This is a genomic window from Flavobacterium sp. ARAG 55.4, from assembly GCF_051846875.1.
GTDB classification, from domain to species: Bacteria; Bacteroidota; Bacteroidia; order Flavobacteriales; family Flavobacteriaceae; genus Flavobacterium; species Flavobacterium plantiphilum.
The window spans coordinates 1-57,671 of record NZ_JBPYCT010000005.1; the positions used below are offsets into that span (position 1 = coordinate 1).

Genomic DNA, 57,671 nt, shown 5'->3' on the forward strand with positions numbered 1-57,671 from the left:
AGTTGGAGCCGTAGCTGTAGCGGTACATTCACCCGTTACATCTGCTAAAATTGGTTTAACAGGTTTAGTAACATCTTCGACATTAACTGTTGATGGCGCAGAAGTAGTTTCGCAAGAAGTTAAACCATTAGTTATTTTTACTTTATAATCTCCATTAGTATTAACCACTAAAGTAGATGATGTTTCATTAGGTATAACAACATTGTTTTTGTACCAAACATAAGTTGGAGAAGTAGCATTCGTATTAGCAGTTAAAGTTGTAGTCAAACAAGCTGATAAGTCACCAGTGATGGTTGCTGTTGGTGGATCATTTACAGTAATTGTAGCAGAACCTGTTTGTGCTTGAGAACAAGTTGTTGAGCTTGCATCTTTAACACTTACTAGTGAGTAAACAAATGAGCCTGCAGTACTAGTTGGTACTGCCACTGTAGCAGAATTACCACTTGTAGTTGTGATTGTTAAATCACTTCCTCCATTAATTTTATAAGTAAAAGTGTATGGAGCTGTTCCGGATGCACCTGTGAAAGTTATATTTGGAGCGATGGCATCTTTACATACTGCATTTGTACCGCTGACAGTTGCCGTTGGTTTTGGATTTACAGTTACAGTTACAGTAAACGGAGTACCAGTACAGGTGCCAGATTTTGGAGTTACCGTATATACTACATTTACAGGAGCGTTGGTTGAATTAGTAAGTGTGCCGCTAATGTTTGTAGCATTTGTTCCAGCCATTGTTCCTGTAATTCCTGTTACACTTGGTGTGGTCCAGCTATAAGTAGTACCCGATGGAACGACTTCTGAACCACCATTGACAGGAGTAACAGTAAATGTACTTCCACAACAAATTGAAGCAGTCTTATTTGCTATGACAGGTGTAGTACAACAAGATTCGACTGTTATTGTTTCAATATTAGTTATAAGTTCTTTGTTGCATATTGAGCTTTGAATTACGGCTCTGTAATTAGTTGTAATATTTACATTATTTAGAGTTAAAGTCGTTAAAGAAGTACTATTTGGAACAGTTGTCCAACCAGATCCATTATTACTTTCCCATCTTACTACACTTCCAAAAATTCCTGTAAGTATTAAGTTAGTCTGATTAGGAGTGTTAGCACAATAGTTTGTACCTCCAGAAATAGAACCGTTTAATTCAATATTTAAGTCAAGTTGTTTGCTTTGGCAAACACCAGAATTTAAACTTTTGCCTTTGAAAGAAATGTATTGTCCAAAATTTATAGTACCTCCTTCAGATAAATCACATATATTAACTACAGAATTTGTTCCAGATAAAGGAATTTTAAATTCTATAAATTTACCATCATTCGGTAAAAAATCACCAATCGCTGCTGTTACTCCAGAGTTAGTGTTTTCAATCAAGGCAGAACCATTCCATTTGTAAACAACTACCGAATTTGCTGAGTTAGCTTCTATTTGTATGACAATATCAGCTCCAGCAACGTTTACACCATAATCACTTGTCATACCTTGATTGGGAATAGAATTGATATAATATCTAAAAGCAGACTGTCCACCATTACCATTATTAAGACCCAATAATAAGTAAGACCCATTGATATCTTGTTTTACTAAAGTATAAACTTGTTTTACTTCACATGTTGAATTAGTAGTTAAATCAATATTAAATATTTGAGAACCAGAATATTCAGTAGCATTGTAATTTCCATCTGGGACAAAAACTTGACTATACCCAATTGTTGAAGAAAACAACAATATTAGAAAAGCTAAAAATCGGATGGGAATAATTTTTTTCTTGTTAGGTAAAGAGTTGTTTACTGTCGTGAATAGCAGAGCCAAAATAGTCAGTAAAAAAAGTAATTTTGTTTTCATAATAATCAATTTTAGATATTATTGGAGCTAAGTACTAAGTCTCGTATTGAAAATAGGTCAAGCTAGAATTTAAGCTAATCTAAATACATTAAAATTCAAGAATAAATTTTCTCTTCAAACAACCTAAAAACTCGTTAAAAAGCGTTTTTAATTATAGAATAAAACTTATAACTTGGTTAAAATTTTCTTATAGGTTTAGTTTTGTTCTTAAAAACGTGTTAAAAAGTAATTTTCCTTTTTTATTTTATTAGACGATAAATTGTTAATAAAATATATAGTTCTTGTTTTTTTAGCAAAATATTTTTTATAATCTCAAATTGGAATAAAACGCAAAATTTAAGAAATTAAAAAACCGATAAAATGTAAAAAAAACGGGTAAAATACGTTAAACGTTAATAAAAGTAAGTTAATTATTATAAAATAAATGTTTTGAAAAAATACTCAGGTGTGGTTTAATGGTAAAACTAAGAGATGTTTATTTTGTTTTGATTTATAATTTATTCCCAGATTAATTGTATCTTTCTAATAAAGAAATTGTAAAACAGACAGTCATAAAAATAATGATATGAAAAATTTAATATTAGTAAGGCATGCCAAATCCAATTGGGATATGCCTTTGAAAGATATAGACAGACCTTTGGATCAACGGGGCTTAAATGATGCTCATCTGGTTTCCTCGAATATTCAAAAGCATATTCCTGGAAAATATATCATCTGGAGCAGTATTGCTAAAAGAGCTTCGGACACAGCGGTAATTTTTGCGCAGAATATTTTATACCCTATCGAAAATATTTTGTACAAAGAAGATTTATATACTTTTGATGAAAAACAATTAGAACAAGTTATCAAATCATGTAATAATAGTTTTGATAGTGTAATTCTTTTTGGTCATAATGCTGCCATTACAAATTTTGTTAATAAATTTGGAGATGAATTTATAGAAAATGTGCCCACCAGCGGCTTTGTTTCACTTCAGTTTGAAAGCAATTGCTGGGAAGAAATAAGTAAGGGAAAAACTAAAAAAATAATAATTCCAAAAGATTTTAAATAAAAAATGTTTGATCAAAAATATATTGACAGAGAAAAAAGTTGGTTAGCATTTAACGCCAGAGTACTTCAGGAAGCCGCAGACGATTCGGTTCCATTATTAGACAGATTACGTTTTTTAGGAATTTTTTCCAATAATTTAGATGAGTTTTTCCGAGTCAGATTTGCAGCCATTCGGCGATTAAGTTTGTCGGGTAAATCCGGTGAGAAAATATTAGGAGGCATATCAGCGCAGCAATTGGTGAAAGACATTACTGAAATTGTAATTGAACATCAGACTGAAAGTCTGGCAATCCTCAGAGAAATAGAATTAAGATTAGAAACGGAAAACATCTTCATTATTGATGAAAGTGAAATTTCAACAGAACAGGAAGTTTTTTTAAAGGATTATTTTATTCAGACTCTGAGTCCTGAATTAGTGACGATTATCTTAAATGATCTGGCTGAATTTCCATTGTTAAAAGATAATATTGGTTATTTAGCCGTGAAATTAGTAATGAAAGAGGATGAAGCCGTTCATTATGCCATAATTGAAATTCCAAAAACAATAAATCGTTTTGTTGTTCTGCCTTCAAATGATAATAAAAAATACGTCATTCTTATTGATGACGTGATTCGACACAATCTAAAAAGTATTTTTAATATTTTTGATTGCGAAAGTATTTCTGCACATATGATTAAAATAAGCAGAGATGCCCAGCTCGATATTGATAGTGATTTGAGCAAAAGTATGCTGGAAAAAATTTCTACCAGTGTAAAAGAAAGAAGGATAGGGGAGCCGGTACGTTTTATCTACGATCAGATGATTGAAGAGGATACATTGCAGTTTTTTCTGGATAAAATGAAAATTGTTTCTACTGACAGCATTATTCCCGGGGGAAGATATCATAACAGAAGAGATTATATGGAGTTTCCTAATCTGGGAAGATTTGATTTATTGTATAAAAAGAATATTCCGTTACCTATTCCGGGATTAAATTTGGAAGGCAGTATTTTAGAAAAAATCAGCAAGAAAGATTATCTTTTACATGCTCCTTATCAGTCATTTTCTTATTTGACAAAATTTTTAAGAGAAGCCGCCCTGGATCCGAAAGTGACTTCCATAAAAATTACTTTATACCGACTGGCTAAAAATTCCCAAATCATCAGTTCCTTAATTAATGCTGCTAAAAACGGGAAAAAAGTGACTGTTCAGATTGAATTGCAGGCACGTTTTGATGAAGCATCGAATATTTCCTATTCCGAACAAATGCAACAGGAAGGAATTGATCTTATTTTTGGTATCAAAGGCCTGAAAGTACACAGTAAAATTTGTGTTATCGAAAGAATTGAAAACGAAAAAACAAAACGCTATGGCTTTATTTCGACAGGAAATTTCAATGAAGCCACTGCAAAAATTTATACTGATGTAACCCTTTTTACCAGTCATCAGCAAATATTGAAAGATATTTCTAAAATATTCGATTTTTTTAATATCAACTACAGGGTTCATCGTTACAAGCATCTAATTGTTTCACCGCATTATACCAGAAGTAAATTTTATAAATTTATCGAAAGAGAAATTTCTCATGCACGTGCCGGCAGAATCGCTTATATGAAATTAAAAATGAACAGTCTGTCTGATTTTGCTATGATTGATAAGCTGTATGAAGCAAGTAATGCAGGCGTGAAAATCCAGTTGGAGGTAAGAGGAATTTGCTCTTTAATTCCGGGTATAAAAGGAATGAGTGAAAATATTGAGGCTATAAGTATCGTAGATAATTATCTGGAACATTCCCGTATTTACATTTTTGGTAACGGAGGACAAACAGAAGTTTACATTTCATCAGCGGATTTTATGACGAGGAATTTAGATGGCAGAGTTGAAGTCACCTGTCCTATATATGATGAAGATATAAAAAATGAATTAATTGAGAACTTTGATATCGCCTGGAAAGGAAATGTTAAAGCTCGTTTTCATTCGTATAAACTGGATAATAAATACCGTAGCAATGACGGAGAAAATATATTCAGGGCACAAATTGAAACTTATAAATATTACCAAAGAAAGGTAGGACTATCAGAGAAAATTATTCTTTAATAAGAAAATAACACAAGTGAGAATAAATGATTAAAATTAAAAAATATGCAGCCATCGATATTGGATCTAATGCCATGCGCTTGTTAGTAGTCAATATTGTGGAACAGGAAGGAAAAGAAACTCAGTTTAACAAAAGTGCTTTGGTGCGTGTTCCTATTCGTTTAGGTCAGGATGCTTTTACTGTGGGAGAAATATCACAAGAAAATTCAGATAGAATGGTAGATGCTATGAAAGCATTTAATCTTTTGATGAAAGTTCATAAAGTAGAAGCCTATAAGGCTTTTGCAACATCAGCAATGCGCGAAGCTTATAATGGTAAAGAAGTAGTAGCGCTGATTAAGAAAAAAGCCGATATAAAAATTGAAATTATTGATGGGAAAAAAGAAGCTGCAATTATTGCATCAACTGATTTACATCATTTGTTAAAAACAGATAAAACCTATTTGTTTGTTGATGTAGGTGGTGGTAGTACAGAATTTACGTTGTTCTCTGATGGAAAAATAGTGACCTCCAGATCATTCAAAGTGGGAACAGTACGTTTACTTAACGAAATGGTATGTGATGTGGTATGGCAGGAAATTGAAAAATGGATTAAAACCAATACTGCTGATTTTGATGAGATTTCTTTAATAGGTTCCGGTGGAAATATCAATAAGTTATTTAAAATGTCAGGGAAAATGCAGGATAAGCCGTTGTCTTATTTGTACATCAATTCCCAATATGCTTTTTTAAACTCACTTACTTATAATCAGCGAATTTCAGAACTTGGATTAAATCCCGATCGAGCCGACGTAATTATTCCTGCTGTTCGTATTTATCTGAATGCCATGAAATGGAGCGGATCGAGAAATATTTATGTGCCTAAAATTGGTCTTTCTGACGGTATTGTGAAAGCAATGTACTTTGGTAAAATATAAAAAAATGAATAAAAACAGATTAGAAGCTTTTAGTGATGGCGTTTTGGCGATTGTAATTACCATTATGGTCTTGGAATTAAAAATGCCCGAAGAGGAACATTTTAGTGATTTGCTTCCTCTTTTTCCTGTATTTATGAGTTATATTTTAAGCTTTATTTATGTTGGAATTTATTGGAACAACCACCATCATTTGTTACATAGTGCAACAAAAGTAAATGGTAAAATTTTGTGGGCAAATCTTCATTTGCTTTTTTGGCTTTCCTTAATTCCGGCCTCTACAGCCTGGATGGGAGAACATAATTTTGCAAAAGCTACGGTTACCGTTTACGGAATTGTGCTTTTTATGTCGGCGGTGGCATTTGTTATTTTACAAACAACCATTATTAGTTTAGACGGTAAAAAATCGTTTCTGGCTCAAGCCATCGGAAAAGATATTAAAGGAAAATTGTCAGACGGATTGTATTTAGCAGCAATTATTATTTCTTTTTTCAATCAGTGGATTTCACTGGCCATTTATCTTATAGTTGCCTTAATGTGGTTGATTCCGGATACCAGAATTGAAAAGAAAATTTTAGAAAAGCAAAATTAAACTAAGCATTTATATCTAATCCAAATGTAGAACGTAACAAGTCTATGTTTGGATTTATTTCTTGTAAACGATTGTATTTATCCTGGTCGTTTAATGCTTTCTTGATTGATACATTTTCATTTACAATTACTTCTATCGTAACATTGTGATTGTGAAGATGTCCCCTAAGATGCCCTAAAAGGCCGTTCATTTCTTTTTCAAAATCCAGTTTCGAACCTTCATTGGGTAATTCAATACTTATTGTGGTTCCGTTTAAAACAGGGTCATTAATCAGTAATAAAGATTCCATGATTCTAAAACCTTTATCACCTAATCTTTTAGCATAATTAGTCCATTGCAATAGCATTTCGGTCTCTGTAAAAGCTTCAGTAGGTAAATCAACGGTTTCCCGTACAATTACTTTTTTAGTTTCTTCTAATGCTTTTTTGGCACGAATACTTGATAGTGATAGTGCTGAAAACTGAGGACCTGTTGGTTCTGCTTTTTTTACAGCTTCCGGAGAAGGTGGAGTTACAACAGCGGCTTCTTTTGGAGGAACTGCCGGTGATGAAACCGTATTTTCAATAGTTTTTTTAGGTTGTTCAGCTATTGAATAATCATTTTTTCTAAAATAAGTGGGCGGAATTATAAAGGACTCAGCTTTTTTTTTTCTCCATCAAAAGTGACAGAGGCTAATTGCATTAAGCAAAGTTCAACCAGTAATCGCTGGTTTTGACTTAATTTGTATTTTAAATCACATTCATTTGCAATAGCAATTCCTTGTAAAAGAAATTCCTGAGTACATTTTTGAGACTGAACTCCGTACATTTTTTGTGCTTGTTCACCGACTTCCAATAAACTTAAAGTGGCAGGTGTTTTACTGACTAATAAATCTCTGAAATGAGATGCTAAACCGGCTACAAAATGATGTGCATCAAATCCTTTTGCAAGAATATCATTGAAACTGATTAGCAAATCAGGAATTTTATTTTCTAAGATTAAATCGGTTACATTAATGTAGGTTTCATAATCCAGTACGTTCAGGTTTTCGGTAACTGCCTGACGTGTTAAATTGCTTCCGCAATACGAAACTACACGGTCAAAAATAGACAAAGCATCGCGCATAGCACCATCGGCTTTTTGAGCGATAATGTGCAAAGCATCATCTTCAAACTCAATCCCTTGGTTTTGTGCTACTTCAGCCAGATGTTCCTTAGCATCTTTTACGGTAATTCTTTTAAAATCAAATATCTGACAACGGGATAAAATCGTTGGAATAATTTTATGTTTTTCGGTCGTTGCCAAAATAAAAATGGCGTGTTTAGGTGGTTCCTCTAATGTTTTCAGGAAAGCATTAAAAGCTGCCGATGACAACATGTGCACCTCGTCAATGATGTAAACTTTGTATTTTCCGGTTTGTGGCGGGATTCGAACCTGATCAATCAAATTACGAATATCGTCTACCGAATTGTTTGAAGCAGCATCCAATTCGAAAACATTAAAAGCAAAGTCTTCGTTAGGATCGTCATATCCGGGCTGATTGATTTTTCGGGCCAGAATTCTGGCACAGGTAGTTTTTCCAACACCTCTGGGACCTGTAAATAAAAGGGCAGAAGCCAAATGGTTGTTTTCTATAGCGTTCAGTAAAGTATTGGTAATCGCTTTTTGTCCCACAACATCATTAAATGTTTGCGGGCGGTATTTGCGTGCTGATACTATAAATTGTTCCATAGAAATTTTATTCGAAAGCAAATATAGGGTTTAATTTAAAGATGGAAAAATTTAAATATTGAAAGATTTTAGAAAAAATTGACGGCTACTTTTTCCTCGCTTTAATACTAAGATTGATTAATAACTGAGCTGTTTCAGTAATAGAATTAGCAGCAAAACCGGTTACATAAACTCCTTTTTTTCCTGATTTAGACTGGATACCAAACACAATAGCTTCATCATCAGGATTGGATTCTCCTTCATAACGATAAATGTGTTTGATTTGGTAATTATCAGGATTTTTTAATATCACATCTTCATGTTGATTAAAATCATAATTAAAACCATTTTCGTTCAGTTCATCTAAAGCTTTTGAAACCGATTTGTAGTGATATACAGCATCCATAATGTTGGTTTTTTAGAAGTTAAAAAAGTTACTTAAATATAACTATTTTATTTTGAATGTGTTGTATGAAATATCAGTTAATGTACTTTTATCGGAGTTGTTAGCATGGTTTAATTATTGTACTTTTGCAGTACAGACCGCCTTATCGCTTTATTCTGAATCAAGTTCGGAATAAAGAGGAAAGTCCGGACACCACAGAGAAGCATAGCGGGTAACACCCGTCATTCGCCGCGGCGGATAGGACAAGTGCAACAGAAAGTATGTACAGGTAATGCTGTAGTGAAACCAGGTAAACTCTATGCGGTGAAATACCAAGTATATCAGCATTTAAGGATTTCTCGTCCGTTGCTGAAGGGTAGGTAGCTCGATCTTGTTGGTAACAACAAGGCTAGATAAATGATAAGGGTTCGCCTCGGCGAATACAGAATCCGGCTTACAGGTCTGTTTTTTATTTAAAAATAAAAAAGACCGATATTGATTTTCAATATCGGTCTTTTTTGTTTCAGAGATTTTTTATCACGGAATCTGAAAATTATTTTTTCGGTGTTTTTTTAACTTCTTCAGCGGGTTTTACTTTCTTTTTATAAAGAGGCACAAAATAAGTTACGGTGTAATTAAAACCAACTCCAAAATTACCATTATAGGTCCGGTTGAATCCCGGAATATACAGGTTTTCAAAATTATCCGGTTGTTTGTTAGTAATCAGTCTGTTGAACCGGAGACTGAATCCCATAAATACATTATTAAATACCTTAGCTTTCATTCCGGCTACTACTTCAATCCAGCTTGCTGTTAAACCATTGTATTTTTGTCCGGAATTGACTGGGGGAATTTCTCCAAAATATTGGTTGGTGTTGTAAATTTTATAATTATTTAATTGCTGATTAAAAGTACTGAAACCATAACGCAAACCTATAGAAATTATGTTTTCCATATCGAGCCAGTTTTCATAACCGTTATAATCAAAACCAGCTTTTATATAAGAACCCTTGGTTGTGAAATTAAGGCGTGCATCATCGGTAGTTTTGTTTTCATTTCCTACCTCGGCAGCGATGTAATATTTTTTATTTAACCGATAATCACCTACTAACTCTAATCCTGTATAATCTTTGTCATAAAAACTGCGACTCAGTTTAAACAAATCAATTCCCAGCCGTATACCATAACGATTTGTTTTAACAGGAACAACAACCGAATCTTTTTTTATAGTTACCGTATCTTTAGAAACAACGGTTTTAGAAGATACAGTAGCACTTGTAACGCTGTCTTTGAGTTTAAGCTGCGGAGCTTCTTTTCTTTGCGCATTCGCTAAGAACAATGACAACAGGAAAATAAGGTTAAAAATAGATTTCAAGATGTGTTTCATTTTCGTTAGCTATACTATAATTATTAACTGCGATAACCTGCATCCATAATAAATCCGGTGTTGCAGCATCTGTTTGTACAAATGGAGTTATCGGGTCTAAAGTAAAATTGGTCTTAAATCCGCAGGCACGTGATACATATACATTTTCGGTTTTGTAATTAAAGGTAATAATATCTTCGTTGGCCGGTGCTGCCGGATTGGTACTTCCAAAATTTCTTATGAAACGAAAAGTGGTTGTTTCGGCATTTGTTTGCAGCGGAACAGCAACTGTACTTCCGTTAATTAATGTGCTTCCGTTATAGCTAATACCTTCTTCCATACCCTCAGCAATTATGGTCAGATTGGTTACGCTTTTTTCTACTGAAGAATTGTTGAAATCATAAAAAGTAATGACTAATCGCGATGTTGTCACTGTATTAGCATCACAAATATCATCTTTCTCACAACCAGAGAAGGTGAAACAGAGTATTAATAAAAGTAATATCGTTTTTTTCATATTTTTTAGTCTTAGTCCTTAGTTATTAGTCCAGTCCTTAGTCTTTGGTTATTTTTTTAAAACTAAAGACTAGGTACTATGTACTAATTGCTATCTTCTTTCTAACAACACCACATTTTCTACGTGATGTGTTTGCGGAAACATATCTACAGGACGTACTTTAGTTACTTTATATTTCTCGTCCATTAAAGCCAAATCACGCGCTTGTGTAGCCGAATTACAACTTACATAAACCACTTTTTCAGGAGCAATCTTCATGATTTGTTCAATCACGTCTTTGTGCATTCCGTCACGTGGTGGATCCGTAATAATAACGTCAGGCTGACCGTGTTGTGCAATAAAAGCATCGTTAAAAACTACTTTCATGTCACCTACGTAAAACTCGCAATTGTCAATGTTATTGCGTTCGGCATTGGCTTTAGCATCTTTAATTGCATCCGGAACACTTTCTACACCAATTACTTTTTTTGCTTTTTTAGAAACAAACTGTGCAATAGTTCCTGTTCCGGTATATAAATCATAAACGGTTTCTTTTCCGGTCAATCCGGCAAAATCCCGCGTTATTTTGTATAATTCGTAAGCCTGATCCGAGTTGGTCTGGTAAAAGGATTTGGCATTAATGCTAAATTTTAAACCTTCCATTTCTTCCAGGATGTAATCACGTCCTTTGTACAGTTTAATATCCTGATCGTAAAGCGTATCATTTGCTTTATTGTTCACTACATATTGCAACGAAGTGATTTGAGGAAATTTGGCATACATGTGATCTAATAATAATTCCCTGTTGGCTTTATCATCTTCGAAAAACTGAATCAAAAGCATGATTTCGCCAGTCGAAGCGGTACGCAACATAACGGTTCTCAACAAACCCGAATGTTCTCTGGGATTAAAGAAAGTTAAATCATTTGCGTTAGCAAAATCACGAATTTCATTTCGAATTGCGTTAGAAGGATCTTCCTGCAAATGACATTTTTTGATGTCCAGAATTTTGTCCCACATTTTTGGGATATGAAAACCAAGGGCATTTCTGTTACCTAAATCTTCATCGCTTCCAATTTCAGCTTCCGTTAACCAACGGCTGTTAGAAAACGAAAACTCCATTTTATTTCTGTAGAAAAACTTTTTCTCCGAGCCTAAAATAGGTTCGAACTCAGGAAGTTCAATTTTTCCAATGCGTTGCAGGTGATTTTTAACCTCGTTGTGTTTGAAAAATAATTGTTGGTTGTAGTTCATATTTTGCCATTTGCAACCACCACAAACACCAAAATGCTCGCAGACAGGATCTACACGATGCTCTGAAAATTCATGGAATTTAACCGCTTTTCCTTCGTAATAGGCTTTTCGCTTTTTGAAAGTTTGGACATCAACCACGTCACCCGGAACCACATTTGGAATAAACACTACTTTTCCATCGGGAGCCTTTGCTACCGAAACGCCTTTTGCACCTGCATCAAGGACTTTTATCTGATGAAAGACAACTTTGTCTGTATTTTTTCTACCCATGGCGCAAAAATAAGTGTTTGTTCGCTTTTATAAATTCAAATTGGGAAATATTTTTGAAAAGTATCATTTTTTATGACAATTACAATTATGAAACCGTCAGTTCGAGTGTTTTTATGTAGTCCCGACACTTCGGGACGAAATAAAAATGTATCGAGAACTCGTCTGGTTTTTATAAAAGTTCTCGATACACTTTTATTCCCAAAAGCTATCGCATTTGGAATTAAAAGCACTCGAACTGACGTGTATTGAGAATTGTTTTATTTGTGCCTGTTTCCCGCTTTCCGCTACAAATCCTCGTCTTACCGGCAGTAACTCTAAGCCATTAAAGGAGCTTCTCCCGAGGTTTCGGGAGTCGCTCTTTACCGGCAAGAGTTACAATGCCAGCAACACTGCGGGTTTTTCGCTGTAATCGGGGGCAGGGGAGTTGTGGGAATTTGAAGTTTTTTGAGATAAAATGAAACCTCGTTTAGTGGAACGAGGTTTGGTTTATGTTTTTAAGTTTTGATAGCGCGGAATTGTATTCCGTGCACACTCAAACAGGATAAAATACTATTTAAAATTGAACTGTTTGGTTTTATAGTTGCTCAACTTTGCGGGCACGGATTGCAAATCCGCGCTTTCGTTGCGTTGATATATCCGGGCGGTCTGGGATTTTTCTGCTTCAAAATCAAGGCTTTTCTCTTCCCACAAAACTTCCTTTTCCTAATAAAAAGTCAATAGATTTAAGTACATTTTTATCGACACTTTCTTCTGTTTTTAAATGCGAGATGTATCGAATGATTTCATGCTGTAATGAAGGACGTAAATTTTGAAAAACAGTATTAGCTTCTTCGTTTTCGTTTAAAGCTTGTAACAGTTTGGGGTGAATGGGGATTTCTCTTTTTTCAGCATCATAACTTATGCTAATTTCTATTTGTTCTCCAATTCTTTTAGGTGAATTTTTAAGCATTTTAGTATTGATGTACAAACGCCATTCTCCTTTAAATTTCATTAAAGTTTGGATGTAAGGAATGGAGTTCACAGCGCCTTTGACAGGAATAGGAGCTTTGGATTTTCCGGCTTGTTCAAAAATAGCATTTAAAATTTCTTCGGGAACAAAAACAAACGGATTGATACCAATAATTTCAATGGTTGCCAAAAAAGTATAGCTTGTTTCTACTGCCATAAAGAAAGATTTTATCTGTTTGCTAAAATAGAAAAAATGTTCTGGAATTTAGTAAATACAAAAACCTCGTTTACCCAAAATTGGAAAACGAGGTTTTGTATTTTAAAGAAGGAATTTTTCAATCCTTCAATCTTTTAATTTTTCAATCTAATAAATTACAAATCCGATTTTAAAACAGCTCCGTTACTGGCATTGGTTACTAACGAACGGTATTGTCCTAACCATCTTGATGTTAATTCTTTTTTCAACGGAACAAATTCCGCTTTTCTTTTTGCAATTTCTTCATCAGATAAGTTAACCGATAAAATGTACTGATCTACATCGATATGGATTTCGTCACCATCTTTTAACAAACCAATCATTCCGCCTTCGGCAGCTTCCGGAGAAACGTGTCCAATAGAAGCTCCACGTGTTGCACCACTAAAACGACCATCGGTAATTAAAGCAACCGACTTTCCAAGTCCCATTCCCATAATTAAAGAGGTAGGAGCCAGCATTTCCTGCATTCCCGGACCACCTTTAGGACCTTCGTAACGAATAACAACAACATTTCCTGCTTTGACTTTTCCACCAAGAATTCCTTCAATAGCTTCAGCCTGTCCGTCAAAACAAACGGCTGTTCCTGTGAAAACACGGTCTCCGGTAATTCCGGCAGTTTTAATAACAGCACCTTGTTCCGCCAGATTTCCGTACAAAACCGCTAAACCACCCACTTCAGAATAAGGGTTGTCGATGGTGTGGATAATGTTTGTATCCTTGATATAAGCATCTTTGATTTTTTCTAAAATCGTTTCTCCTGTAATAGTAAGGTTGTCTAAAAGGATGTCATCACCACGTTTGGTCATTTCTTTCATTACGGCATTTACACCACCTGCAGTGTTAATGTCTTCCATGTGAACGGTTGATAAACTTGGAGAGATTTTAGCAATGTGAGAAACTCTTTTTGAAATTTTATTGATGTCTTCCAAATTAAAGTTAACATTCGCTTCTTTAGCAATAGCCAACATGTGTAGAACCGTATTCGAACTTCCGCCCATAGCCATATCTACAGCAAATGCATTTCTTACGGCTTTTTCATTAAGGATGTTTTTTAACTTGAATTTTTCGGTTTGTGCAGCGTCTTTGGCAATTTCGCAAATTCTTCTTGCCGCCTGACGGTATAATTCTTCACGTTCTTTGGTTAAAGCTAATATGGTTCCGTTTCCAGGAAGTGCAATTCCCATAGCTTCCATCAAAGTATTCATAGAATTAGCGGTGAACATTCCCGAGCAACTTCCTCCTGACGGACAGGCGTTGCACTCAATGTCTTTTAATTCTTCATCGGTAATTTCACCTAATTCGTGTTTTCCAACCGCCTCAAAAGCTGTAGCCAAATCGATAGGCACACCATCTTTAGTATGTCCTTTTTTCATTGGTCCACCACTCACAAAAATAGTAGGAACGTCCACACGTAAAGCCCCCATAATCATTCCCGGAACAATTTTATCACAGTTAGGAATCGCAATCATAGCATCCAGTTTGTGAGCGTTCATTACAGTTTCAATAGAATTAGCAATAAGTTCTCTTGATGGTAACGAGAAAAGCATTCCGTCATGTCCCATAGCAATCCCGTCATCCACTCCAATAGTGTTGAATTCAAAAGGAACGCACCCATTGGCTTTAATTTCTTCTTTAATTACTCTCGAAACTCTGTCCAGGAAAAAGTGTCCTGGGATAATTTCGATATAAGAATTGGCAACCCCAATAAATGGCTTGTCAAAATCTTCATCGACTAAGCCTGTTGCTCTGAATAATGATCTGTGCGGCGTTCTTTGATGTCCTTTTTTTACTTCATCACTTCTCATAATAAACTTAAGTTTTTATATACTTTTTGTAATTTGTATGATTATTTTTTTTTCGGCGGCAAAGATAAGTAATCTTAGAAATAAACTTTTAATGAATTCTGGTATTATTAATAAAAGAGCTATTTTATCTTTGTTTCTAAATTAGTTAAGAAAATGAATTTTATATCAAAAAGGAAAGTAGTATTTATTAGCTTTTGTACTATTGTTTGTGCTGTGTTTTATAGTTGTGCAGATGCTAATAAGGAAGGAGAATATTTTTATTATCGTGCCATAAATGACAGGGATACTGCTTTGCTTCGCTATACCAAGTTAGAAGACAATCGTATTTTTGGTCAGTATGAAGTGATTTATAGTCAATCCAGAAAAGATTCAGGCGAAATAAGAGGCATAATTTCCGGTGATACTCTTAAAGGCAGTTTTTATTACCACCCTTATGGTGGCGGAGTTTTAAAGAGATATCCTGTTGCCTTACTGAAACGAGAAAATAAATTATTGTTAGGTAAAGGAGTAATTTCAATTTATATGGGAATTCCTTTTTTTTTAAAAGGGGATACCATAGATTATAGTAATCCTGAGTTTATATTTGAAGAAATTAAAAAATAAAGTTGATAAAAATCCGTCCCCTTTTTTTAGAATGAAACGGATTTTCATTTTTAGTCCAAAACTACTAAACAATCAAAAAATGTTTCTTTTAAATGTTGGTTGTAAGTTTTCATGTCTTTTTCAATATTGGCATTTTTTTCCACATCATGAAAGTGATAACTTTTTAATGGAGTCATTCCTGTAAAAGCATTCATGCGGTGGAAACCAAAAAAAGGTCCTTCGTCAACGGATTTTTGATCGAAAAATTCGCCTGGAAGTGTAAAAGCGGTGGCAGGAGCATTCCAGGTGGTAGTAAGCATGTATTTTTTGCCATGCATCATTCCGCCTGTACCGTAATTAATGTCCGGATTGCTTGATTTTCTGCCGTCACTGCGATAAATTCCTTTGTTGTGTCCTGCAGTAAAAACTTCGTCTATGTATTTTTTAAAATTGTATGGCAATTGAAACCACCAAACGGGTGTGTGGTAAATGATAACATCTGCCCAAACAAATTTGTTGACTTCTTCGTCAGCTGTGTATCCGTTTTCGATTGTTGTGGTTTGAACGATTATATCTTCTGATTGTTCGAAAAATTGCTGAGTAGTTTCAGTAATGGTGTTGTTAAACAATCCGCCGGAATGACCAAAACTTTGTCCTGCATTTATGATAAATATCTTTTTCATGTATGTTTTATTTTTATGTTGGTACAAAGTTAGAGTAGATATTAGTATTATTAAAATAGTATAATTTATACATTTGTATTATAAATATAATAGTTATGGTCAATTTAGAATGGTATCGTACTTTTAAAGCGATTTATAAAACAGGAACTTTAACAAAAGCTGCCGATGCACTTTTTATTTCGCAGCCCGGCGTGAGTTTGCATCTGAGTTCCTTAGAAAGTTATGTAGGCTATAAACTTTTTGATAGGACAGGACGTAAAATGATTCCAACTGAAAGAGGCAAAATTTTATACAACGCCATTGCTGAAGGTTTGAAAATTCTGGAAGATGCCGAGAAAAATTTTCAACGCAGTACTGAAAAGCACACGCCAACAATTAGTATCGGAATGTGTTTTGAGACTTTCCAAATTACTTTAGAACAATACATTTCGACCTTACCCTTTAATGTGATTATTCGTTTTGGTGAATATCCTGAAATGCTCGAAAATTTAGATAAGGGAATTTTAGATTTGGTAATTTCTCCACAAAAAGTAGATTCAGTTAATATTTCCTATGAAGCATTTTCGTCAGAAACCATTGTTTTGGTTGGAGGAAGTGAAGTTGATGATTCGGAGTTACAGCAATTGGTCAAACAAAAAAAATATAAAGCAGCTGAGAATTACTTGAAAAGTCAAAAATGGTATGGAACAACGGGAGATATGGAACATCTTTTTCGTTTTTGGCAACTCAATTTTGATAATTTTCCGGATTTCAGACCTAATTATATTGTTCCCAATATCCATTCTATTGTGCGATGTTTAAATGGTGCCAACGGATTAGCTGTTATTCCTGATTTTTTATGTAAAAAAGAAGTAGAAAGTGGCACTATAAAATTGCTTTGGGAAGGACATAAAAAGTTGAAAAACACGCTTTATTTTGCGAATAGAAAGAATACTGCTTACGAGAAAGAGCTCGATTTAATAAAAGATTTGTTTAAAAAGGTGATGTTATAAAATCAACACAGCCAGTTACCGGACTATGTTGACTTTTATTTTTTACCATAAATGCTGTACTTCTTTTTTGATGTAGTGCTCGTAGATTTCGTTCATGGCAGCAATTTTTTCCGGATTTAATAGAGGCAAATCTAATGTTGAAAGATTGGACATTACATGACCTTCGGTAGAAGCCCCGGGTATAATACAGCTTACTTCTTTAAAATTTAAAATCCATTGTAAAGCTAGAGGAGCCAGATTTGTTACTTCAGGAAACAATTTTTTTAATTCGTTTACGGCTATTAAACCCAATTCATAGTTAATGCCTGAGAAGGTTTCTCCTTTATCAAACGATGCGCCCTCGCGATTGAAAAAGCGATGATCTTTGCTGTCAAAAATAGATTTTTCAGAGAATTTCCCGGTGAGAAGTCCGCTGGCTAAAGGGACACGGGCAATGATTCCCACATCTTTTTTCTGCGCTTCTTTAAAGAAAAGTTCTGACGGACGCTGTCTGAAAAGATTAAAAATAATCTGTACTGTAGTCACATTTGGAAACTCAATAGCTTTGAGACCTTCTTCTACTTTTTCAACACTCACCCCAAGATTCTGAATTTTACCTTCTTTTTTTAATTTGTCAAAAAGTTCAAAAATCTCAGGACGGTAATAAACTTCAGTAGGAGGACAGTGCAACTGAATTAAATCGATGGTATCTAATTGCAGTCTTTTCAGGCTGTCTTCTACATATTTTTGTAACACCTTTGGCTGATAGCCTTCATTAACATGCGGATTAATTTGACGACCGCACTTAGTAGCGACATAAATTCGTTCGGAACGCGACCGGACTACTCTTCCTACAGCAGTTTCACTTAATCCATTTTCATAGACATCAGCAGTGTCAATAAAGTTCACTCCTTTATCAATTGCGGCATTTAACAATTCATCAGCAGACTCATTATTAAATGAAGAACCCCATTTTCCGCCCACCTGCCAGGTTCCAAGGGCTATTTCTGAAACTTCAAAGTTTGTTTTTCCTAATTTACGATAGTTCATTTTTGTATATTTTTATAAATTATTTATTATTTCCTGAATCGCTTTTTCGATAAGCGGACTCATAATTTCATAACCGGCACTGTTAGGATGCACCCCATCTTCTGACAGTTGTTTCTTTAAACCTTTTTGCTCATCAGCCATTTCAGGATAATAATCTACAAAAGAGATTCTGTGAGACAGTGCATATTCCTTGAGTACGGCATTTAGTTCTGTAATTAAATCTGCTGGTTTTTCTTTTGGATTCCAATAGAAATAATTAGCCGGTAAGACAGAACAAAGGATTACTTTGATTTGGTGAACCTGAGCCAGTTCAACCATTGAATAAATATTATTGGTAATCATTTCAATTGTTGCCGGTCCTGTATTTCCGGCAATATCATTACCTCCTGCTAAAATTACAACAATTTTAGGATTTAATGCAATAACATCTGCTCTAAAACGCAGTAGCATTTGTGGTGTCGTCTGACCGCTGATGCCTCTGTTAATGTAAGATTTGTTTTGAGAAAAAAAAGGATGTTCCTTACTCCAGAACTCAGTAATTGAATCGCCTAAAAAAATTACCCTGTTTTCATCAGAAATGGGCAGAGGGAGTGAAGCGTTCTCTTGTTGGTATTTTGATAAATAAGGCCAATCCTGCATAGCATATTATTTTTTTAGCTTTCATAATAGCGTTATAAACAAAGCTAACAATTTTTTTGAAATTACTATTTAGTTTAAAAGATGGATTTTTAAGTATTAATATGATATTTTCGTACATTTGGATTGCACTGCAAAAACAAATGATTTTATGAGATTATATCAAAAATTAGGAACTATTGGTTTTCTTAAAAATAGTTACGTTTATAAATTTCTATTTGTAGCTTTTATTGGTATTCATATTCCGTTAATAGGAATTTTATTTTTCGTTATTTATGCAAAAGTAAATTTTTCAGCAGCTTCTTTATTGGTTTTTTCTTTAATAATTACCTTACTGGCTACCGGAATGACATTATTTGTTTTAAATAAATTAATGAAGCCTATAGAATTAGCTTCTAATGCACTCAATGCCTACAGAATGAATAAAAAGATTCCTGTTTTACCATTAAATCATAGTGATGAAGCGGGTTTACTATTATCCAATATTCATGATTCTATTGCAGAATCTGAGAAATTTATTAGAGAAAAACAAGACTTAATTTATTTGCTTTCACACGATTTGAAAACATTTGCCGGGCATCCGGGATCTTTAGCAGCATTAATTTTAGAATCGGATCCAACAGAAGAAATAAAGGAATTAGCACAGTTAATTTGTCAGTCTTCAAATGAGCAATTTCAATATATTGACAAGTTTATAAAAATGCTGAAAGAACAGGATGAGCTGTTGAAAGTAAACTCAGAACTTAGCACGATTAATCTGGATGAAATGATAATTTCGATTGAAAATCAGTTAAGCAGACTTTTGAGTACTAAGAAAATCAGCTTGGTCAAAAATCTTGATGTTATTGTGGTAAATCTGAAAATAGATCCGGAATTACTCACTCGGGTGATTTTTAATATTATGCATAATGCTATTAAATTCTCTTTTACAGCGTCAAAAATTGAATGTTCCAGTTATGCGGATAATAAAAAAGTATACCTGCAAATTACAGATCACGGAGTAGGTTTTGATACGGATAAAAACGATACAATATTTGCTAAGTTTACTACAATGGGACGTTTAGGTACCTCTGACGAAAAATCTACAGGTTTGGGGCTGTACCTATGCAAACAAATTATTGAAAGAAATGGCGGAACTTTAACAGCTAACAGTGAAGGCGAAAATAAGGGAGCCTGTTTTACAATTGCTTTTGATATCATAAACTAATTGGCTTTTCATTTTATAAAAAAAAGGCAGCTTTAAGAATAAAACTGCCTTTTTGGATGATTATAATAAAAAATTAGTCAAATAAATCAGAAGATAAGTAACGGTCACCACGGTCACAGATAATAGCTACTATTACACCTGATTCTAATTCTTCGGCCAGTTTTACAGCTACTGCCACAGCACCTCCGCTGCTCATTCCGGCAAAAACACCTTCTTCTAAGGCCAGTCTTTTGGTCATTTCACGGGCTTCTTTTTCACTCACGTCAATAGTACGGTCCACTTTTGAAGGATCAAAAATTTTAGGCAGATATTCTGCAGGCCATTTTCTTATTCCGGGAATCTGAGAACCTTCTGAAGGCTGCGCACCAATGATTTGAATTTCCGTATTTTGTTCTTTTAAATAAGTAGAAGTCCCGATAATAGTTCCTGTGGTTCCCATTGCCGATACAAAATGTGTAACCGAGCCGTGAGTATCATTCCATATTTCCGGACCTGTTGTTTTATAATGCGCTTTCCAGTTATCAGCATTAGCAAATTGATTCAGCATTAAATAACCACCATCGGCTACTTTTTTATCGGCATAATCTCTGGAACCAATAATTCCTTCTTTGGCAGAAGTAAGGATTACCGTTGCACCATAAGCACGCATAGTCTGAGTACGTTCTTTGGTGGAGTCTTCCGGAAGGATTAATTCGATTTCAATGCCTAATAACTGGGCAATCATGGCTAGAGCAATTCCTGTATTTCCGCTGGTAGCTTCAATTAATTTATCCCCTTTTTTGATTTCGCCACGATCCATGGCCCCCTTAATCATAAAGTAAGCTGCCCTGTCTTTGACACTGCCTCCTGGATTATTGCCTTCTAATTTTAATAATAATTTTACGTTTTTGTTTTTAACCAGATTGGTTGTTTCTACTAAAGGGGTATTACCAATCAGGTTTAATATTTTTTGCGGATCCATTTATTTTAATTCTTTTATTTTTACTTCGGTGGTAGTGGTATTGGTAACTATTGATCGTTCGGGAATGGATTTAGTTACCCAGGCGTTTCCTCCTACAATGCTGCCTTTTCCTATAACGGTTTCTCCGCCCAGAATAGTTGCATTTGCATAAATACAAACATTTTTTTCTACAGTAGGATGTCTTTTAGAATCTTTCATTTCTTTGCTTACGCTCAATGCTCCCAGTGTAACTCCCTGATAGATTTTAACATATTTCTCAATTACAGCTGTTTCTCCAATAACAATTCCCGTGGCGTGATCTATGAAAAAAGGCGAATCAATCTGGGCACCGGCATGAATGTCTGTTCCGGTAATCCGATGTGCATATTCACTCATTAAACGGGAAAAAAGCAGTAAGTCAAGTTTATATAATTCATGACTAATCCTGTAAATAGCAATAGCATAAAATCCGGGATATCCCAGATAAACTTCTTCAATACCATTTGATGCAGGATCGTTTTCTAAGATATATTGCGCATCCTGATTTAATTTTTCAAGCACAGCAGGCAATTTGTCAACAAAATCATCCCAGGTTTCATTGCACAAAGAGTTTGGTTTTTTACAGGCAATAGAAGCAATTTCTTTAAACTGTTTTTCTAATTCATCAATGCTTTCGCTCAACGGTGCATTTGCATCAAATAAAGTATAAAAAATTTTTTCTGTAAAGACTTCAACTTTTGTTTTAATACCGTAATTAATAGCGGTATGGCTTTTAAGCAAACCAATATTTTTTATAATCAGATCCTTTGTCATTGCTTTTGGATTGTATAGTTAGTAGAAGAGCGCTACTTGATTCTAATCGTGTTGATAATTTAAAACAAATATATTGAACTATTTTGAATAATAAGAACAACATTCAGGATGCTTTCATACCGGAGTTCTGTTTTTTTGTTAAAAAGTTTTTCAGGATTGCAAAAATCAATTTTACCCAATTGAAACTGACTTTCGTGAAACAACAATTTTAAATTTATTACTTTTGAAAACTGATACGATTAAAAATGAAAAAAATAGTTTTTCCAATTATGTTACTTGCTATAGCTGTGGCTTTTTATGAGCAGACTGCAAACGAAAAAAATGTATATGTTACGGTAGCTGCCATAGCGGTATTTATGTTTGGAATGATGCAGTTGAGTGCAAAAACACCAAGTAAAAATCAAGAAAAAGAAGAAGATGCTGAATAAAGGAGATAAAGTTGCCGTGCTTGATGAAGCTATTAATGGCGTAGTTCTGTCTGTAAATGGAGAAGAGGTTACTGTGGAAACCGAGGATGGTTTTGTAATGAATTTTACAGCCGGTGAACTCATAAAAACAAATGATACCAGTAATTTAATGGATTCTGTCAGAAGAATTAATGTGGAAGAAATTAAAAAAGAAAAAACAATTCCTAAGCCCCGAAGTTTTGTGAAGGAACGTAAAGAAAAGGAAACGGGAGTTCCGGAATTTGATTTACACATTGAGAAATTAGTTAAAAACAAAAACGGGATGTCCAATTATGATATTTTGACACTTCAGGCTGAAACGGCTCAGAGACACATAGAATTTGCCATTAAAAACCGCATTCCTAAAATTGTTTTTATTCATGGCGTGGGCGAAGGAATTCTAAAAGCTGAACTGGATTTTTTATTAGGCCGTTATGATAACATTGATTTTCAGGAAGCCAATTATCAAAAATACGGACAAGGCGCTACCGAAGTTTTTATCAGACAAAGTAAAAAATAAACTAATAATTCAGGTATAAAAAAAACGCTCATTTGACAAGAGACAAATGAGCGTTTTTTTATTTAAAACTGCAACTACTGTTAATCTGTAGTAAATAATTCTCCTAAAGGATAATTGTCTCCGAGGGTAAAACTAACTATTCCTCTTTGTAAGGTAACTTTCTTTAGAACAATAGTATGTTTGTAACTGTTGGCTCCATTAGTGGTAGTAGTTACTTCTATTATACCATTTGTTCCGCTTACACCGGCATCACCAATCCATTCCTGATTAAGAACAGGAGTAACAGGAGTAGTAGGCTGACAAAAATAATCTCCGGTTAATAATCCGCCATTAACAAATGAACGATAAGTAAATACATTGGTAGTAGTTCCTATCAATCCTGTTCTGGGAGCATTGAGAGGTGTAACTTCGTTTGCAATCAGGGCTGGGTCAATATTTAAAATCAAAGCTTCACTGGTGTTGTAGTTATAAACTTCATTAGTAGCCGTACATTTTTCTAAAGTCTGATCAAATTTAAAAGGTAACGTGGTAATAGAAATTTTATAATTGCCAAAAGGAAATGTTTCATACACCTGAGTACCGTTGGACTTTGCAAAAGTTACATTTTTTAGTACAATATTGTAGTTGTAACCGGTTATTTTAGTACTGTTATTTGTTTCATCAGTACTTTTGTCTGCTGTAGTTACAATGCGTATTTTTCCGGATGTAGCTGTCCATTGATCTGTAATAACAGGAGTTGCCGGAACTATGGTTTCACATATGTTAGCAGAAGATACAATACCATCATAAAAACGATAAACAACCCTGTTAGCCGTAGCATTTATATCCAGTTCGATGGTATCATTAGCAGCAGTCAGCTCAGTAGGGAAATTGGTTTTTGGGATTTCCAGTATTAAGGCTTCCTGATCTTTAAGCTTGTAAATAATATTATTATTAGTACAACTTTGGGTTGCGGTAATATCTTCAAAGCTAATATCTTCCTGGGTTAAATTTCCATCATCACAGGCAACGAACAATGCCGCAAGTATCAATAGGTTTAGGACTTTTTTCATTTTTTAAATTTTCACAAAAATAGGTAAAAAATGATAAATGCTATTCCACTTTTGATAATTGATATTTTATAACTTTGCAGCAATGAAAAAAATATACCTCGATAACGCCTCAACTACCGCTATAAGACCTGAAGTTGTTCAGGAAATGACTAAAATAATGTTGGAAGATTACGGAAATCCATCTTCTACACATAGTTTTGGCCGAAATGCTAAAAACATCCTCGAACTTTCCAGAAAAAGTATTGCCAGACAGCTGAATGTCAATGCACAGGAAATTATTTTTACTTCAGGAGGAACCGAAGCCAATAACTGGATTTTGCGTTCTGCCGTTCAGGATCTGGGGATAAAACGAATTATCAGCAGTAAAATAGAACATCACGCTGTATTATCAACCATAGAGGAATTACAAAAAGAATATTCCATTCAGGTAGATTATGTAAAGTTGTTAGCTAATGGGGAAGTCGATTTAACTGATTTATCGGTATTACTTTCAAAGGATGTGAAAACTTTAGTGAGTTTAATGCACGTGAACAACGAAATCGGGACTATTTTAGACCTGGAACGTACCGCAGTAATATGCAGGCAATATAATGCGTTGTTTCATTCGGATACGGTACAGTCTATGGGCAAAATGAAACTGGATTTGCAGACCGCGACTGTAGATTTCGTGGTTGCCAGTGCTCATAAATTTCACGGACCTAAAGGTGTTGGCTTTGCTTTTGTTCGAAAAAATGCCGGATTGCAACCCTTGTTTTATGGGGGAGAACAGGAAAAAGGCCTGCGTGCCGGAACCGAAGCGGTACACCAGATTGCAGGAATGGCAAAGGCACTGGATATTTCGTATGCCAATTTGGAGCAGGAAAAGCAACACATTACTGCTGTTAAACAGTATTTAATCGAACAATTAGAGCAACATTTTACGGGTTTTTCCATCAATGGAAACAGCGATGGTTTTTATAATATTATAAATGTTGTATTGCCTTTTTCAGAGGAGAAAACGGCGATGATTTTGTTTCATCTGGATATGCGGAGTATTGCGGTTTCCCGTGGAAGTGCCTGCCAGAGCGGCAGCATCAGACCCTCACATGTACTGGCTGAATTACTCCCGGACAACTTAATACGAAAACCGAGTTTACGCATTTCCTTAAGTCACTATAATACTACAGCAGATATTGACGGCTTAATCGAAGCCTTAAAAACAGTATAAACCATAAAATCCGTTTCTTTTTAAATGAGACGGATTTTATATAATTTTTGGATTTTACTTTTTAGTTCCAGATTTCATTTGCTGCGGTGAGAATTACGGGAGCATTGTCGGTTATCAAAATCGTGTGTTCGTGTTGTGTTACAAATCCGCCTTTGTTTCCTACCAGTGTCCAGCCGTCTTTTAATCCAACAGCAATAGTGGAATGGGTTGAAATAAAAGTTTCAATGGCAACAGTGGTATTTTTTTTAAACCGTTCCCGATTAGTTTTTACTCTGTAATTTAAAATATTTTCCGGCTTTTCGTGTAAACTTCTGCCCACACCATGACCTGCTAAATTTTTGATGACTTTATATCCGGATTTTTTAGCTTCGGTTTCTATTAGAAAACCAATTTCGGAAATCAGTACGCCACCTTTGATGTTTTGAATTGCTTTTTTCAAAATTTCTTTCGACGCGTCAACAAGTGGCTGATGGTTGTGAATGTCTTTTCCCAATACAAAAGAACCACCATTATCCGACCAGAAACCGTTGAGTTCGGCAGAAACATCAATGTTAATTAAATCGCCTTCTTTCAATATTTTTTTCTCAGATGGGATTCCGTGAGCCGCTTCCTGATTGATGCTGATACAGCTATATCCCGGAAATTTATAGGTTTCATACGGCGCTGATTTCGCTCCGTAACTCTTTAGAATCGCACCTCCGTAATTATCCAGTTCTTTAGTTGACATACCGGCTTTGGCGTAAGCTCTCATCATTTTTAGTGTTGTGGCTACCACTTCACTAATTTTTTTCATTCCTTCCAGTTCCGATTCTTTTGTAATTGACATCTGCTATTTTTTTATTAAACAAATTTACGATTTTCAGATTATTTTACTTTTGGTAAAAATTCAAATTCATAATAAGTTTCTCTTACAGGTTTGTAAAACTGTATTTTTTTAGAAATCTCCGATTTTGAAGCAACGTCTTGAGCAAACTTTTCAAATTTTTCTTTTGATTCCCAGGTAGCATAATTAATGACAATGGTTTTATCCTCATTAGTAAGTATTTGGGACGATATAAAACCAGGAGAAGGATTCACTTCTTTTTCAAAAAACTCTTTAATCAGTGAATTTAAAGTATGAAATTGCTCTTGTTGTATTTCAAAACGTACCATTACGTAATAAGTTTTTTTCATGGTATTGAAGTTGTTTTTAGTAATTTACAAGTTTTATTTTATGATGCGTTGCAAACGCTTTGATTTGTTTTTTAATGTAAGTAGGTGCTCGATGCAATCGAGAAACAGTTTGGACCCAAAATAGAACTGTCTTAAATACGCTAAAACGAGGTTGTTTTTTATGCTTAATTTTAAATTTTACTTTTTTAAGTAAGTTGTGTAACAGCTACCCGTGTTGGCGGTTCGTTGTTTCTATTCTATTAGTAATCTCCCGTCTGCTGTTGAAATTATTTCTCCATTTTTTTCAATTTCAAGCGTTATGTCTGGTGAATTGTCTTCTCCTGTAATATTTCTGTAAACTTTATAAGTGTAAATTCCATTTATAAAAGTTATAACGTGATTTCCACCGCTTCCTAAGTGTTCCCATTGACCATTATTTAAAACTATGTCGGCGGGCTTTGAAGTTTCTCTTTCATCAACTTTCCAAGAGGCATACCTGTAATTGTTGTTAGATATTTCGTCAATGCGAATTATATATTTACTTGTCTTTATTTTATAGACAGGGCTTTGAAAAGTTTTTAATGAAACGTGTAAGTTTTCCTTGTCCTTAGCTATCAAATTAGTTCTTAAATTTTTTTCAAAGTCGCTTTGGTAATTTACAGTAGTTATTACTCCGTCAGAATTCGCCATCCACAAATCACCGTTGTCAAGCATTATTCCTCTCCAACCCACTTCTGACCATTGACTGATTTTGGAGTTTGAAATTTTATAAAGTAGGATTTGGTCAAAAATTTCGCTAAATCTCTTTTTAAATTCTTCTTTGTCTTTAACAGTTGGTATTGGGTATTGTCTATGTAATGGGTAACTTATTTTGTTTGAAATTCTGTCAATGTCTTTCTCTTTGAATAATGTAATTACAGTTTTTATACTGTCAATTTCGTAGTCTTTAAGTTCGTCATTAGTTCCTTCCTTGTCTTGCGATATTGAATTCTCAGCAGTGTCAATAGGTTCTTCATTTATTACTGAATGCTTTTTACTGTCCGTTTGGTTACATCCCAAAAGTAAAAGTCCAAAAATTAAAGAAGTCAGTTTAATTAATTTCATATCAATTTTTTCTTGTCTGTGGTGTTTGTTACAATGACCGCCAACGTCCCGCCACTACAGCGGGTTTGGGACTAAATTAAGCCCTATTTTCGGATTTGCCAAATCATACCAAATACAAAACCAATTTTTCCATTAAGCCTAAAACCCAAATTGCTTGTAGCGTGTGTTAGCGGTTCGGTTGTTTGTTTATAAAGTTTATCTATTCGAATTTTCAATTCAGTTCGCTTACTAAACAACAACTTTTAAACTCTTTGAAGAGCTTGTTTACATGTAATCAGGGAAATTCGGGTTTTACTTTATAACTAATAAAATTACAATCGCCTTTTATCATTTTATCCAAAATTATTTTTTGGAATCTGTTTTCAATTTCTTTTGCCTCTGATTTGCTTAAATCGTCAAAATACAACCATCGAGATGTTCCTCCCACCATTCTAAAAACTGATCTTATGGAAGTACGAGCGATATTTTTTAATTTAGGACTTGACCCTAATACTGTAACGTAATACATTTCTTCTTCAAAATCGTTGTTGCCTTTTAAGTAAAAAACTTTTCCTTTTAAAAAGTCATAACCTTTCTCTTCCCAATTGTCATACTTCTTCCATTTTTCGGGTACTGCTAAATGTTGAGAACTTTCCTTAAATTTATCTAAGCATATATTTAATTTTTCTTCACTGCAATTAAATTCATATATGGATCCACCACCTAAAGTACCAGCTATCTTGTCATTACAACTTGCTAGCAATAATATCACACTCACTATTATCAATTTTTTCATTTTGTTTTTCTATTAGAAACTCCAACATTCACGTTTCTGCTTTTCAAGTTCCAATTAGAGACACAGACTTTCAAGTTTCAATGTCAAATTTCAATATTTAAATTTCGGTTTTCCGCTTTCTAATATTAAACATTAAAAAAATCGAATTTTGCCGATTCCTACCCGATTTAGACGTTTTCTTATTCAGTTTCTGCATTTCAAAAGCCAAATCTTTAAATCTGGTTTTCTCCTCGTTTCCAGTCAACTGACCGCTAACTCGTTTATATGTGTGATAAAATCACACAAAGGCACCCATTTTAGGTAGATAGGTGTGATAAACTATCGTAAATTAGTTTATTTCAAATATATAAAAATAACCTTTCAATTTTTAGTAAGCGAATTGTATTCAAAAAAAATACCGCAAATTCACAAAATTTTAATCTGAGAATCTGCGGTAAATAAATTTATAAAAATAAAAACTATCGAATTGCTTTTACAAAATCAGCAATTTTTCCGTTTCCGTTTTCTTTTAAGTGAGTGATAAATGCACTACCAATAATAGCGCCTTTAGCATATTGAGTAGCCTGCTTGAAAGTCTCAGCATTGTTGATTCCGAAACCTACAATTTGAGGGTTTTTTAGATTCAAATTGGCAATACGCTTGAAATAATCTTCCTGTGTGCTTCCAAAACCTGCTGAAGAGCCTGTAACACTTGCCGAGCTTACCATATAGATAAACCCGCTGGAAACGCTGTCTATAAAACGAATACGTTCATCAGATGTTTGTGGTGTGATTAAAAATATATTGATCAAGCCGTATTTGTCAAAAGTAGCTTTGTATTGTTCGGCATATACATCAACGGGCAGATCCGGAATGATTAATCCATCAATACCCACTTCGGCACATTTTTGACAAAAAGCCTCTACGCCAAATTGCAACATCGGGTTGAAATAGCCCATAATTACCAAAGGGATAGCAACCGTTTTACGGATGTCTTTTAATTGGTCAAACAAGATTTGTGTGGTCATACCGTTGTGCAATGCAGTGGTAGAACTTGCCTGAATAGTAGGTCCATCGGCCAATGGATCGCTAAAAGGCAAACCAATTTCAATCATGTCTATTCCGCTCTTTTCTAAGTCCCGGATAATTTGTACCGTATCGTTTAAGTTAGGGTATCCTGCCGAAAAGTAGATCGAAAGTATTTTTTTATCTTCCTGTAATTTTTGTTCGATTCTGTTCATCGTATTTTTTTTAATTAGTAACAATATATGCCCAGGCAGTTTGAAGGGATTCCAGAGTTACTTCAATGCGCTTGTAATGCAGGCCTTCATAGGTGTCCGCCATATGCAGGTCTTCTTCGGTAATATCATATACTAATCCTGTAACAATGTCATTTGGGTTTTCGGTAGCAACAATAATAGGGTATTTTTCTATTCCAAATTCTTCTTCAATCTCGATATAATTTATTTCAAATCCGATTAATTTGTCTGGCGTTCCTTTTAGTGAGCGTCCAAAAATATTTTCCTGAATGTCTTTGTCCTTTAAAGTTCCGTAAGCGAATAATTTTTCCATTTGTTCTGGTTTGAAAATTGAACGTTCTTTATTGTTTTTGCGTTAGGGATAGCAGCGATATCCTTTTTATTTTGTCATGCTGAGCTTGTCGAAACACAAAATAAAAGATTTAGCGAACAGCCCGACCCGCCGCGGCGGGTAACGCTTTGTTAAATTTTAAAATGTTCGATATAATTGTTTAAATCCTTATCGCCCCGTCCTGAAAGGCAAATAACAACTATATCTTCGGGTTTGAATTTTTTATCGTTCAGGACCGCTAAGGCATGTGAGGACTCGATTGCCGGAATAATTCCTTCCAGTTTACACAGTTCCAGACCGGCGTCCATAGCGTCATCGTCAGTCACAGAGAAAAACTCGGCACGACCAGTTTCGGCCAGATGTGCGTGCATAGGTCCAACACCCGGATAATCTAAACCTGCCGAAATAGAATAAGGCTCAGTGATTTGTCCATCTGGAGTTTGCATCAAAAGGGTTTTACAACCGTGGATGATACCTACTTTTCCCAGTTTGCTTGTGGCAGCACTGTGTCCGGAATGGATTCCTTTTCCTGCTGCTTCTACAGCAATGATTCCTACTTCGGGCTCGTGTAAAAAGTGGTAAAAAGTTCCGGCAGCGTTACTTCCGCCACCTATACAGGCTACCACATAATCTGGATTTTCACGTCCTTCTTTTTCTTTTAACTGCCATTTGATTTCCTCAGAAATGATACTTTGAAAACGTGTTACCATATCCGGATAAGGATGAGGTCCAATGGCAGAACCGATGATATAATGGGTATCCACCGGATTGTTAATCCAGTCGCGAATAGCTTCGTTAGTCGCGTCTTTTAAGGTTCTTGAACCTGAAAGTGCAGCACGGACTGTTGCACCCAGCATTTTCATTCGGGCTACGTTTGGCGCCTGACGGGCAATGTCAATTTCGCCCATATAGACAATACATTCTAATCCCATCAAAGCACAAACGGTAGCGGTTGCTACACCGTGTTGTCCTGCTCCGGTTTCGGCAATGATACGTTTTTTACCCAGTTTTTTAGCGACTAAAATCTGTCCAATAGTATTGTTGATTTTATGTGCTCCGGTATGATTTAAATCTTCTCTTTTCAGGTAGATTTTAGTATTGTGCTTTTCAGAAAGACGTTTGGCAAAATACAGCGGACTAGGACGTCCTACATAATCTTTCAGTAATTGGTCAAACTCAGCTTTAAAACCAGGTTCGGCCATGATTTTTAAGTATTCCTGACGTAATTCCTCTACATTAGGATATAACATTTCAGGAATGTAAGCTCCTCCAAATTGGCCATAATAGCCTTTTTCATCAACGTTGTATGACATTTTATATGTTTTATTGGTAGTAATGCGTTGCAACGCATTTTTACATAATTGTACGTTTTTTAATCCCGGTTCTATTTCAAATTTACTGTTTACATCAATAGCATAAACCGGTAAATTGGTTTTTAGTATTTCATTAACAGCATCTATTTCATCAGTTCCAATGCCTCCGCTTAAGAAAAACGGTTTCTTTGATGGATATTTTTCCAATACTTTCCAGTCAAATGTAGTTCCGTTTCCTCCGGGTAATTTTCCTTTGGTGTCAAAAAGAAAATAATCGCAGGCATTTTCAAAAGCTGCTAAAACAGAAAAATCAAAATCGTCGGCAACAGAAAATACTTTTATAATTTCGATAGCGTTTGCTAATTCAGTTTTCAAATTTAAACAAAAATCTACAGATTCCTTGCCATGTAACTGAACTGCCTGCAAATCGTGTTGTTGTACTTTTGCAAGGATGTTTTCGATTGTTTCGTTGACAAAAACCCCCGTTTTTTTAATCGATTTTGGCAATTCAGGGATAACACCATCAAAATAACGAGCCGATCTTTCCCAGAAAATAAATCCCATATAATCGGGCAGGAGCGCGCCTACTTCGAGTATATTATTGGGATATTTCATGCCACAGATTTTAATCCCCACCCCAGCCCTCCCCGAAGGGGAAGGAGTCGTTGTGTTGTATTTGTTGGTGTTTTCCATTTTATTTTGTAATAGTAAATCATTCCCCATTTTTTATTTCCTTAAAATTAGAGTTACCCTTCGGGGGCGTAGGGGGATTATAGTTTCTCAATAAACATCGTTGCTGCTTTTCCGGCATTGTCGGTTTTCATGAAGTTTTCACCAATTAAGAAGCCTTTGTATCCGTAAGGTTTAAGTTCATTTATTGCTTCAACTGAACTGATGCCACTTTCGGAAACTTTTACAAATTCATTCGGAATTAAGTCGGCCAATTGTTTACTGAAATCCAAACTTACTTCAAAAGTTTTTAGGTTTCTGTTGTTTACCCCAATCATATCCAATGTAGGCATGATGGATTTTTCCAATTCTTCCTGATTGTGAACTTCTAATAAAACTTCTAATCCTAAGCTTTTAGCAAATTCAGACAAGGATTTGATTTCCTCACGCGTTAAAACCGCTGCGATTAGCAAGATCAAATCGGCTCCGTGGGCTTTGGCTTCTAAGATTTGGTATTCATCAACGATGAATTCTTTTCGCAATAACGGAATATTCACAGAAGCTCTAGCTAACAATAAATCGTCTAAAGAACCGCCAAAATACTTTCCATCCGTTAAAACTGAAATTCCGCAGGCACCGGCACTTTCATACCCTTTTACGACTTCTTCAACTGTAAAACCATAATTGATTTCCGCTTTAGAAGGCGAGCGGCGTTTGTGTTCGGCAATAATTCCAGAATTGCTATTTCGCAAATTGTTGCTTAAAGAAATGGTTTTTTTATCAAAGAAAACCGAAGCTTCCAATTGTGATACCGGAATAATTGATTTTTTAAGAATGACTTCTCTTTTCTTGTCAACGATTATTTTATCTAATATGTTCATTTTTTTTAAGATGCTAAGTTTCTAAGATACTGAGGTATTTAGTTTTGGTTTTTAAAGGGATAACTGTTGTAATTTTTTCAAAGCTGTCAATCCTTTGCCAGAGAATAAGCTTTCTTTAGCTTGTTCAAATCCTTGTAAAGGCGTGCATCCTGTTACGGTAGCAATTGCCATAGCAGCATTGGCACAAACCACATTGTTTTGCGCTTCAGTACCTTTTCCGGAAATAATATTCAGGAACATTTGAGCTGATTCTGCAACGGTGCTTCCACCTTCAATTTCACTTTGTTTGATTATATTAACTCCGAAATCTTCAGGATTTAGCATTCCTTCTGTACTATGCGTAATTACTTTGGTAGCTCCCGTTAGCGAAACTTCATCATAACCATCTAAGGCGTGTACGATGGTAAAGTTACTATCGGTATTTTGATAAAGATATGCATACATACGAGCCAATTCAAGGTTAAAAACACCTAATAATTGGTTTTTAGGGAATGATGGATTAATCATTGGACCTAAAATATTGAAAATAGTTCTTACTGCTAATTCTTTTCGAATAGGTCCCACATTTTTCATAGCAGGATGGAATAGTGGAGCGTGAAGAATACAAATTCCAGCCTGATCCACACATTTCTTCAAGAAATCAGAGTCGTTACTGAATTTTATTCCTAAACTTTCCATTACATTACTGGAACCTGTAATAGAAGAAACACCATAATTTCCGTGTTTGGTTACTTTAATTCCTGCTCCGGCTGTGATGAAAGAAGCCAAAGTAGAGATATTAAAAGTATCTTTTCCATCTCCTCCGGTTCCTACTAAATCAATGGTGTTGTAATCGGATAAATCAATACGAACACACAACTCCTGAAGCGCCTCTCTAAAACCAGCTAATTCGTCAATACTAATGCTTCGCATCATGTATACGGTTAAAAAAGCGGCTATCTGGCTGGTGTTATAGTCTCCGTTAGAAATGTTAACCAACACGTTTTTAGCTTCTTCTTTAGAAAGCAATTCGTTGTTGATTAATCTATTTAATATGTTTTTCATTTTTTTTTAAGTTGCTAAGAATCTAAGTAACTACGGTTCTAAGTTTTTTTATTAACTGAATATTATGAATTTACCCAGTTTTCAAGCATTTTTTTTCCATTAGGAGTCAATACACTTTCTGGATGAAACTGTACTCCGCGAACATCATAAGTTTTATGACGCAATGACATCACCTGACCGTTTTCGTCAAAAGAAGTAGCTTCTAAACTTTTTGGCAAAGTAGCATCAACTACCCATGAATGGTAACGACCGACTTCGAATTCTTTGTCTAAACCTTGGAATAAAAGTTCGTCGTCAACCACTGTTTTTACGTTGGTTGCTACTCCGTGATACACTTTGTCTAAGTTAGAAAGTGTTCCGCCGTAAACTTCGCCAATGGCTTGTTGACCAAGGCAAACTCCAAAAATGCTTTTAGTAGGACCATATTTTTCAATAACTGGTTTTAACAAACCTGCTTCATCAGGAATTCCAGGACCTGGTGACAAAAGGATTTTATCAAAATGAGCAATTTCGTCTAATTCAAATTCGTCATTTCTATACACAGTAACCTCACAATTCAAATCTTCAAGATAATGCACTAAATTGTAAGTGAAACTATCGTAATTATCTATAACTAGTATTTTCTTCATTTTTTCATTGAAAAATTAAAAGATTAAAAGATTGAAAAATTAGCATAGTAGTCAATCTTTAAATTCTTAAATTATTAAATCTTTAAATTATTTTAAATAGTTTCTGCTAAATCTAAAGCTGTATTTAAAGCTCTCAATTTGTTGTATACTTCCTGCATTTCACTTTCTTCATCTGAACTGGCCACAATTCCGGCGCCCGCTTGTGAATGCAATTGGTGGTTTTTACTCAGGAAAGTACGAATCATAATGGCGTGGTTAAAGTTGCCTTCAAAATCCATAAAACCAATGGCACCTCCGTAAAAATTACGATTTGTTTTTTCGTAATCTTCAATTAATTGCATGGCTCTGTGCTTTGGAGCTCCACTCAGGGTTCCGGCAGGGAAGGTATCGGCAACAACCTGCATTGCGGTCGCATTGTCATGTAAATGTCCGGTAACTTTTGAAACTAAGTGGATGACGTGAGAAAAGAATTGAACTTCTCTGTAACGCTCCACATTTACATTATGTCCATGACGGCTTAAGTCATTTCGAGCCAAATCTACTAACATCACATGTTCGCTGTTTTCTTTCTTGTCTTCCGATAATTGTTTGGCTAAAACAGCATCTTTTTCGTCATCACCAGTTCTTTTGAAGGTACCGGCAATAGGGTGAATTTCGGCTTTTCTGTTTTTTACGATAATTTGAGCTTCTGGAGAAGAACCAAATATTTTAAAATCACCATAATCAAAAAAGAATAGGTAAGGGGATGGGTTGATGCTTCTTAAAGCGCGATACACGTTGAATTCGTCTCCTTTGAAACCTTGGGTAAAACGTCTAGAAAGAACCAATTGAAACACATCTCCCCGGTGACAATGTTTTTTAGCTAAGGCTACATTGTGTTTGAATTCTTCGTCAGTTAAATTGGATTTCCCTTCGCCATCTCGTGAAAATTTATAAGAAGGAATATTTCTGGATTGCATCAACTGCTCAATTTCTGAAATGTTATTTGTGTCATCTACACTGTGACAGAAAATATAAGCCTCATTTTTAAAATGATTGATGGCAATGATATTTTGGTAAACTGCATAATACACATCAGGAATTGTGGTTTCTTCATCTTTTTTAGCGATAGTTACTTTTTCAAAATAACGTACAGCATCATACGAAATGTAACCAAATAATCCATTATTGATGAACTTGAAATTGTTTTTCTCTGATTTGAATTGACCTGAGAATTGCTGAATTACTTCTGGAATATTCGTTTTTGCATCGATAGCACTGGTTTCGGAAGTTCCGTCAGGAAATTGTTTTAGAATCGTTTCGTTTTCAATTTTTATCGAAGCAATAGGGTTGCAACAGATGTACGAAAAACTGTTATCATTTCCGTGGTAATCACTGCTTTCCAGTAATAAACTATTTGGAAATCTATCTCTTATTTTAAAATACACACTAACAGGAGTAATCGTGTCAGCTAGTATTTGCTTGAATTTTGTATTTAGTTTAAATTGTTTCAATGGGAATAAATTTAAAATTTGTAAGCATTTGTTTGTAATTCGTCTGGCATAAAAAAAAGGCCTGTCGTGATGACAAGCCTTTTATATTTATTTAGAATAATACCATAGGAGCTTAGTTCACGACTATTGACGTAAATTGTTCCACCACCAAGTATTATTTGTAATTGTTTTCATGTTGCAAATATAGGAATGTAATTTTAATTTACAAATACTATAAAATAAAAAATAGATTTTAATTTGATAAAAGATGAGGAATTTTAGCTAAAAAAGAAACCCCGACAAGAAAATGCCGGGGTTGTCTCCAGTAAAATGAGTATTAATTACGTATTAATTAGAACTTTAAAGCTACAGCTAAGTCAAATTCGTCATTGATTGTTTTATCTCCCAGGTTTTGAAAGAAGTTACCAGAATTGTACTCAATGCCATATTTAGTTCTGTCTACCTTAAATGCTGTTGTTGCTGTATTTCCATTTACGGTAATATCAAAATTAACAGGTTTAGTAATTCCTTTGATAGTTAAATCAGCAGTTACATTGTAAACGTTTGCTGATTTTGCGCCAATTTTTTTGAACACTAATGTAGCAGTTGGATATTTATCTGTACCAAAGAAATCATCCGCTTTAAGATGTCCGTTTAATTTTCCTTGATATTCACCAGTTAAATCAGTGGCAGTAAGAGAAGTCATGTCAACCGTAAAAGAACCACCTGCTAATTTCTTTCCTTTAAATACTACAGCACCATCTTTAAAGTTTACCGTTCCTGAGTGTTCTCCGGTTACTTTTTTACCGACCCATTTGATAGTTGATGCTTTGGTGTCAATTTTTTTAGTTTGTGCATTTACTGAAATGCTTGCTACAGCTACGAATAATGCTACTGCAATTGTTTTTAAATTTTTCATTTTGTTTGAATTTGATTTAATTAATAATTATAATGTGATAAATAATTCTTCTTCTGATTTTCTGACTTTTTTATAATGCTGTGTAGCATCTTCTTCATGTCTGTACCCTAATGTAGCAATAAGCGAAGTGTTAAGGTTTAGTTTGTCCAGACCTAAAATTTCGTTTAGCTGTTCAGGAACAAATCCTTCCATAGGAGTAACATCAATTTTTAATTCAGCAGCAGCATTTAATAAGTTTCCTAAAGCCAAATAAGTTTGTTTTGAAGTCCAGATGTTTTTGGAATCATCGGATAGTGTTACAATTTTTGATTTCATAAAATCACCATAAGCGGCTAATGATTCTACAGGAATGTTTCTTACGGTACTAATATTACTAACATATTCATCTATATCAGAATTGTCCAGTTTTGTTTTATTTGCAAAAACAATAAGATGAGATGCTTCTGTGATTTGAGATTGTCCCCAGGCTGCAGGCTGGATTTTAGCTCTTATTTCGGGATTTTCAACAATAATTACTTTGTAAGGTTGTAAGCCGTAAGAAGAAGAACTCAGACGGATCGCTTCTTTTAAAGTTTTTAAATCTTCTTTTGATATTTTTTTTGTTGCATCAAATTTCTTTGTTGCGTATCTCCAATTTTGGTTTTCTAAAAAATTGCTCATGATATTCTATTGTTAATTTCTATATTTTTCTAATAAATTGTTTAATTGTTCTAATTCTTCGATAGTCAGATTATTTGTCAAAGCATTTTCGTGTTCAATCACTTTTGGATCCAGTTCGGCTAAAACGTTTAACCCTTTTTGAGTAATCAGAACTTCTATTTTTCTGCGGTTGTCCGGACAAACATTTCGGGTAACCAATTCCTTTAATAATAATTTATCTACCAGTCTTGTTGTATTGCTGGTTTTAGCAATCATTCGTTCCTGAATGACACACATATTAGCGGGATTCCCTTTTTGACCTCTTAGAATACGCAATACGTTGTATTGTTCTCCTGATAAATCATAAGGTTTTAAGACTTCATTAAACTTTTCGGTCAAAACATTCTGTGTATACATGATATTGAGAATAATTTTTTTCGAAAGGTTTAATTCAACCGTACTTTTTATTTCATCTTCAATTTTCATTCCAATACTGTTTTTATTTGTTGGTACAAATGTAACACTTTTTTTATTTGTATATACAAATATTTAAATAAAAATTTTGATTTATTTTTGTTGTTAAAGCATAAAAAGTCTTGTTAAGTATTGATTATGCTGGGTTTTTTGTATGTTTTTTTTACAAAAAATAAGTTTTAAAAACGATTTGTTTTTAATAAATCAGCTTTAGGAGGAGTGATTTCTGATTTGGTTTTGTCCATAATTCCCAAATCATAGAGCCATTCTTCACATAAGCTCGTCCATAAATTTATAGACTTTGGATTGTTTTTTAATGCGATAGAATGACCGCCTTCAGGAAAAATATGTAGACTTCCTGAAATATTTTTATCGGTAATGGCCTGATAAAACAGCATTCCGTTAACAGGATTTACAACAGGGTCATTTTGTGCCAAAACGATAAAAGCAGGCGGAGTAGTGGCAATAACCTGTTTTTCATTTGAAAATAATTCTATTTTTTCTGGAGCCGGGTTTTTCCCAAAAAAATTATCAAGGCTTCCCTTGTGGGCATATTTACCCATGGTGATAACAGGAGAAATTAAAATCATAAAGTCAGGATGGAAAGAAAACTCATCGAGAGCATCTTTAATAGAAGAATAATCCTGAACGTGAGTTCCTAATGTTGTTGCCAGGTGACCGCCTGCAGAAGCACCCATCACACCAATTTTAGATGAATTTATCCCCCAAACTGACGCATTAGAACGAATGAATTTCATAGCTCTTTGTGCATCCTGTATAGGACCTTTTTCTCTTTCGGTTAAGTCAGGTGATGTTGGCAAACGGTGAATCAATACAAAAGCATTAATTCCCAATGTGTTTAGCCATTTGGCAAACTGAAAGCCTGCAATGTTATAAGTTAATTTTGCATAACCTCCTGGAGGACATATTAGTACAGCGCTTCCGGTATTTTCCTCTTTAGAAGTAAGGAAAGCATACATTCCCGGTTGTGCTACCTGGGTGATTCGCTCTCTCTCCTCAAGGTGTTCCAGCGACATTCCTTTGGTATTCGGCATTTTGTTACTGGGCCATAAAGGAAAAAATTCCTGAGCCTGTATAGTGCCAAAACTAAAAAGTAGTATAATAAATGTTTTGATTTTCATTTTAAATTTCATTATAATAGATCATTTTCCTGTTGCTGAAGTAATGCCTTTCTTGTTTCCTGAATAGATTTTTTTCTTTTAATTGTGGTCAGCATAATTCCCAGCATCATTATTATTGCTGTTAAGAGAATTACCTGAATGATGAGAGATTTGTTTACCAAATGAATTTGACTCTCCGGCGCAATAGATAAAAACAAAAGGATAGTAATTAATCCCCGTGGAGCAACAAATAACAAGGGAAATATTGGGATTCCTGAAATTTTTAATTGCAGAAAACGTAAAACCAGAGCGATTCCCACAATGACTAATGCCCATAGGATAGAGTCGGGGTTTATAATCTCAGAAGTTTTGATCAGATAACCAAACAGTAAAAAGAATAATGCTCTGATTAAAAAAGTAGCTTCAATAATCAATTCTTTAAATTTCTGAACTTCTTTATTCAATAAATCGAGTCTGAATTGGTGTGCCCATCGGTAATTTTTTAATTCGTCTAAATTACCTATGGATAATCCAAAAACCATTATAAAAAGAAGAGCAGGTAAATGGAATATTTTTGAAATTTCATAAATTAATATGATAAGTAAAATAATAGGTACGAACTTGATGTGATGATCTATTTTATTCAAAAGAAATGAAAGTAAAATAGTAGCAACAAAAGAAATAATAATGATAATTAAAATTTCCAAGCAAAAATAGCCAAAAGTATTGACTCCAAAACTGGTGTTGAAAGCCACGAAATTAAAAAATATTACACCAAAAATATCCGACAGACTGCTTTCATAAATCACAAATTCTTTATGACTTTGACGTAAATTACGAACGCTGGGAATGGCGATAGCACTACTAATTACACAAAAAGGGATCGCGTTGCTAAGACAGGTTTTAAAATCAAATTCAGTATAATAATAAAAAAGATAAGCGAGAGTAAAGGCCATCACAATTAAAGGTAAAAAAGACCCCAAAGTTGATTTCTTTATCAGACCGATTTTGGATTTATTCAATTCCAGTTCTAACGATCCTTCAAGTACAATCAATATTAATCCAAGAGTTCCCAGAATAGGTAAAGTAGAGCTTAGATCGGGAAGTTTTATAACGAAAAAAGTGGTTATTTCTTTTACTATCCAACCTAAAAGCAGCAACAAAATAACAGAGGGAATTTTTGTTTTTGAAGCACTCAAATCAAACAAATAAGAAACCAACAATAAAATGCAAAGTGAAATTATAATTGTCATATATTTTATTTTTTATACCATATGACTGTTAAAATACGCGGCAAAAGGTATCTTTAAGTTGGCATATGCTGTATTCTGATGTTAAAATATAAAAAAAAATATAATTTAAAGACTTTGGAATTTTGTTTTAAGTTAATTTTTTGAATTGTTGCAGGCAGTTTTTTTACTGATTTCTATAAGATGTTTAAAATCAGCTGTTTTTTTATAAACATAATGAAACAGTGTTGAGCTTAATTTTCATATAATAACAAACGATTCCTAACATTTAATAATTCTGTTTGTAAAGCATCAATTTTTTGAAGTAAATTAAGTACTACGTCAATTCCTTCTATATTTACCTCTAAATCTTTATGCATCCGTACTATTTTTTCAATTTCATAAATAGATTCTTTGTGGACATATTGTACCTGATCTACAAACTGAATTTCAATCAGACCATTTTCATTTAAAGTATTAAAAAAATTAATTTCTAATTTGTAATGCTGACAGAGCGTATTTAAAGGAATAAAATTTTCGGTATTCATGATGTTCGTAATTTAGAAAGTTCAGTAAATAATTCGGTTTCTTTATTGGAAAGATTTGTAGGTATCCTGATTTCGAAAGTAATATATAAATCACCAAAAGCACCTTCTTTCTTATAGACAGGAAAGCCTTTACCTTTTAATTTTACTTTAGTACCATTTTGAGTTCCGGGTTTTATATTTAGTTTGACTTTTCCATCAAATGTAGCCACTGTAATTTCGCCTCCTAATACGGCTTTGTACAAGTCAATTGTTTCTGTAACATACAGATTTTCTTTATCTCTTTTAAAAACAGCATGATTGTTTATCGAAAAAGTAATGTATAAATCACCTTTAGGACCACCACCTGCACCTTCGCCTCCGTGTCCGGCAATTTTGATGGTTTGACCGTTCTCAATTCCTGCGGGAATCGTAAAACGAATGTTTTTACCATTGACGGTAATGGTTTGTTTATGAGTGGTGTATGCATCTTCTAGATTTAAATGCAATTCACTACTAAAATCGGGACCTTTAAAGGCGTTACTTCTGCCTCGGTTTCTTGTTGCATTACCAAAAAGGGATTCGAAAAAATCAGAATAATCGTCTCCGTCTCTGCCATAAGATCTGAATTCTTCCTCCGATCCGCTGCTGCCATAATAGCGTTGTTGCTGATGTGCTTTTTCATATTCAGCAGCATGTTGCCAGTTTTCACCATATGCATCATATTTTTTCCTTTTCTCGGCATTGCCTAATACTTCATTGGCTTCATTTATTTGTTTGAATTTTTGTTCTGCTTCCTTATCGTTAGGATTGATATCAGGATGGTATTTTCGGGCTAGTTTTCGGTAAGCCTTTTTTATTTCGGCATCTGTTGCTTTTTTATCTATTTCTAATACTTTGTAGTAGTCTATAAATGCCATATTGAATTATTTTTAATTACTTTTTCGGTAGCGCTCTTATAGAATTTCCTTTTGGAAATATCAAAATTTAATTTGTTTTTAAATTATCTTACTATTATAAAGTTACTCAAAATTCAATTTAAAAAAGTGATATGATCATTTATTTTTGAAAAAAAAATCTTTTTTAGTACCTCTTTTTCAAACTATGTATGGAATAATATCAGAAAATTAAAAATGCCCGGATCAATAAGAAACGGGCATTTTAAAATGTATTAACTAAATTCCGAAAATTAATCCTGGAATGTTTGTGCGAGCAGTTTTTTATCTCCTACAATCCACAGCAGATCATTTTTTTCCAGGACAATATGAGATTCAGGGTTCAGGATGCGCTGTCCTTTTCGTTCTATTCCGACTAATAAACCATGGGTGCGTTCTCTAAGTTTTGATTGTCCGACACTTTGCCCAATGAACTCATTATTTGTAAGTTCAATTTGGCGTAAAATAATTTCATCTGTTACTTTTGTCGGGATTTCAATTTCATTTTGTGTTAAAAAGTTGGAGAATTCTTTGATTTGAGCATCCGAGCCAATCACGCCAATTTCATCGCCGGGGAATAAACGTTCCATTTTATTGGGAATCGGAATCATAATTTCCCCTCGCTTGATGTAAGCGATATTGACCCCTACTAATTCCCTCATTTTTATTTCACGAAGAGTCTTTCCGGCTAAATTAGATTCTCTTGCAATTTCAAAAGTCGTCATGTGTCCGTCCCAAGGGGTTAAATTAGCATAACGACGGTCAATTTTCTTTTCTTCTCTGTCATTAAGATTGGTCAGAAAATGACTTTCAATTTTATGATATTGTTCGTGTAATTTCTTCGGAAAAAACAAATAAATAATAATTGCTGTTACCAAAGCAAAAAATGCAATTACCGGAGAGAAAAATATATTTAACAGAAAACCAATGTAAAATACCGCTAGTCCCATCCGGAAAAAGAAAAGCATTAAAATAGGACCCCGGTATTTTTTTTCTTCAAATAACATGTCTACTTCCTTTACGGCAACCCGGCGTAGTGACAGCGCCCATAAAAAAGGTGAAATAATTACCATTGTAATTAATGCTGCAATAGCATTTCCAAATTTAGAATTTTCGACTAATGGTAATACAAATTTTGAAGACATTAAAATCACCGATGTAATGATAATCGTATGTAATATAATTTGGAGTAAATGTGCTCTGATTACTATCTGCCAGGTGCTTACCGATCGGATAGCCTGAGCATTTGTACTATAACGGGCAATTCTTTTCACCCATTTTCGGGGTAGTTTTTTCTCTAAATAACCGGAAAAAGGAACAGCCATCTTAACCATAAAAGGCGTTGTAAAAGTAGTTACTGCTGATACCGCAACCACTACAGGATAAAGAAAATTACTGGTAACATTCATCGACATTCCCAAAGTAGCAATGATAAAGGAGAATTCCCCAATTTGAGACAAGCTCATCCCGGTTTGTACCGATTGTTTTAGCGGTTGCCCCGAAATTAGTGCACCAACAGTCGAACTGATTGACTGACCAAAAATAGTAACTAAGGTCAGAATCATTACCGGAATAGCATATTCATATAAAGTTGCTGGATTAATCAGCATCCCTACGGATACAAAAAAGACGGCACCAAATAAATCTTTTACAGGTTTTATTAAATGTTCGATGTGTTCTGCCTGAGTAGTTTCAGCAATGATAGATCCCATTATAAAGGCTCCTAAAGCCGGAGAAAAACCAACATTGGAAGCTAAAATTACCATCATTAGGCATAAAGCTAAGGAAAGAATCAACATCATTTCGTCTGTTAGTAAATGCTTCGTCTTTTTTAACAATGTAGGAATAAAAAAGATTCCGCCCACAAACCACGCAACCAGAAAAAAACCTAATTTAAGTACAGAAAGTAATAATTCGCCCCCTGAAAATTGCTGACTAACAGCAACTGTGGATAGTAAAACCATCATTAAAATGGCAACAATATCCTGAACAATAAGCGAACCTATTACTATACCGGCAAATTGCTGGGCTTTTACTCCTAATTCGTCAAAAGTCTTAAGGATAATAGTGGTAGAGGATATCGAGAGAATTACTCCCAGAAAGATACAATCCATTTCTTTCCATCCCATCCATTGTCCCACCAGATATCCTATAAGTACCATGGCTATAATCTGGGTAATAGCAGTAATAGAAGCAGTTCCGCCCACTTTCATCAATTTCTTAAAACTGAATTCAAGTCCTAAACTAAATAAGAGGAAAATAACCCCTATTTCGGCCCAGACTTCTACACTGTGAACGTCTTTAACCGATGGGAAAAAATCAAAATGATTTCCCGCTAAAAATCCGGCTATTAAATAACCCAGTACTAAAGGTTGTTTAATTATTTTAAACAGCAATACAGCTATACCTGCTGTCATAAGGATTAATCCTAAATCACTAATTAAAGGTTTCAGATGTTGCGATGCTTCAGCAACTGCTGCGACTGTACTCATATATTATTCTTAATTTTTGCAATCGTGTTAAATATACTAAAAGCAGTTTTTATTTCCTATTTCAGAATTAATTAAAAACAGATTCATAAAAAAAGCTATCGGTAAGGATAGCTTTTAAAAAAAAATTAAATGTCTTATAATTATATTCCTAAAAAGGTACTTGGTGTAATTTGTAATAATTCTGCTTTAATAGCATCCGATACTTCCAGTGTTCCAATGAACTCATGCATCGATTTTTTAGTAATGGCTTCGTTAGTTCTGGTTAAACCTTTTAAAGCTTCGTAAGGATTTGGATAGGCTTCACGACGTAAAATAGTCTGGATGGCCTCAGCGACTACTGCCCAGTTGTTTTCTAAATCTTCATGGAATTTAGACTCGTTCAATAATAACTTGTTTAATCCCTTTAAAGTAGCTTCAAAAGCAATAATGGTGTGTCCCATTGGTACCCCAATATTTCTCAGAACAGTACTGTCAGTCAAATCACGTTGCAATCTTGAAACAGGCAATTTAGCTGATAAATGTTCGAAAATCGCATTCGCAATTCCTAAGTTTCCTTCGGAGTTTTCAAAATCAATAGGATTTACTTTATGTGGCATTGCCGATGATCCAATTTCTCCCGCTTTGATTTTTTGTTTGAAATATTCCATCGAAACATACGTCCAGATATCTCTGTCTAAATCGATAATGATGGTATTGATTCTTTTTAATGCATCAAAAAACGCAGCAAAATGATCGTAGTGCTCAATTTGAGTAGTAGGAAACGAATGGTGTAATCCTAAATTTTCCTGAACGAATTGAGTACCAAATTGTTTCCAGTCAATTTGTGGGTAAGCCACGTGGTGGGCATTGTAATTTCCTGTTGCTCCACCAAATTTAGCCGCAAAAGGAATGTTGAATAACAAACGCATTTGTTCTTCGATACGTTCTACAAAAACAGCAATTTCTTTCCCTAAACGGGTAGGAGAGGCCGGTTGTCCGTGCGTACGGGCAAGCATGGGAACATCCTTCCATTCTACACTTAATTCTTTTAATTTTGAAATTAAAGCAATCAATGATGGCATGTATACGCTCTCAAAAGCTTCTTTTGTAGAAAGAGGAATGGCTGTATTGTTGATGTCCTGAGAAGTCAGTCCAAAGTGAATGAATTCTTTGTATTCGGATAAACCTAATTTTTCAAAGGCATCTTTGATAAAATATTCAACGGCTTTAACGTCGTGATTCGTAACTTTCTCTGTTTCTTTAATCCAAAGTGCGTCTGCAGTAGAGAAATTTTTATAGATGTCACGTAAACTTTCGAATAAATTAGGGTTTACATTTTTTAATTGTGGCAAAGGGACTTCGCACAAAGCAATAAAATATTCAATTTCTACCAATACACGGTACTTGATTAAAGCTTCTTCAGAGAAAAAAGGAGCCAATGAAAGTGTTTTATTTCTATATCTGCCATCAATTGGAGAAATAGCATTCAATTCGTTTAAAGTCGTCATTGTGTTGTTATTTTTTCGAAAGGCACAAATATAGACAGAATTTTAGGAATTTCGGGCTATTTTTTGAATAGATTTATCTACTTTTTTGAATAGATTGTTACTGAAATTCTGCTATTAATCTGTTTTTTAATTGCAGTACTCCTTCTGATGCCCGGAGCGGAAATGTTTCCAATGGATTTCTTAAATCAGGAATTTGGATTGGTTTAGGATCGATATAAAAAACAGGTACATGTGGAGGCACAAAAGCTATTAATCCTGCTGCGGGATACACCTGTAATGAAGTTCCGATAACGGCAAAATAATCCGCACTTTCAGTAATCGTAAGGGCTTCATCAAAAGCCGGTACCGATTCGCCAAACCATACTATGTGTGGACGCAATTGATTTTTATATGAATCCATATCTCCTAAATTCAAATCGCCTTCCCATTCTAAAATATACTTTGGGTTTTTGGTACTTCGCACTTTAAGGAGTTCACCATGCAAATGCAAAACTTTTTTGCTTCCGGCGCGTTCGTGCAAATCATCTACATTTTGGGTGATGATGTGCACATCATAATGAATTTGGAGTTGGGCTAATTCTTTATGTCCTGCATTTGGCTTTACCTCTTTGAGTTGACGGCGTCTTTGATTGTAAAAATCCAAAACCAATTCGGGATTTCTGTACCAGCCTTCCGGCGAAGCAACATCCATTACATCATGACCTTCCCAAAGTCCATCACCATCTCTAAAGGTTTTGATGCCACTTTCCGCACTGATTCCGGCTCCTGTTAAAACGACTAATTTTTTCTTCATTGTATTATTTCAACATTAATTTCATCAGTAAATCAGTTTGTTCATCATCACCTAATTTAAAAATATGTGTATCAAATTCCATAAAGCCATTTTTTTTATAAAAATTTATGGCTCTGTGGTTTTCCTCCCAAACTCCTAACCAAAGATAGCTTAAATCTTGTTTTTTAGCTATTTGTATGGCTTTTTCATATAATAATTGTCCAATTTTAGCTCCGTGAAACTTTTTTAAAACATAAATACGTTCTATTTCTAAAGCATTTTTGTCTTTTAGCTCTGTTTGTTCTTCTCCAAAGTTAATTTTCAAATAGCCTAGAATTTCAGTACCACGTACAGCAAAGTAGAATGCTGAATTGGGATTTGTTAATTCATGGGTTAGACGGTCAATTGAAAAATTATTTTTCAAATATTCTTTCATGTTTTCTTCGGAATTCACTTCAGCAAAAGTTTCAAAAAATGTTTGCGTGCTTATTTGTTGTAGTTTTTCTAGTCCTTCAACTCCTGTTTTTTTTATTTTTACTGTTTCCATATTCTATTTTTTTTACGAATTTAACCAATCTTTTTTTGATGGCAGAAAAGCTCGATACTTTTAGTTGAAATCTAATAAAAAATAAAAAAATGTATTTTTGCGCCAAAATTAAACCACAACAATGATTGATATAGATTACTTAAATTATCTGGAAACAATATTGACAGACAATCGCAAAGAACGTTTTTTAGAAGTATTGCAAAACCGAACGAAGCATTTTACGGTAGCTGTAGAAGATGTGTATCAGTTACATAATACTTCTGCGGTAATGCGTAGTTGCGAGGTTTTTGGTATTCAGGAACTGAATGTAATAGAAGAACGTTTTGGAAAAAGAATAGACAAGCAAATAGCCATGGGCGCTCAAAAATGGGTGGATATCAACCGACATGATTCGGTTACGAATTGTATTGCTACGTTAAAAGAGCAAGGCTACCAGATTATAGCCACCACACCACATGAAAAGGATTGCACACTGGAAAAATTTGACATTTCAAAACCAAGTGCTTTGTTTTTTGGAACAGAAAAAGAAGGTTTGTCCGAAGAAGTGATGCAAAATGCCGATAGTTTCTTGAAAATTCCCATGGTAGGTTTTACCGAAAGTCTGAATATTTCGGTTTCAGCGGCTATCATCATTCAGGATTTGACCAATAGATTGCGTCGTTCTGATATCGACTGGAAATTAACTGATGCCGAAATTCTTGAAAAACGATTGGATTGGGCCCGAAAATCAATTAAAGATATCAAACGAATTGAAGCCAGATATTTCGAAGAAAATCCTAAGTAAGTTGCTGAGAAGCTAAGGCTCTAAGTGAAAATGAACTCAGAATCTTAGCTTCTTAGGAACTTAGAAACTATTTTTTTATAAAAAGAATTAACCCTAACACACTCACAATTAAAATACAAAGTGCCGCTAGAACCATTGTTAAATCACGCACGTTTTTGCCGGCCCAATCCATAAACAGGTATTTGTGTAAAATAGCAAAAGAATAACCTTCCACCATATCTGAATTTTTAATTTTAGCAGCCAGCCTGGAAGTGGCAGTTTCAATAAAATAAGTTGTTTTTTCAGGTGTATCATAAGCCAGTTTTACAACCGGTAAACGCTTGTTGACAAATCCATATTCTCTGCTTTCAAAATTAGTAATCACTTTCGATTCTAATAATTTTACATTTTCTAAAGAAGCTTCTGATTCCTCAGGAATTTCCGGATTCATCATTTCACAACAGGCTGCTTTTGGTGCGCCATCTGTAAAATAATAAGCCAAAAATTCAGCATATTGCAAGTCTAAATCAGGAGAAATTGTATTTGTGGAAGCATTAATGTAAACCACTTCAGTTTTCTGATTGTCTTTTTTATTCCATTTTGAATTGGCATTTGACTTAGGTTTTTTGAATTTTCCGCTTGCTTTTTCTTCTAATTCACAACGGTAATAAATGTTGTCATTAAAGGTAATCAGACTCGCATTTTGAAAACGGCTCCAGTCTAAATTAAGCTTGTTGTTAGCCAGTTGAATTTCACTGGTTTTAAAAGTAGGCTCGTACACCATTTTGTCTAAAGTGTATGGATCCCACTTGGTAGTAGCATGGTAGCCTCCGCTAAAGGCAAAAGTTAAGGTGAAAAGAGAAATCCAGATCCCAATTTGGCGGTGGTATTTTCGGATTCCTTTTTTAGGTTCTAAGCTGTCAGATTTTTTGAATTGTTTCCACAAAAATCCATAAATCACAATTCCGCTGATGGCCGAAAGTCCAATTATCGACAACAGGAAAATCATCGTGATAATGCGAATACTGTTATTGCTGATCGCATCAATAAACGACCAGTTATGAAACACATCAAAAAACCAGATAAAAAACTGTCTTGATGTGGGGTTGAAAGTAGCCAGTTTGCCGGATGAAGTTTCCACATACACTTCCATGGTGTCGGGACGGTCTAAAGTAACTTTATAAACCGGTAAATATCTGTTGACATACTTGTACTGATTGTCAAATTCGGTGATGATTTCGCTGTTTTTTACGCTGCTCTTCTGATCGTCCAGAAAGTAACGGGAGAGCCATTCCGCATATATTGTATCTCCGTTTTTAAGTTCATTTCCGTTGGCGGTATCAAAATAACGCAAATCACCAATCAGGTTTTTTACCTGATAAAAAGTAGTATTGTTGAAAGAAACAATCCTGAAATTAGTAAATTGTTTGATATTGTTTTTCTCTAAAACTTCCTGAATGGAAAGAGACAGCTTACTTTGAGGAATTGTTACAGTTTCTAATTTGTCACGGGCAATCTCCGGTTTGAAAAAATGCGCCATAAAGGGATGCATCAATCCTGATAATGTCCAGAAAATAACCGGAATGATAGTAATAATGCCAATGATTCTGTGCCATTGGTACATATTCTGCTTGATTTTCCGGATAAATTTGGAATCTTTTTTTCTGTTGTTTTTCTTGCTCATCTTTGAGGATATATGATTTATTTTTTAGCCACAGATTTAAAGTCTTTTTCTAAAATAGTTACAATCTGAGATAATTTTATTATTAGTTTTTCAATGAAAAATTATATTGTAATCCTAATAAGAAAGTTCTGGGAGCAGCAGCTAAATAAGAAGGTTGTGATGTGTTTAGATTTCCTCTGGATACATTATAAGCATATAATTTATCAGTGAGATTTATAATGTTTCCGTAAATTTCAATGCACTTCCATTTGTAACCCGCTCTAAAATTAAAAATATCATAGCCGGAATATTTTACAGTGTTTATCTGATCCTGATAATAACTTCCCACATGTTGCCATTCTACAGAAGTCCTGAAATTAGGAAACCATTCCGGATAATAATAAAGTTCTGAATTTCCGGACCATCTTGGAGCAGCAGGCATTTCTTTTCCGTTTAAGTTTTGTAAAGCATCTGTAGTTTTATCCGAAACTTTGAAATCAATATAATGGTGCTGGGCATAAGTTCCTCCAAGTCTAAAATTAATTTCTTTACAAGGTTTGTAGTTAAAACCTAATTCAATTCCTTTATGACGGGTTGCTCCGGCCGAACGATAATCGGTTGAATTATCTTCCAGTTTTACATTTAATAATTCGTTTTTACCTTCCATATAGTAAAAGGCGTAGTCAAAGTTGAGTTTGTTTTCTAATAAGCTCATCCAGCCGCCAATTTCGTAATTATTGAAAGTAGCCGGTTTCAGATTGTAATAAAACTCAGCCGGAACCCCTGTTGTTCCACCTGTTCCTGATTTAGTTCTGAAAATAGAAGTGATTCCCGGAGGAGCAAACCCTTGAGAATAATTACCATAAAATCCGGCATTGTCAAACGGATTATAATTGGCTCCAATTTTAAAAGTAGCTTTATCATAGGTTTTACTTCCTGATGAAAGGTCTATGGCATTTTCATAATCTACTTTCATATTATCATAACGGCCTCCTAACGAAAGCACTACTTTTTCAAAAGGGTTAAAACTCAATTGTGCATAAGCAGCACTGTTGTAAATATCGGCAGTGTAATCGGCTATTTTTAAGTCTGGGCGTTCTGCAATAATTTCATAATTGTTTACTGTGACTCCACTGGGATTTAAGTTAGCTTTTAAATCTGTTCTGTAAGACCAGTAAGTAACAGGAGAGTAATCATATAAAGCACCCGCTACTAATTTGGTATTTAAGAAATCAAATTTTTGAGTGTGTTGTCCAATAGCACCATAACTTTTAAAGTTATTCGAATTAATTTCTCCGGTTGCAGTCGTTGGATTATTTGTGGGACTCCATCGAATGCCGTAAGAAGGGTTTTGTCCCAGTTTGTTGTTCCTGTGATAGACTGTTAAATAGCTGCTCGCGTTTAAATTCCAATCGTGTTCCAGTGTTAATCGCGTACGCAAAGCATCCGATTTTCTATAGGTAAAATCAGAAGTGCTTTTGTAATCCCGATTGTAAAAATCATTCTCATTCACACCGCCGCTCATATCCGAATAATATTTACCCCACATGGTATTGCTGATTAATCGGGTAGAAGGACTAATATTATAATCAATCCGGACATTCAGATTGTCTTTATTATAATCTGAAAAAGTCATCCAGCCATTTTCCTGTAAACTGGAAATTCCGGCAATATGAAAACCAATTTTTCCAATAGTGGCTCCTCCGGCAGCCTGAACTCTTTTATAACCCCATTGATCGGCCTGGATTCCAAATTTAAATTCCGGATTAATACTGGGTTTTAACGATATAAAGTTAATCGTTCCGCCTACTGCTTCGGGTCCGTAAAGAGAAGAAACCGGCCCTTTTACGACTTCAATACTCTGAAGATTGAACTGGTTGATTTCCAGCAAGGCATTGTGGTTGAAGATTCCCATGGGTCTTATGGGTAAACCATCTTCCAGATATAAATAATACGCATTCGTAGTCATGGGCTGACGAATAGCCATCATGTGCTGTTCATTTCCCAGATTCACCATCAATACACCGGGCGTTTTATTGATAATTTCGTAAGCGGCTGTAGCTTTAGATTCATCGATGGTTTTAGCGGTTAATTTGCTAATGGCGACCGGCGTTTCTTTACGTAAAGTTGCGGTACGATTGGCGGTTATAAAAACATCATGAAGTTCGTGGACATTTGTAGTATCGGATTTGCTTTTATTTTGAGCAATAACAAATTGGCTTATCACTAATAAAGCCAGAAACATTTTTTTCATTTTAATGGATATAAATTATGAAATAACGAGCTTTTCCCGGATTGAATCCAAGAAAATTTCTTTTCAGTAAGAAATTGAAAAGAGATATTAAAATTTATATCAAAACGGATGGAGGTCTAAAGGAAGAAAGAGAAACTGAAACGGGTTGCTTCTCTATTGTATAGAAATTAGGTTTGATAATAAAATCAAATGCTATTAACTTAAAATCATCAGCAACAACGGTATTTTGAATAAAAACCAAATCTACTTTGCTGTCGAGATTGTTTTGCATTCTTTTTTCGTTGTCTTCATATTTTTTAAGACTTTTTTGAAGTTCACAACGACCGTTACAACTGTTATTCACCATTTTTCGCTGTACACAAATGGTTTTTGCAATTTCGTCCTGATTTAATTTGAATGAAGTATAAACAAAGAAACTACCAAAACTAGGTAGTAATAAAAGGATAGAAAGTACTATGCTGAATAATGACTTCAAAAAAGCGGTCTTTTGTTTCGGCTGCAAAAATACAGTTTATTATTTTTTTGCGAATACTTTTTACTTTTTTTAACACAAAAAAACAGCTTTGTCTAAAACGGATTAGTTTTTTCTAGAGCTTTTTTGGCAATACTTTTTCAAAAGCTTTTCTGGCACTTCCTCTAAAATAGACTTCGCCACACAATTGATACCCCAGTTTTTCAAAAATTTTCAGCATGGCAATATTGTCAAAATTAGTATCGGCTTTGATGCTGTAGATTTTATTGCTCAGGGCAAATGCTTCAATGAAATTTAAAATCGTTTTTGACAAACCTTTCCCTAAATGCGCTTCATCGATAGCCACACGATGGAAAACTACAAAATCATCATTAGTCAACCATTGCCCAATGATGTTAGCATATTCAGGTTCGTCGTTTATCATTACGGCGGTGTAACCGATGATTTCCTCGTGGAGAGTCAACACAAAAGCGGCCTCTTTTTCAATGTCTTTTTGTATCACTTCAGGATTGGGATAACCATCCTGCCATTGATTGCTGCCGTCTTCTTTGCGGCGTTGAATGGCTTTTTGTAAAATAGCCCAAATTTCAGGGATTTCAGCAATTACGGCTTTTCTAAATTGATAATTCATGGATTAGACTTTTAATATATGACAAAGAATATCTTTTCGTAACCGTTCAGTTTTCGGCTTAACGAAAACTTGATGCAAAATGGTAATTCCACTAAATTCGCAAATGGCGCAAGACGTGTGTTAGCAGGAGTATATTATTCCGTGTTTGTTTCTTAATTCTTCATCATCTATAAAATTCAAACCTAATGTTCTTTCGAAATATTTAAATGCCAAATAAATCGAATTATAACAATACTGAAAACTTTCATCTATTTTATGAAGACTGGTCGGGTCAAAATTCATTTCTAAATAAAATGAAAAATTTGAATAATGAACAAAAGTTGAAAAATCACACCAAAAATAATAAGCTCTGTCTTTAAAAATCTCGACGTCTCTTGTTGAAACAATTGAACTTGCGACTTGTGATAACTGTATGAAATTTTTAAATCTAAAATTAGCAATGTCTTGAAAGTATTTATGGTTTTCTTGTTTTCCAATAAAGACTTGCTTCAAATCCTCAAACTGTTGGTTATTCAAGTAAAACTCATTATTTCCGTTAAAATGTTTATGATTACTATCTGTCAATTCTTTCAGTGATTTGAAAGTCTGTTTGTGCGCTTTAGCATTTATTAATATTATTTTTTCTTCTTTATCATTTTGAAGTTCTAAATATAAAATATGTAAAAAGTCATCAAGCATACTTCTTAAAATGATATAAGGAGTTGTAACTAATTCTTTATTTCTATTTTCAAATATTTTGCTTAAATCCAATAACATTATTGCTTGTCTCCTTAGAATTCCTAAATAATAATCTTGAATTTCATTTCTAATCGGACATTTACCTGCTAATTGGTCTAAGTTTTTATTGGCTAATTCAGCAAGTTTTTTTGCTTGTTGTGAAAGGTTGTTCATGATTTTCTGAGGTTATATGCCTGCTAACGTTTTGCCGCTTTGCGAAGGCGGGGATTTTCAGCACTAAACTTCATTAGATGCACAAAACTTGAATTTAACACTTCACTTTCATAGAAGCACAAAACCCCCGCTTTTGCAAAACGGCTGTTAGCACTTCGCCCTTTATTCTGTCGGTGGTTTCGCATTGTTTATAAGCGGTAAATAGTCGTGAATTAGGTCATAAATAAAATTGCCCAATAGTTCGGAAAATATCAGTCCGAATAGGAAAGTAATTGAAATTGCCAAAATTGGATTTTCTTTAAACCAATCTTTTAGTTTGTAGTACGTCCCAATTTTTAATCTTTTGATTTCGTTCTGTAAGTCACTCAAAAAGTCCTTTGGAAGCGTTTTACTTTGCAAAAGATTGAATACTGCTGGGCTAATTTTTGGTTGTCTGAAAAAAATGGCGATTTGGGGCTTAAAAATAGCCTTGTCGAATAAGCAACCCGTAGCATTTGTCTGCATCAATTCTGTCGCTTGTTGTGAAAGCCCGCTATATGCTTGGTAAATTGTCGAGAAAGCAAGTAAGAAACGAATAATATACATTTCAACTGAAATCCCTTCGTGAATATTTAATGACTCAATGTCAAAAATTGAAATAACAATTAACTTTTCAGAAATTGGTCTTGAAAAATAGTTTCCTTGTAATGGTCTGTTTACAATTACAACCGAAAAGTCAGCACCCGTTTGTCGAGTTGTCAAAAAGTTAAAATCATTGTCTGATAGTCGAAGCGTTTCTCTATTCAGTATTTCAGCATTATTATTCTCTGAAATAGCAAAAACTGAAAATATTGAAGAACTGTCTCCAAAGTTTTGAATTTTTTGAAAGTCCACTGGATAAGTGTCCCCTAATTGTATTATTTCGATTTTCGTCATTGTTGTGTCGTCTTTTAGGGTGAGTGCTAACTAGTTTATACCCGAAATAAACCTTCGTATATACACCCAAAATCAGTTAGATTGTTGAAAGTTTTTTTGTTTTCTAGTTTTGTCAAATATATTTATTTTTTCTTACAAATAATCAAAAGGACTTTTTATTTGTTGCACTCTTTTGGAATTAAGTAGTAGTTTTATGGATTGTACTATTGAAAACCAGACGTACTAAAATAGCCCCGATAGCAGCGACATCTCCCGCCTTTTTTGGCGGGGAATACAGCGGATAGCGGGAGGGAAGTGATTATGAAAAGGAGTAGTTGCGCTGCTAATGAAAAAATATTAAAACGATTCTCGTCCCGATAGTTATCGGGACATTTTTTGTTTCGTTTCACTGCACAAAAAACACTCGAATTGACGTTTAATATTAGATTACACCTGAATCACACCCAGGTTAAATTGCTTTTCAATAGGAGCGTGGTTAGCGGCTTCGATACCGATAGAAATCCATTTTCGGGTTTCCAGCGGGTCAATAATAGCATCGGTCCACAAACGGGAAGCGGCATAATACGGTGAAGTTTGCTCATCATAACGCGCCTTAATTTTAGCGAATAATTCGGCTTCCTTGGCTTCATCAACAGTTTCACCTTTGGCTTTTAGGGATGAGGCTTCAATTTGTGCCAGAACTTTAGCGGCTTGAGTTCCGCCCATAACGGCAAGTTCGGCACTGGGCCAGGCTACAATTAACCTTGGATCATAAGCTTTTCCACACATCGCATAGTTTCCGGCACCATAGGAATTCCCCACAATCACAGTGAATTTAGGCACTACCGAATTACTTACAGCATTGACCATTTTAGCACCATCTTTGATGATTCCTCCATGTTCTGATTTGGAGCCCACCATAAAACCGGTAACGTCCTGAAGGAAAACCAAAGGAATTTTTTTCTGGTTGCAATTGGCAATAAAACGAGTGGCTTTATCGGCACTATCAGAGTAAATGACACCGCCAAACTGCATTTCGCCTTTTTTAGTTTTGATTACTTTTCGTTGGTTGGCAACAATTCCCACCGCCCAGCCGTCAATACGGGCATAACCGGTAATAATAGTTTGTCCATAGCCGTCTTTGTACGCTTCAAACTCCGAGTTGTCCACCATACGACTGATGATTTCCATCATGTCGTATTGTTCGGTTCTTGCCTTAGGCAGAATTCCATAGATTTCTTTTTCGTCTAAAGCAGGTTTTACAGCTTTGATGCGGTTGAATCCTGCTTTGTCATAATCACCTATTTTGTCAACAATGTTTTTTATTTTATCTAAGGCGTCTTTGTCATCTTTGGCTTTATAATCCGTCACGCCTGATATTTCGCAATGTGTAGTAGCTCCGCCCAGGGTTTCATTATCAATGCTTTCGCCAATAGCGGCTTTCACCAAATAACTTCCCGCCAGAAAAATGCTGGCTGTTTTGTCAACAATAATCGCTTCATCACTCATAATAGGCAAATAAGCACCGCCGGCAACGCAGCTGCCCATAATAGCCGAAATTTGGGTAATTCCCATACTGCTCATGATGGCATTGTTTCTAAAAATGCGTCCAAAATGTTCTTTGTCCGGGAAAATTTCGTCTTGCATAGGCAAATACACTCCGGCACTATCTACTAAATAGATGATTGGAATTTTGTTTTCCATCGCAATTTCCTGTGCACGAAGGTTTTTCTTAGCGGTAATTGGAAACCAGGCACCTGCTTTTACGGTAGCATCATTAGCCACTACAATACATTGTTTTCCTTTGATGTAACCTACTTTCACCACAACACCTCCCGAAGGGCAACCACCGTGTTCTTTGTACATTCCGTCTCCCACAAAAGCTCCAATTTCGATACTTTCGGCTTTGTCATCCAATAAATAATCCACACGTTCGCGAGCGGTCATTTTGCCTTCGGAATGTAATTTTTGAATGCGTTTTTCGCCTCCTCCTAATTTAATTTTAGAGAATCTTTGTCTTAAATCAGAAAGTAAAAGTTTATTGTGGTCTTCGTTTTTGTTGAAGTTTAAATCCATAGTGTTTGTAATTGCAAGAAAATTGATGGCTAAAATACAAAACCAATTGAAGTTTTTTACTTTTTTACCCTATAAGTCATGCAAGTTTTTTGATTTTATCTGAAGAAAAAAGCTAAGCTCATATAAGGTTTAGTAATCTGTGTCATCTGCGGTAAAAACTTTTTAGACAGTATCTTTTTTTAATTCAATTTAGAAAAAAAAGAACCGCAGATTCACAAAGTTTAAATTTCATGAATCTGCGGTAAAAATAAAAAAAAATAAAAAAATTATTTCTTAGAGTCGTTTACGAGTCTTTTTAAGATTGCCCATTGTTTGAGTGCGTCACGAGCTTCCACAGCCGGGTACCCCAGCACGGTTTTACCCGCCGCAATATCGCAGGTTACTCCTGATCCGGCACCCACTACAGCACCATCGCCAATAGTGGTGTGATCTTTTATAGAAGCGCTTCCGCCAATGATTACACCATTGCCTAAAGTCACGGAACCTGCAAGACCGCTGTTCCCAGCCATAATACAAAACTGTCCTAACTTGCTATTATGCCCTATTTGTACTAAGTTGTCTATTTTACAGCCATTCCCTAAAACGGTCGAGCTGAATTTTCCTCTGTCAATACAGCTGTTAGCTCCAATTTCGACATTGTCGCCAATAATTACATTTCCAATCTGTGGTATTTTAGCCAAGCCTTTTTCAGGACAAGGACGAAAACCAAATCCATCTGCCCCGATAGTTACATTTGGATGAATAATGCATTCATTTCCTATATGACAACGCTCTCTGATGACAGTACCGGACCAAATAATAGTATTTTCCCCGATGGTAGACTCATCCAGAATAGTGGTGTTTGGATAAATAGTAGTGTTTGCTCCAATTTTTACTTTAGGTCCAATATAGCTTCCGGCGCCAATTTTAGCTCCGGGACCTATAAAAGCCGTTTGATCTACTACAGCTGTAGGATGAATAGCTACATGAAATTCAGGTAGTGATGGCGCAAAAAGTTCCAGAATCTGAGACATGGCCAGATCGGCATTTTTAACAATTATAAAGGCTCTGTTTTCTCCCGGTTCAATAGAAATATCTTCATTTACAACGGCAACACTTGCTTTTGAAGTGGCCCACAGTTTTTCATACTTTTTATTTCCAATAAAAGAAATCTCAGAATCAGACGCTGCTTCAAGTTGCTCTGCCGCAGTAATGTTTTGAAGCGTAGATCCTGATATAACGCC

56 protein-coding genes, 1 other RNA gene and 1 pseudogene (1 of these 58 running past the window's edge) are annotated in these 57,671 nt (G+C 34.7%); 12 read left to right on the forward strand and 46 right to left on the reverse strand.

What is annotated here, in order from left to right; all coding sequences use genetic code 11:
• Nucleotides 1-1,848 (reverse strand): PKD-like domain-containing protein (locus ACSV4D_RS07375; protein WP_439227693.1); only part of this gene is annotated, 1,848 nt, incomplete at its 3' end.
• Between the two features lie 565 nt (nt 1,849-2,413).
• Between ACSV4D_RS07375 and ACSV4D_RS07380 the strand changes: the two genes are divergently transcribed.
• From ACSV4D_RS07380 to ACSV4D_RS07395, 4 genes are read left to right on the forward strand one after another with little or no spacing between them, the layout of a single operon-like run.
• Nucleotides 2,414-2,899, forward strand: coding sequence for a SixA phosphatase family protein (locus ACSV4D_RS07380; protein WP_408078690.1), 486 nt, complete (start codon nt 2,414-2,416; stop codon nt 2,897-2,899).
• A 3-nt stretch (nt 2,900-2,902) separates the two neighbouring features.
• Nucleotides 2,903-4,975 (forward strand): polyphosphate kinase 1, encoded by a 2,073-nt coding sequence (gene ppk1, locus ACSV4D_RS07385; RefSeq protein WP_408078692.1) that lies wholly within the window; start codon nt 2,903-2,905, stop codon nt 4,973-4,975.
• Nucleotides 4,976-5,001: 26 nt separating this feature from the next.
• On the forward strand, nt 5,002-5,892 hold the full coding sequence (locus ACSV4D_RS07390) for a Ppx/GppA phosphatase family protein (protein WP_408078694.1): 891 nt from the start codon (nt 5,002-5,004) through the stop codon (nt 5,890-5,892).
• Between the two features lie 4 nt (nt 5,893-5,896).
• Entirely contained in the window at nt 5,897-6,481 is a 585-nt protein-coding gene (locus ACSV4D_RS07395) for a TMEM175 family protein (RefSeq protein ID WP_408078695.1), read from the forward strand.
• 1 nt (nt 6,482) lies between these two features.
• Here the strand turns inward: ACSV4D_RS07395 and ACSV4D_RS07400 are convergent, their stop codons facing one another.
• The 3 genes from ACSV4D_RS07400 to ACSV4D_RS07410 all read right to left on the reverse strand — a co-directional run bounded on the left by ACSV4D_RS07400 (nt 6,483) and on the right by ACSV4D_RS07410 (nt 8,576).
• Nucleotides 6,483-6,827 (reverse strand): DNA polymerase III, encoded by a 345-nt coding sequence (locus ACSV4D_RS07400; RefSeq protein ID WP_439227694.1) that lies wholly within the window; start codon nt 6,825-6,827, stop codon nt 6,483-6,485.
• Nucleotides 6,828-7,105: 278 nt separating this feature from the next.
• Nucleotides 7,106-8,191: a DNA polymerase III subunit gamma/tau gene (gene dnaX, locus ACSV4D_RS07405; RefSeq protein WP_439227695.1), complete on the reverse strand. Its 1,086-nt coding sequence runs from the start codon at nt 8,189-8,191 to the stop codon at nt 7,106-7,108.
• A gap of 85 nt (nt 8,192-8,276) precedes the next feature.
• Nucleotides 8,277-8,576 (reverse strand): hypothetical protein, encoded by a 300-nt coding sequence (locus ACSV4D_RS07410; protein WP_408078699.1) that lies wholly within the window; start codon nt 8,574-8,576, stop codon nt 8,277-8,279.
• A 129-nt stretch (nt 8,577-8,705) separates the two neighbouring features.
• Here ACSV4D_RS07410 and rnpB point away from each other — a divergent pair.
• Nucleotides 8,706-9,028: RNase P RNA component class A (gene rnpB, locus ACSV4D_RS07415), an RNA gene on the forward strand.
• A gap of 80 nt (nt 9,029-9,108) precedes the next feature.
• Here rnpB and ACSV4D_RS07420 read toward each other — a convergent pair.
• From ACSV4D_RS07420 to ilvD, 5 genes are all read right to left on the reverse strand, one after another.
• The gene (locus ACSV4D_RS07420) at nt 9,109-9,942 is read right to left on the reverse strand and encodes a DUF6048 family protein (protein WP_439227696.1); all 834 of its coding nucleotides are present in this window, start codon (nt 9,940-9,942) and stop codon (nt 9,109-9,111) included.
• Entirely contained in the window at nt 9,914-10,438 is a 525-nt protein-coding gene (locus ACSV4D_RS07425) for a DUF6452 family protein (RefSeq protein WP_408078703.1), read from the reverse strand. The genes ACSV4D_RS07420 and ACSV4D_RS07425 overlap by 29 nt, the downstream gene beginning before the upstream one ends.
• A gap of 90 nt (nt 10,439-10,528) precedes the next feature.
• Nucleotides 10,529-11,941 (reverse strand): 23S rRNA (uracil(1939)-C(5))-methyltransferase RlmD, encoded by a 1,413-nt coding sequence (gene rlmD, locus ACSV4D_RS07430; protein ID WP_439227697.1) that lies wholly within the window; start codon nt 11,939-11,941, stop codon nt 10,529-10,531.
• 667 nt (nt 11,942-12,608) lie between these two features.
• A complete protein-coding gene (locus ACSV4D_RS07435; protein ID WP_439227698.1) occupies nt 12,609-13,106 on the reverse strand; it encodes a YdeI/OmpD-associated family protein in 498 nt (165 codons plus the stop codon).
• A gap of 155 nt (nt 13,107-13,261) precedes the next feature.
• Nucleotides 13,262-14,950 carry a dihydroxy-acid dehydratase gene (gene ilvD / locus ACSV4D_RS07440; protein ID WP_439227699.1) on the reverse strand — a complete coding sequence of 563 codons (1,689 nt, stop codon included), beginning with the start codon at nt 14,948-14,950 and terminating at the stop codon, nt 13,262-13,264.
• 153 nt (nt 14,951-15,103) lie between these two features.
• Between ilvD and ACSV4D_RS07445 the strand changes: the two genes are divergently transcribed.
• Nucleotides 15,104-15,553 carry a hypothetical protein gene (locus ACSV4D_RS07445; RefSeq protein WP_408078711.1) on the forward strand — a complete coding sequence of 150 codons (450 nt, stop codon included), beginning with the start codon at nt 15,104-15,106 and terminating at the stop codon, nt 15,551-15,553.
• A gap of 50 nt (nt 15,554-15,603) precedes the next feature.
• Here the strand turns inward: ACSV4D_RS07445 and ACSV4D_RS07450 are convergent, their stop codons facing one another.
• Nucleotides 15,604-16,215, reverse strand: coding sequence for an NAD(P)H-dependent oxidoreductase (locus tag ACSV4D_RS07450; RefSeq protein WP_439227700.1), 612 nt, complete (start codon nt 16,213-16,215; stop codon nt 15,604-15,606).
• Nucleotides 16,216-16,310: 95 nt separating this feature from the next.
• Here ACSV4D_RS07450 and ACSV4D_RS07455 point away from each other — a divergent pair, with 95 nt between their 5' ends.
• Entirely contained in the window at nt 16,311-17,207 is an 897-nt protein-coding gene (locus tag ACSV4D_RS07455; RefSeq protein WP_439227701.1) for a LysR family transcriptional regulator, read from the forward strand.
• Between the two features lie 42 nt (nt 17,208-17,249).
• On the opposite strand, the gene ACSV4D_RS07460 is transcribed toward ACSV4D_RS07455, so the two are convergent.
• Both ACSV4D_RS07460 and ACSV4D_RS07465 read right to left on the reverse strand, forming a co-directional pair.
• A complete protein-coding gene (locus ACSV4D_RS07460; protein WP_408078715.1) occupies nt 17,250-18,236 on the reverse strand; it encodes an aldo/keto reductase in 987 nt (328 codons plus the stop codon).
• 12 nt (nt 18,237-18,248) lie between these two features.
• The gene (locus ACSV4D_RS07465; protein ID WP_439227702.1) at nt 18,249-18,875 is read right to left on the reverse strand and encodes an SGNH/GDSL hydrolase family protein; all 627 of its coding nucleotides are present in this window, start codon (nt 18,873-18,875) and stop codon (nt 18,249-18,251) included.
• A gap of 148 nt (nt 18,876-19,023) precedes the next feature.
• Here ACSV4D_RS07465 and ACSV4D_RS07470 point away from each other — a divergent pair, with 148 nt between their 5' ends.
• On the forward strand, nt 19,024-20,079 hold the full coding sequence (locus ACSV4D_RS07470) for a sensor histidine kinase (RefSeq protein ID WP_439227703.1): 1,056 nt from the start codon (nt 19,024-19,026) through the stop codon (nt 20,077-20,079).
• Between the two features lie 73 nt (nt 20,080-20,152).
• Here ACSV4D_RS07470 and cysM read toward each other — a convergent pair whose 3' ends face one another.
• Nucleotides 20,153-21,040, reverse strand: a complete 888-nt coding sequence (gene cysM / locus ACSV4D_RS07475; RefSeq protein ID WP_439227704.1) for a cysteine synthase CysM — start codon at nt 21,038-21,040, stop codon at nt 20,153-20,155.
• Nucleotides 21,041-21,832, reverse strand: a complete 792-nt coding sequence (gene epsC / locus ACSV4D_RS07480; RefSeq protein WP_408078719.1) for a serine O-acetyltransferase EpsC — start codon at nt 21,830-21,832, stop codon at nt 21,041-21,043.
• A 245-nt stretch (nt 21,833-22,077) separates the two neighbouring features.
• Between epsC and ACSV4D_RS07485 the strand changes: the two genes are divergently transcribed.
• Both ACSV4D_RS07485 and ACSV4D_RS07490 read left to right on the forward strand, forming a co-directional pair.
• Nucleotides 22,078-22,260, forward strand: coding sequence for a hypothetical protein (locus ACSV4D_RS07485; protein WP_439227705.1), 183 nt, complete (start codon nt 22,078-22,080; stop codon nt 22,258-22,260).
• On the forward strand, nt 22,250-22,798 hold the full coding sequence (locus ACSV4D_RS07490; protein ID WP_439227706.1) for a Smr/MutS family protein: 549 nt from the start codon (nt 22,250-22,252) through the stop codon (nt 22,796-22,798). The genes ACSV4D_RS07485 and ACSV4D_RS07490 overlap by 11 nt, the downstream gene beginning before the upstream one ends.
• Nucleotides 22,799-22,878: 80 nt before the next feature.
• On the opposite strand, the gene ACSV4D_RS07495 is transcribed toward ACSV4D_RS07490, so the two are convergent.
• Nucleotides 22,879-23,850, reverse strand: coding sequence for a hypothetical protein (locus tag ACSV4D_RS07495; RefSeq protein WP_439227707.1), 972 nt, complete (start codon nt 23,848-23,850; stop codon nt 22,879-22,881).
• An 82-nt stretch (nt 23,851-23,932) separates the two neighbouring features.
• Between ACSV4D_RS07495 and ACSV4D_RS07500 the strand changes: the two genes are divergently transcribed.
• Complete coding sequence (locus tag ACSV4D_RS07500) at nt 23,933-25,057, forward strand: cysteine desulfurase family protein (protein ID WP_439227708.1); 1,125 nt, start codon at nt 23,933-23,935, stop codon at nt 25,055-25,057.
• Nucleotides 25,058-25,118: 61 nt separating this feature from the next.
• Here ACSV4D_RS07500 and map read toward each other — a convergent pair whose 3' ends face one another.
• The 23 genes and pseudogenes from map to ACSV4D_RS07615 form a co-directional block, all read right to left on the reverse strand.
• Nucleotides 25,119-25,883, reverse strand: coding sequence for a type I methionyl aminopeptidase (gene map, locus ACSV4D_RS07505; protein WP_439227709.1), 765 nt, complete (start codon nt 25,881-25,883; stop codon nt 25,119-25,121).
• Between the two features lie 38 nt (nt 25,884-25,921).
• Nucleotides 25,922-26,230, reverse strand: a complete 309-nt coding sequence (locus ACSV4D_RS07510) for an antibiotic biosynthesis monooxygenase family protein (RefSeq protein WP_439227710.1) — start codon at nt 26,228-26,230, stop codon at nt 25,922-25,924.
• 231 nt (nt 26,231-26,461) lie between these two features.
• Nucleotides 26,462-27,313, reverse strand: a complete 852-nt coding sequence (locus tag ACSV4D_RS07515) for a hypothetical protein (RefSeq protein WP_439227711.1) — start codon at nt 27,311-27,313, stop codon at nt 26,462-26,464.
• A gap of 274 nt (nt 27,314-27,587) precedes the next feature.
• Nucleotides 27,588-28,088: a hypothetical protein gene (locus ACSV4D_RS07520; protein WP_439227712.1), complete on the reverse strand. Its 501-nt coding sequence runs from the start codon at nt 28,086-28,088 to the stop codon at nt 27,588-27,590.
• 458 nt (nt 28,089-28,546) lie between these two features.
• Nucleotides 28,547-29,308 carry a tryptophan synthase subunit alpha gene (gene trpA / locus ACSV4D_RS07525; RefSeq protein ID WP_439227713.1) on the reverse strand — a complete coding sequence of 254 codons (762 nt, stop codon included), beginning with the start codon at nt 29,306-29,308 and terminating at the stop codon, nt 28,547-28,549.
• A 10-nt stretch (nt 29,309-29,318) separates the two neighbouring features.
• Nucleotides 29,319-29,639 (reverse strand): gamma-glutamylcyclotransferase family protein, encoded by a 321-nt coding sequence (locus tag ACSV4D_RS07530; protein ID WP_408078734.1) that lies wholly within the window; start codon nt 29,637-29,639, stop codon nt 29,319-29,321.
• A gap of 149 nt (nt 29,640-29,788) precedes the next feature.
• Nucleotides 29,789-30,970: a tryptophan synthase subunit beta gene (gene trpB / locus ACSV4D_RS07535; protein ID WP_439227872.1), complete on the reverse strand. Its 1,182-nt coding sequence runs from the start codon at nt 30,968-30,970 to the stop codon at nt 29,789-29,791.
• A gap of 39 nt (nt 30,971-31,009) precedes the next feature.
• A pseudogene (locus tag ACSV4D_RS07540) lies at nt 31,010-31,693 on the reverse strand (phosphoribosylanthranilate isomerase); the annotation flags it as partial.
• A gap of 47 nt (nt 31,694-31,740) precedes the next feature.
• On the reverse strand, nt 31,741-32,520 hold the full coding sequence (gene trpC / locus ACSV4D_RS07545; protein ID WP_439227714.1) for an indole-3-glycerol phosphate synthase TrpC: 780 nt from the start codon (nt 32,518-32,520) through the stop codon (nt 31,741-31,743).
• 51 nt (nt 32,521-32,571) lie between these two features.
• Nucleotides 32,572-33,564: an anthranilate phosphoribosyltransferase gene (trpD, locus tag ACSV4D_RS07550; protein ID WP_439227715.1), complete on the reverse strand. Its 993-nt coding sequence runs from the start codon at nt 33,562-33,564 to the stop codon at nt 32,572-32,574.
• 62 nt (nt 33,565-33,626) lie between these two features.
• Nucleotides 33,627-34,193, reverse strand: a complete 567-nt coding sequence (locus ACSV4D_RS07555) for an anthranilate synthase component II (RefSeq protein ID WP_439227716.1) — start codon at nt 34,191-34,193, stop codon at nt 33,627-33,629.
• A 92-nt stretch (nt 34,194-34,285) separates the two neighbouring features.
• Nucleotides 34,286-35,686, reverse strand: a complete 1,401-nt coding sequence (locus tag ACSV4D_RS07560; RefSeq protein WP_439227717.1) for an anthranilate synthase component I family protein — start codon at nt 35,684-35,686, stop codon at nt 34,286-34,288.
• A gap of 331 nt (nt 35,687-36,017) precedes the next feature.
• Nucleotides 36,018-36,584, reverse strand: coding sequence for a YceI family protein (locus ACSV4D_RS07565; RefSeq protein ID WP_439227718.1), 567 nt, complete (start codon nt 36,582-36,584; stop codon nt 36,018-36,020).
• Between the two features lie 27 nt (nt 36,585-36,611).
• Complete coding sequence (locus ACSV4D_RS07570; RefSeq protein ID WP_408078746.1) at nt 36,612-37,244, reverse strand: NAD(P)H-dependent oxidoreductase; 633 nt, start codon at nt 37,242-37,244, stop codon at nt 36,612-36,614.
• Between the two features lie 12 nt (nt 37,245-37,256).
• Complete coding sequence (locus ACSV4D_RS07575) at nt 37,257-37,709, reverse strand: MarR family winged helix-turn-helix transcriptional regulator (RefSeq protein WP_408078748.1); 453 nt, start codon at nt 37,707-37,709, stop codon at nt 37,257-37,259.
• A gap of 167 nt (nt 37,710-37,876) precedes the next feature.
• Nucleotides 37,877-38,839, reverse strand: coding sequence for an alpha/beta hydrolase (locus tag ACSV4D_RS07580; protein ID WP_439227719.1), 963 nt, complete (start codon nt 38,837-38,839; stop codon nt 37,877-37,879).
• A gap of 11 nt (nt 38,840-38,850) precedes the next feature.
• Nucleotides 38,851-40,071, reverse strand: coding sequence for a sodium:proton antiporter (locus tag ACSV4D_RS07585; RefSeq protein WP_439227720.1), 1,221 nt, complete (start codon nt 40,069-40,071; stop codon nt 38,851-38,853).
• Nucleotides 40,072-40,301: 230 nt separating this feature from the next.
• A complete protein-coding gene (locus ACSV4D_RS07590) occupies nt 40,302-40,595 on the reverse strand; it encodes a chaperone modulator CbpM (protein ID WP_408078754.1) in 294 nt (97 codons plus the stop codon).
• On the reverse strand, nt 40,592-41,491 hold the full coding sequence (locus ACSV4D_RS07595) for a DnaJ C-terminal domain-containing protein (protein ID WP_439227721.1): 900 nt from the start codon (nt 41,489-41,491) through the stop codon (nt 40,592-40,594). Before ACSV4D_RS07595 ends, ACSV4D_RS07590 begins: the two co-directional genes overlap by 4 nt.
• Before the next feature lie 269 nt (nt 41,492-41,760).
• Nucleotides 41,761-43,998 (reverse strand): cation:proton antiporter domain-containing protein, encoded by a 2,238-nt coding sequence (locus ACSV4D_RS07600; RefSeq protein ID WP_439227722.1) that lies wholly within the window; start codon nt 43,996-43,998, stop codon nt 41,761-41,763.
• 140 nt (nt 43,999-44,138) lie between these two features.
• Nucleotides 44,139-45,485, reverse strand: a complete 1,347-nt coding sequence (gene purB, locus ACSV4D_RS07605; protein WP_408078760.1) for an adenylosuccinate lyase — start codon at nt 45,483-45,485, stop codon at nt 44,139-44,141.
• A gap of 97 nt (nt 45,486-45,582) precedes the next feature.
• Nucleotides 45,583-46,278, reverse strand: coding sequence for an SIR2 family NAD-dependent protein deacylase (locus ACSV4D_RS07610; protein WP_439227723.1), 696 nt, complete (start codon nt 46,276-46,278; stop codon nt 45,583-45,585).
• Nucleotides 46,279-46,282: 4 nt separating this feature from the next.
• Entirely contained in the window at nt 46,283-46,804 is a 522-nt protein-coding gene (locus ACSV4D_RS07615; protein WP_408078765.1) for a GNAT family N-acetyltransferase, read from the reverse strand.
• A 121-nt stretch (nt 46,805-46,925) separates the two neighbouring features.
• Between ACSV4D_RS07615 and ACSV4D_RS07620 the strand changes: the two genes are divergently transcribed.
• A complete protein-coding gene (locus ACSV4D_RS07620; protein WP_439227724.1) occupies nt 46,926-47,588 on the forward strand; it encodes a TrmH family RNA methyltransferase in 663 nt (220 codons plus the stop codon).
• A 67-nt stretch (nt 47,589-47,655) separates the two neighbouring features.
• On the opposite strand, the gene ACSV4D_RS07625 is transcribed toward ACSV4D_RS07620, so the two are convergent.
• The 8 genes from ACSV4D_RS07625 to lpxD form a co-directional block, all read right to left on the reverse strand.
• A complete protein-coding gene (locus tag ACSV4D_RS07625) occupies nt 47,656-49,251 on the reverse strand; it encodes a PepSY domain-containing protein (protein ID WP_439227725.1) in 1,596 nt (531 codons plus the stop codon).
• Nucleotides 49,252-49,333: 82 nt separating this feature from the next.
• Nucleotides 49,334-51,484 carry a TonB-dependent receptor gene (locus ACSV4D_RS07630; protein ID WP_439227726.1) on the reverse strand — a complete coding sequence of 717 codons (2,151 nt, stop codon included), beginning with the start codon at nt 51,482-51,484 and terminating at the stop codon, nt 49,334-49,336.
• Between the two features lie 94 nt (nt 51,485-51,578).
• The gene (locus ACSV4D_RS07635) at nt 51,579-51,959 is read right to left on the reverse strand and encodes a hypothetical protein (RefSeq protein ID WP_439227727.1); all 381 of its coding nucleotides are present in this window, start codon (nt 51,957-51,959) and stop codon (nt 51,579-51,581) included.
• 112 nt (nt 51,960-52,071) lie between these two features.
• Nucleotides 52,072-52,587 (reverse strand): GNAT family N-acetyltransferase, encoded by a 516-nt coding sequence (locus ACSV4D_RS07640; protein WP_439227728.1) that lies wholly within the window; start codon nt 52,585-52,587, stop codon nt 52,072-52,074.
• 120 nt (nt 52,588-52,707) lie between these two features.
• Nucleotides 52,708-53,478 carry a hypothetical protein gene (locus ACSV4D_RS07645; RefSeq protein WP_439227729.1) on the reverse strand — a complete coding sequence of 257 codons (771 nt, stop codon included), beginning with the start codon at nt 53,476-53,478 and terminating at the stop codon, nt 52,708-52,710.
• Nucleotides 53,479-53,640: 162 nt separating this feature from the next.
• Nucleotides 53,641-54,393 carry a hypothetical protein gene (locus ACSV4D_RS07650; protein WP_439227730.1) on the reverse strand — a complete coding sequence of 251 codons (753 nt, stop codon included), beginning with the start codon at nt 54,391-54,393 and terminating at the stop codon, nt 53,641-53,643.
• A 426-nt stretch (nt 54,394-54,819) separates the two neighbouring features.
• The gene (locus ACSV4D_RS07655; protein WP_439227731.1) at nt 54,820-56,448 is read right to left on the reverse strand and encodes an acyl-CoA carboxylase subunit beta; all 1,629 of its coding nucleotides are present in this window, start codon (nt 56,446-56,448) and stop codon (nt 54,820-54,822) included.
• 266 nt (nt 56,449-56,714) lie between these two features.
• Nucleotides 56,715-57,671, reverse strand: the 3' portion of a protein-coding gene (gene lpxD / locus ACSV4D_RS07660) for a UDP-3-O-(3-hydroxymyristoyl)glucosamine N-acyltransferase (RefSeq protein ID WP_439227732.1). The gene runs 42 nt beyond the window's last position; the window shows 957 of its 999 coding nt (coding positions 43-999); its start codon lies off the right edge, out of view; the stop codon is at nt 56,715-56,717.

What these genes read in the sequence shown, in the direction of transcription:
- ACSV4D_RS07380 (WP_408078690.1), top strand. Translation starts at nt 2,414, where the DNA reads ATGAAAAATTTAATATTAGTAAGGCATGCCAAATCCAATTGGGATATG.
- ppk1 (WP_408078692.1), top strand. Translation starts at nt 2,903, where the DNA reads ATGTTTGATCAAAAATATATTGACAGAGAAAAAAGTTGGTTAGCATTT.
- ACSV4D_RS07390 (WP_408078694.1), top strand. Translation starts at nt 5,002, where the DNA reads ATGATTAAAATTAAAAAATATGCAGCCATCGATATTGGATCTAATGCC.
- ACSV4D_RS07395 (WP_408078695.1), top strand. Translation starts at nt 5,897, where the DNA reads ATGAATAAAAACAGATTAGAAGCTTTTAGTGATGGCGTTTTGGCGATT.
- ACSV4D_RS07400 (WP_439227694.1), bottom strand. Translation starts at nt 6,827, where the DNA reads ATGCTATTGCAATGGACTAATTATGCTAAAAGATTAGGTGATAAAGGT.
- dnaX (WP_439227695.1), bottom strand. Translation starts at nt 8,191, where the DNA reads ATGGAACAATTTATAGTATCAGCACGCAAATACCGCCCGCAAACATTT.
- ACSV4D_RS07410 (WP_408078699.1), bottom strand. Translation starts at nt 8,576, where the DNA reads ATGGATGCTGTATATCACTACAAATCGGTTTCAAAAGCTTTAGATGAA.
- ACSV4D_RS07420 (WP_439227696.1), bottom strand. Translation starts at nt 9,942, where the DNA reads ATGAAACACATCTTGAAATCTATTTTTAACCTTATTTTCCTGTTGTCA.
- ACSV4D_RS07425 (WP_408078703.1), bottom strand. Translation starts at nt 10,438, where the DNA reads ATGAAAAAAACGATATTACTTTTATTAATACTCTGTTTCACCTTCTCT.
- rlmD (WP_439227697.1), bottom strand. Translation starts at nt 11,941, where the DNA reads ATGGGTAGAAAAAATACAGACAAAGTTGTCTTTCATCAGATAAAAGTC.
- ACSV4D_RS07435 (WP_439227698.1), bottom strand. Translation starts at nt 13,106, where the DNA reads ATGGCAGTAGAAACAAGCTATACTTTTTTGGCAACCATTGAAATTATT.
- ilvD (WP_439227699.1), bottom strand. Translation starts at nt 14,950, where the DNA reads ATGAGAAGTGATGAAGTAAAAAAAGGACATCAAAGAACGCCGCACAGA.
- ACSV4D_RS07445 (WP_408078711.1), top strand. Translation starts at nt 15,104, where the DNA reads ATGAATTTTATATCAAAAAGGAAAGTAGTATTTATTAGCTTTTGTACT.
- ACSV4D_RS07450 (WP_439227700.1), bottom strand. Translation starts at nt 16,215, where the DNA reads ATGAAAAAGATATTTATCATAAATGCAGGACAAAGTTTTGGTCATTCC.
- ACSV4D_RS07455 (WP_439227701.1), top strand. Translation starts at nt 16,311, where the DNA reads ATGGTCAATTTAGAATGGTATCGTACTTTTAAAGCGATTTATAAAACA.
- ACSV4D_RS07460 (WP_408078715.1), bottom strand. Translation starts at nt 18,236, where the DNA reads ATGAACTATCGTAAATTAGGAAAAACAAACTTTGAAGTTTCAGAAATA.
- ACSV4D_RS07465 (WP_439227702.1), bottom strand. Translation starts at nt 18,875, where the DNA reads ATGCAGGATTGGCCTTATTTATCAAAATACCAACAAGAGAACGCTTCA.
- ACSV4D_RS07470 (WP_439227703.1), top strand. Translation starts at nt 19,024, where the DNA reads ATGAGATTATATCAAAAATTAGGAACTATTGGTTTTCTTAAAAATAGT.
- cysM (WP_439227704.1), bottom strand. Translation starts at nt 21,040, where the DNA reads ATGGATCCGCAAAAAATATTAAACCTGATTGGTAATACCCCTTTAGTA.
- epsC (WP_408078719.1), bottom strand. Translation starts at nt 21,832, where the DNA reads ATGACAAAGGATCTGATTATAAAAAATATTGGTTTGCTTAAAAGCCAT.
- ACSV4D_RS07485 (WP_439227705.1), top strand. Translation starts at nt 22,078, where the DNA reads ATGAAAAAAATAGTTTTTCCAATTATGTTACTTGCTATAGCTGTGGCT.
- ACSV4D_RS07490 (WP_439227706.1), top strand. Translation starts at nt 22,250, where the DNA reads ATGCTGAATAAAGGAGATAAAGTTGCCGTGCTTGATGAAGCTATTAAT.
- ACSV4D_RS07495 (WP_439227707.1), bottom strand. Translation starts at nt 23,850, where the DNA reads ATGAAAAAAGTCCTAAACCTATTGATACTTGCGGCATTGTTCGTTGCC.
- ACSV4D_RS07500 (WP_439227708.1), top strand. Translation starts at nt 23,933, where the DNA reads ATGAAAAAAATATACCTCGATAACGCCTCAACTACCGCTATAAGACCT.
- map (WP_439227709.1), bottom strand. Translation starts at nt 25,883, where the DNA reads ATGTCAATTACAAAAGAATCGGAACTGGAAGGAATGAAAAAAATTAGT.
- ACSV4D_RS07510 (WP_439227710.1), bottom strand. Translation starts at nt 26,230, where the DNA reads ATGAAAAAAACTTATTACGTAATGGTACGTTTTGAAATACAACAAGAG.
- ACSV4D_RS07515 (WP_439227711.1), bottom strand. Translation starts at nt 27,313, where the DNA reads ATGAAATTAATTAAACTGACTTCTTTAATTTTTGGACTTTTACTTTTG.
- ACSV4D_RS07520 (WP_439227712.1), bottom strand. Translation starts at nt 28,088, where the DNA reads ATGAAAAAATTGATAATAGTGAGTGTGATATTATTGCTAGCAAGTTGT.
- trpA (WP_439227713.1), bottom strand. Translation starts at nt 29,308, where the DNA reads ATGAACAGAATCGAACAAAAATTACAGGAAGATAAAAAAATACTTTCG.
- ACSV4D_RS07530 (WP_408078734.1), bottom strand. Translation starts at nt 29,639, where the DNA reads ATGGAAAAATTATTCGCTTACGGAACTTTAAAGGACAAAGACATTCAG.
- trpB (WP_439227872.1), bottom strand. Translation starts at nt 30,970, where the DNA reads ATGTCATACAACGTTGATGAAAAAGGCTATTATGGCCAATTTGGAGGA.
- trpC (WP_439227714.1), bottom strand. Translation starts at nt 32,520, where the DNA reads ATGAACATATTAGATAAAATAATCGTTGACAAGAAAAGAGAAGTCATT.
- trpD (WP_439227715.1), bottom strand. Translation starts at nt 33,564, where the DNA reads ATGAAAAACATATTAAATAGATTAATCAACAACGAATTGCTTTCTAAA.
- ACSV4D_RS07555 (WP_439227716.1), bottom strand. Translation starts at nt 34,193, where the DNA reads ATGAAGAAAATACTAGTTATAGATAATTACGATAGTTTCACTTACAAT.
- ACSV4D_RS07565 (WP_439227718.1), bottom strand. Translation starts at nt 36,584, where the DNA reads ATGAAAAATTTAAAAACAATTGCAGTAGCATTATTCGTAGCTGTAGCA.
- ACSV4D_RS07570 (WP_408078746.1), bottom strand. Translation starts at nt 37,244, where the DNA reads ATGAGCAATTTTTTAGAAAACCAAAATTGGAGATACGCAACAAAGAAA.
- ACSV4D_RS07575 (WP_408078748.1), bottom strand. Translation starts at nt 37,709, where the DNA reads ATGAAAATTGAAGATGAAATAAAAAGTACGGTTGAATTAAACCTTTCG.
- ACSV4D_RS07580 (WP_439227719.1), bottom strand. Translation starts at nt 38,839, where the DNA reads ATGAAAATCAAAACATTTATTATACTACTTTTTAGTTTTGGCACTATA.
- ACSV4D_RS07585 (WP_439227720.1), bottom strand. Translation starts at nt 40,071, where the DNA reads ATGACAATTATAATTTCACTTTGCATTTTATTGTTGGTTTCTTATTTG.
- ACSV4D_RS07590 (WP_408078754.1), bottom strand. Translation starts at nt 40,595, where the DNA reads ATGAATACCGAAAATTTTATTCCTTTAAATACGCTCTGTCAGCATTAC.
- ACSV4D_RS07595 (WP_439227721.1), bottom strand. Translation starts at nt 41,491, where the DNA reads ATGGCATTTATAGACTACTACAAAGTATTAGAAATAGATAAAAAAGCA.
- ACSV4D_RS07600 (WP_439227722.1), bottom strand. Translation starts at nt 43,998, where the DNA reads ATGAGTACAGTCGCAGCAGTTGCTGAAGCATCGCAACATCTGAAACCT.
- purB (WP_408078760.1), bottom strand. Translation starts at nt 45,485, where the DNA reads ATGACGACTTTAAACGAATTGAATGCTATTTCTCCAATTGATGGCAGA.
- ACSV4D_RS07610 (WP_439227723.1), bottom strand. Translation starts at nt 46,278, where the DNA reads ATGAAGAAAAAATTAGTCGTTTTAACAGGAGCCGGAATCAGTGCGGAA.
- ACSV4D_RS07615 (WP_408078765.1), bottom strand. Translation starts at nt 46,804, where the DNA reads ATGGAAACAGTAAAAATAAAAAAAACAGGAGTTGAAGGACTAGAAAAA.
- ACSV4D_RS07620 (WP_439227724.1), top strand. Translation starts at nt 46,926, where the DNA reads ATGATTGATATAGATTACTTAAATTATCTGGAAACAATATTGACAGAC.
- ACSV4D_RS07625 (WP_439227725.1), bottom strand. Translation starts at nt 49,251, where the DNA reads ATGAGCAAGAAAAACAACAGAAAAAAAGATTCCAAATTTATCCGGAAA.
- ACSV4D_RS07630 (WP_439227726.1), bottom strand. Translation starts at nt 51,484, where the DNA reads ATGAAAAAAATGTTTCTGGCTTTATTAGTGATAAGCCAATTTGTTATT.
- ACSV4D_RS07640 (WP_439227728.1), bottom strand. Translation starts at nt 52,587, where the DNA reads ATGAATTATCAATTTAGAAAAGCCGTAATTGCTGAAATCCCTGAAATT.
- ACSV4D_RS07645 (WP_439227729.1), bottom strand. Translation starts at nt 53,478, where the DNA reads ATGAACAACCTTTCACAACAAGCAAAAAAACTTGCTGAATTAGCCAAT.
- ACSV4D_RS07650 (WP_439227730.1), bottom strand. Translation starts at nt 54,393, where the DNA reads ATGACGAAAATCGAAATAATACAATTAGGGGACACTTATCCAGTGGAC.
- ACSV4D_RS07655 (WP_439227731.1), bottom strand. Translation starts at nt 56,448, where the DNA reads ATGGATTTAAACTTCAACAAAAACGAAGACCACAATAAACTTTTACTT.